At 70.7% G+C, this 42,368-nt stretch carries 41 protein-coding genes; 22 read left to right on the forward strand and 19 right to left on the reverse strand.

Features of this window, described 5'->3' with window-relative positions; genetic code table 11:
* Positions 1-169: 169 nt before the first annotated feature.
* The 7 genes from AB0D59_RS06760 to AB0D59_RS06790 form a co-directional block, all read right to left on the reverse strand.
* Entirely contained in the window at positions 170-457 is a 288-nt protein-coding gene (locus AB0D59_RS06760; RefSeq protein ID WP_351708937.1) for a DUF1416 domain-containing protein, read from the reverse strand.
* A gap of 62 nt (positions 458-519) precedes the next feature.
* A complete protein-coding gene (locus tag AB0D59_RS06765; RefSeq protein ID WP_362561606.1) occupies positions 520-1,359 on the reverse strand; it encodes a sulfurtransferase in 840 nt (279 codons plus the stop codon).
* Positions 1,360-1,480: 121 nt separating this feature from the next.
* On the reverse strand, positions 1,481-1,561 hold the full coding sequence (locus tag AB0D59_RS06770) for an Ms5788A family Cys-rich leader peptide (RefSeq protein ID WP_350751515.1): 81 nt from the start codon (positions 1,559-1,561) through the stop codon (positions 1,481-1,483).
* 413 nt (positions 1,562-1,974) lie between these two features.
* The gene (locus tag AB0D59_RS06775; RefSeq protein WP_362561609.1) at positions 1,975-2,712 is read right to left on the reverse strand and encodes a DUF2993 domain-containing protein; all 738 of its coding nucleotides are present in this window, start codon (positions 2,710-2,712) and stop codon (positions 1,975-1,977) included.
* Positions 2,713-2,932: 220 nt separating this feature from the next.
* A complete protein-coding gene (locus tag AB0D59_RS06780) occupies positions 2,933-4,174 on the reverse strand; it encodes a hypothetical protein (protein ID WP_362561612.1) in 1,242 nt (413 codons plus the stop codon).
* A gap of 9 nt (positions 4,175-4,183) precedes the next feature.
* On the reverse strand, positions 4,184-4,438 hold the full coding sequence (locus AB0D59_RS06785) for a MoaD/ThiS family protein (protein ID WP_351747028.1): 255 nt from the start codon (positions 4,436-4,438) through the stop codon (positions 4,184-4,186).
* 112 nt (positions 4,439-4,550) lie between these two features.
* The gene (locus tag AB0D59_RS06790; RefSeq protein WP_362561615.1) at positions 4,551-5,411 is read right to left on the reverse strand and encodes an alpha/beta fold hydrolase; all 861 of its coding nucleotides are present in this window, start codon (positions 5,409-5,411) and stop codon (positions 4,551-4,553) included.
* A 179-nt stretch (positions 5,412-5,590) separates the two neighbouring features.
* On the opposite strand from AB0D59_RS06790, the gene AB0D59_RS06795 reads away from it, so the two are divergent.
* The 6 genes from AB0D59_RS06795 to AB0D59_RS06820 all read left to right on the forward strand — a co-directional run bounded on the left by AB0D59_RS06795 (position 5,591) and on the right by AB0D59_RS06820 (position 11,536).
* Positions 5,591-6,379 (forward strand): response regulator transcription factor, encoded by a 789-nt coding sequence (locus tag AB0D59_RS06795; RefSeq protein WP_362561617.1) that lies wholly within the window; start codon positions 5,591-5,593, stop codon positions 6,377-6,379.
* A 107-nt stretch (positions 6,380-6,486) separates the two neighbouring features.
* Entirely contained in the window at positions 6,487-7,509 is a 1,023-nt protein-coding gene (locus tag AB0D59_RS06800) for a LacI family DNA-binding transcriptional regulator (RefSeq protein ID WP_362561620.1), read from the forward strand.
* 318 nt (positions 7,510-7,827) lie between these two features.
* Positions 7,828-8,976, forward strand: a complete 1,149-nt coding sequence (locus tag AB0D59_RS06805; RefSeq protein WP_362561623.1) for a trypsin-like peptidase domain-containing protein — start codon at positions 7,828-7,830, stop codon at positions 8,974-8,976.
* A 30-nt stretch (positions 8,977-9,006) separates the two neighbouring features.
* Positions 9,007-9,267: a hypothetical protein gene (locus AB0D59_RS06810; RefSeq protein ID WP_362561625.1), complete on the forward strand. Its 261-nt coding sequence runs from the start codon at positions 9,007-9,009 to the stop codon at positions 9,265-9,267.
* 116 nt (positions 9,268-9,383) lie between these two features.
* A complete protein-coding gene (locus AB0D59_RS06815; protein WP_362561628.1) occupies positions 9,384-10,118 on the forward strand; it encodes a response regulator transcription factor in 735 nt (244 codons plus the stop codon).
* The gene (locus AB0D59_RS06820) at positions 10,115-11,536 is read left to right on the forward strand and encodes a HAMP domain-containing sensor histidine kinase (protein ID WP_362561631.1); all 1,422 of its coding nucleotides are present in this window, start codon (positions 10,115-10,117) and stop codon (positions 11,534-11,536) included. Before AB0D59_RS06815 ends, AB0D59_RS06820 begins: the two co-directional genes overlap by 4 nt.
* Positions 11,537-12,067: 531 nt before the next feature.
* Here the strand turns inward: AB0D59_RS06820 and AB0D59_RS06825 are convergent.
* A complete protein-coding gene (locus tag AB0D59_RS06825; RefSeq protein ID WP_362561633.1) occupies positions 12,068-12,715 on the reverse strand; it encodes a Uma2 family endonuclease in 648 nt (215 codons plus the stop codon).
* Positions 12,716-13,085: 370 nt separating this feature from the next.
* Between AB0D59_RS06825 and AB0D59_RS06830 the strand changes: the two genes are divergently transcribed.
* Positions 13,086-13,820, forward strand: coding sequence for a PH domain-containing protein (locus AB0D59_RS06830; RefSeq protein WP_362561636.1), 735 nt, complete (start codon positions 13,086-13,088; stop codon positions 13,818-13,820).
* Positions 13,821-13,888: 68 nt separating this feature from the next.
* Positions 13,889-14,602 carry a response regulator transcription factor gene (locus AB0D59_RS06835; protein WP_362561639.1) on the forward strand — a complete coding sequence of 238 codons (714 nt, stop codon included), beginning with the start codon at positions 13,889-13,891 and terminating at the stop codon, positions 14,600-14,602.
* Here AB0D59_RS06835 and AB0D59_RS06840 read toward each other — a convergent pair.
* A complete protein-coding gene (locus AB0D59_RS06840; RefSeq protein WP_362561641.1) occupies positions 14,592-16,379 on the reverse strand; it encodes an ABC transporter ATP-binding protein in 1,788 nt (595 codons plus the stop codon). The two genes, AB0D59_RS06835 and AB0D59_RS06840, sit on opposite strands and share 11 nt — an antisense overlap.
* Positions 16,380-17,269: 890 nt before the next feature.
* On the reverse strand, positions 17,270-19,063 hold the full coding sequence (locus AB0D59_RS06845; protein ID WP_362561644.1) for a bifunctional metallophosphatase/5'-nucleotidase: 1,794 nt from the start codon (positions 19,061-19,063) through the stop codon (positions 17,270-17,272).
* 168 nt (positions 19,064-19,231) lie between these two features.
* Between AB0D59_RS06845 and mshD the strand changes: the two genes are divergently transcribed.
* Positions 19,232-20,161: a mycothiol synthase gene (gene mshD / locus AB0D59_RS06850; protein ID WP_362561646.1), complete on the forward strand. Its 930-nt coding sequence runs from the start codon at positions 19,232-19,234 to the stop codon at positions 20,159-20,161.
* A 52-nt stretch (positions 20,162-20,213) separates the two neighbouring features.
* On the opposite strand, the gene AB0D59_RS06855 is transcribed toward mshD, so the two are convergent.
* From AB0D59_RS06855 to AB0D59_RS06870, 4 genes are all read right to left on the reverse strand, one after another.
* Positions 20,214-21,749, reverse strand: coding sequence for an ABC transporter permease (locus tag AB0D59_RS06855; RefSeq protein WP_362561647.1), 1,536 nt, complete (start codon positions 21,747-21,749; stop codon positions 20,214-20,216).
* The gene (locus AB0D59_RS06860; protein ID WP_362561649.1) at positions 21,746-22,609 is read right to left on the reverse strand and encodes an ABC transporter ATP-binding protein; all 864 of its coding nucleotides are present in this window, start codon (positions 22,607-22,609) and stop codon (positions 21,746-21,748) included. Before AB0D59_RS06860 ends, AB0D59_RS06855 begins: the two co-directional genes overlap by 4 nt.
* 86 nt (positions 22,610-22,695) lie before the next feature.
* Positions 22,696-23,505: a zf-HC2 domain-containing protein gene (locus AB0D59_RS06865; RefSeq protein ID WP_362561650.1), complete on the reverse strand. Its 810-nt coding sequence runs from the start codon at positions 23,503-23,505 to the stop codon at positions 22,696-22,698.
* Complete coding sequence (locus tag AB0D59_RS06870; protein ID WP_351708875.1) at positions 23,502-24,044, reverse strand: RNA polymerase sigma factor; 543 nt, start codon at positions 24,042-24,044, stop codon at positions 23,502-23,504. Before AB0D59_RS06870 ends, AB0D59_RS06865 begins: the two co-directional genes overlap by 4 nt.
* A 135-nt stretch (positions 24,045-24,179) precedes the next feature.
* Here AB0D59_RS06870 and AB0D59_RS06875 point away from each other — a divergent pair, with 135 nt between their 5' ends.
* From AB0D59_RS06875 to AB0D59_RS06915, 9 genes are all read left to right on the forward strand, one after another.
* On the forward strand, positions 24,180-24,587 hold the full coding sequence (locus tag AB0D59_RS06875) for a GntR family transcriptional regulator (RefSeq protein WP_362561652.1): 408 nt from the start codon (positions 24,180-24,182) through the stop codon (positions 24,585-24,587).
* Positions 24,584-25,462 carry an ABC transporter ATP-binding protein gene (locus AB0D59_RS06880; RefSeq protein ID WP_362561655.1) on the forward strand — a complete coding sequence of 293 codons (879 nt, stop codon included), beginning with the start codon at positions 24,584-24,586 and terminating at the stop codon, positions 25,460-25,462. Before AB0D59_RS06875 ends, AB0D59_RS06880 begins: the two co-directional genes overlap by 4 nt.
* Positions 25,459-26,367 carry an ABC transporter permease gene (locus AB0D59_RS06885; RefSeq protein ID WP_362561657.1) on the forward strand — a complete coding sequence of 303 codons (909 nt, stop codon included), beginning with the start codon at positions 25,459-25,461 and terminating at the stop codon, positions 26,365-26,367. Before AB0D59_RS06880 ends, AB0D59_RS06885 begins: the two co-directional genes overlap by 4 nt.
* Positions 26,367-27,152, forward strand: a complete 786-nt coding sequence (locus AB0D59_RS06890; RefSeq protein WP_362561659.1) for a hypothetical protein — start codon at positions 26,367-26,369, stop codon at positions 27,150-27,152. Before AB0D59_RS06885 ends, AB0D59_RS06890 begins: the two co-directional genes overlap by 1 nt.
* Before the next feature lie 196 nt (positions 27,153-27,348).
* Positions 27,349-29,706: an RNA degradosome polyphosphate kinase gene (locus AB0D59_RS06895; RefSeq protein WP_362561662.1), complete on the forward strand. Its 2,358-nt coding sequence runs from the start codon at positions 27,349-27,351 to the stop codon at positions 29,704-29,706.
* Positions 29,687-30,709: a CHAD domain-containing protein gene (locus AB0D59_RS06900; RefSeq protein WP_362561665.1), complete on the forward strand. Its 1,023-nt coding sequence runs from the start codon at positions 29,687-29,689 to the stop codon at positions 30,707-30,709. Before AB0D59_RS06895 ends, AB0D59_RS06900 begins: the two co-directional genes overlap by 20 nt.
* Positions 30,706-31,122 carry an NUDIX hydrolase gene (locus tag AB0D59_RS06905; protein ID WP_362561668.1) on the forward strand — a complete coding sequence of 139 codons (417 nt, stop codon included), beginning with the start codon at positions 30,706-30,708 and terminating at the stop codon, positions 31,120-31,122. Before AB0D59_RS06900 ends, AB0D59_RS06905 begins: the two co-directional genes overlap by 4 nt.
* A gap of 392 nt (positions 31,123-31,514) precedes the next feature.
* Positions 31,515-32,369, forward strand: coding sequence for a hypothetical protein (locus AB0D59_RS06910; protein WP_362561670.1), 855 nt, complete (start codon positions 31,515-31,517; stop codon positions 32,367-32,369).
* Between the two features lie 104 nt (positions 32,370-32,473).
* Entirely contained in the window at positions 32,474-32,641 is a 168-nt protein-coding gene (locus AB0D59_RS06915; protein ID WP_362561673.1) for a hypothetical protein, read from the forward strand.
* A gap of 100 nt (positions 32,642-32,741) precedes the next feature.
* Here AB0D59_RS06915 and AB0D59_RS06920 read toward each other — a convergent pair whose 3' ends face one another.
* Complete coding sequence (locus AB0D59_RS06920; protein ID WP_362561676.1) at positions 32,742-33,080, reverse strand: metal-sensitive transcriptional regulator; 339 nt, start codon at positions 33,078-33,080, stop codon at positions 32,742-32,744.
* A gap of 197 nt (positions 33,081-33,277) precedes the next feature.
* On the opposite strand from AB0D59_RS06920, the gene AB0D59_RS06925 reads away from it, so the two are divergent.
* From AB0D59_RS06925 to AB0D59_RS06935, 3 genes are all read left to right on the forward strand, one after another.
* Positions 33,278-33,898 carry a DUF47 family protein gene (locus tag AB0D59_RS06925; protein WP_351747099.1) on the forward strand — a complete coding sequence of 207 codons (621 nt, stop codon included), beginning with the start codon at positions 33,278-33,280 and terminating at the stop codon, positions 33,896-33,898.
* 7 nt (positions 33,899-33,905) lie between these two features.
* Positions 33,906-34,904 (forward strand): inorganic phosphate transporter, encoded by a 999-nt coding sequence (locus AB0D59_RS06930; RefSeq protein ID WP_351708840.1) that lies wholly within the window; start codon positions 33,906-33,908, stop codon positions 34,902-34,904.
* Positions 34,905-35,048: 144 nt separating this feature from the next.
* Complete coding sequence (locus tag AB0D59_RS06935; RefSeq protein WP_362561679.1) at positions 35,049-35,948, forward strand: hypothetical protein; 900 nt, start codon at positions 35,049-35,051, stop codon at positions 35,946-35,948.
* Between the two features lie 140 nt (positions 35,949-36,088).
* On the opposite strand, the gene pstB is transcribed toward AB0D59_RS06935, so the two are convergent.
* The 4 genes from pstB to pstS form a co-directional block, all read right to left on the reverse strand.
* Entirely contained in the window at positions 36,089-36,865 is a 777-nt protein-coding gene (gene pstB / locus AB0D59_RS06940; protein WP_362561681.1) for a phosphate ABC transporter ATP-binding protein PstB, read from the reverse strand.
* Between the two features lie 67 nt (positions 36,866-36,932).
* Entirely contained in the window at positions 36,933-37,988 is a 1,056-nt protein-coding gene (gene pstA, locus AB0D59_RS06945; RefSeq protein ID WP_351747106.1) for a phosphate ABC transporter permease PstA, read from the reverse strand.
* Complete coding sequence (pstC, locus tag AB0D59_RS06950) at positions 37,985-38,992, reverse strand: phosphate ABC transporter permease subunit PstC (protein ID WP_362561683.1); 1,008 nt, start codon at positions 38,990-38,992, stop codon at positions 37,985-37,987. Before pstC ends, pstA begins: the two co-directional genes overlap by 4 nt.
* A 143-nt stretch (positions 38,993-39,135) precedes the next feature.
* Positions 39,136-40,266: a phosphate ABC transporter substrate-binding protein PstS gene (gene pstS, locus AB0D59_RS06955; RefSeq protein ID WP_362561685.1), complete on the reverse strand. Its 1,131-nt coding sequence runs from the start codon at positions 40,264-40,266 to the stop codon at positions 39,136-39,138.
* A gap of 365 nt (positions 40,267-40,631) precedes the next feature.
* Between pstS and AB0D59_RS06960 the strand changes: the two genes are divergently transcribed.
* Complete coding sequence (locus AB0D59_RS06960) at positions 40,632-42,194, forward strand: FAD-dependent oxidoreductase (RefSeq protein ID WP_362561687.1); 1,563 nt, start codon at positions 40,632-40,634, stop codon at positions 42,192-42,194.
* The last annotated feature ends 174 nt before the right edge of the window (positions 42,195-42,368 follow it).

Genomic DNA, 42,368 nt, shown 5'->3' on the forward strand with positions numbered 1-42,368 from the left:
CCAGCATGCATCCAGGGTAGGTCGGCGAACAAACTTGAGCACGGCCCCACCGCGGGACCGCCGGACGGAGGCCGGCACAGCGGAGTCGAGGGTAGATCCGGGGTTCGGGCACGGCGAAGGGCCGCGCCTCGGGTTTTCGACCCGAGGTGCGGCCCTTGCGTTCAGCTGGTCAGACCGCGATCGCGACCTCGGCCAGGCCGCCCTGCTGGGCGACGACCGTGCGGTCGGCGGTGGCGCCGGGGACGAGGGCTCGGACGGTCCAGGTGCCCTCCGCCGCGTAGAAGCGGAACTGCCCGGTGGCGGAGGTGGGGACCTCCGCGGTGAACTCGCCGGTCGAGTCCAGGAGGCGGACGTAGCCCGTCACCGGCTCGCCGTCGCGGGTCACCTGACCCTGGATCGTGGTCTCACCGGGCTTGATCGTCGAGCTGTCCGGGCCGCCGGCCTTCGCTCCACACATGTCGTACTCCTGTTGAGGTCTTGAACGGTCGGTCTGGGGACTTGCCGGGGTCTTGCGGGGTCCTACTTGTTGGCGCCGAGCTCGATCGGGACGCCGACGAGGCTGCCGTACTCGGTCCAGGAGCCGTCGTAGTTCTTGACGTTCTCGACACCGAGCAGCTCGTGCAGGACGAACCAGGTCAGGGCCGAGCGCTCGCCGATACGGCAGTAGGCGATGGTGTCCTTGGCCAGGTCCACCTGCTCCTCGGCGTAGAGCTCCTTGAGCTCGTCGTCCGACTTGAAGGTGCCGTCGTCGTTGGCGTTCTTCGACCACGGGATGTTGCGGGCGGACGGGACGTGGCCCGGGCGCTGCGACTGCTCCTGCGGCAGGTGGGCCGGGGCGAGCAGCTTGCCGGAGAACTCGTCGGGGGAACGGACGTCGACGAGGTTCTGCGAGCCGATGGCCGCCACGACGTCGTCGCGGAAGGCGCGGATCGCGGTGTTCTGCGGCTTGGCCGAGTAGGTGGTCTCGGTACGCTCCGGGACCTCCTCGACCAGCTCGCGGGCGTCCAGCTCCCACTTCTTGCGGCCGCCGTCGAGAAGCTTGACGTTGTCGTGGCCGTAGAGCTTGAAGTACCAGTAGGCGTAGGACGCGAACCAGTTGTTGTTGCCGCCGTACAGAATCACCAGCGTGTCGTTGGCGATGCCCTTCGCCGACAGGAGCTTCTCGAAGCCCTCCTGGTCGATGAAGTCGCGGCGGACCGGGTCCTGCAGGTCCTTGGTCCAGTCGATCCGGATCGCACCTCGGATGTGGTTCTTCTCGTAGGCGGACGTGTCCTCGTCCACCTCCACGATCGCGATGTCGGCGTTGTCCAGGTTGTCCTGGACCCAGTCGGCGTCGACCAGGACGTCGCTGCGGCTCATGCTCTTTCTCCTCCGGGGCAGTTGCGGCGGGGCGTGCGAGTGCGGGTGGGTGCGCGCAGGCGCGCACGGATGCCCTCGGCGTGGGAGGGCAGGGGGGATGCGGAGGCAGGGGCCTCCACCGTCAGAAGGGGCGACAGAGCATGGCGGCGACACGGCACAGGTCGACTGCCCGCCGCTTCGTGAGATCCGCCTGACGCTTCATGGGCTCGATCGTAGGGACGGATGACCGGGCATGTCACCGGCATGTCGCATGATGAGACGCGATCGTCCGGATTATGGGACGAGTTTCGAACCCGGGGCGTGATCAGGCCGCGGCCGCCCTGCCGTAACCGCCGTCACATCTACGGTACGGACGCCGCCGTCTCGACAGATGGACGGGTTTCGTAGGCCGTCCGGGCGAAGGAACTGCTCCAGTCCCCCGTCCGGGCGAACGAACTCCGCCAGTCCCCCGTCCGGGCGAACGAACTCCGCCAGTCCCCCGTCCGGGCACACGGAAAGGGCTCCTCCGCCGTCCGGGCGAACGAACGGGTCCCGTCCGCCGTCCGGGCGAACGGAAGGGGCCCTCCGCCGTCCCGGCCGATGCGCCGGGCCCGTCGGCCGCCGCCGTGGCGCCTTCTACCCGGCCAGCCGGACGTTCGAACCCTTCACCCCGATCTCCACACCGTCCGCCGCCGCCTCCACCTTGTCCAGCTGGATACCGCCGGGGAGCCGGCTGATCGCCTGCTGGAAGTCGGAGGCCTGCCGGAACCGGTCCTCCACGAGGCTGACCCCGGCGAGCTTGGGCAGGTTGTCGGCGTGCACCTGCACGGTGTTGTTCTTGACGGCGACCGTGCTGAGGACGTTCACCTTCTGGTGGGCGTCCACACCGGGGACGGTGACGTCGAGGGTGACCTTGATCTTGCCGTTGCCGCCGTCGGCGAGACCGATGACCTTGCCGGTGAAGCCGAGGCCGAGGTCGGTGGGCTGCGCGTCCACGTTCTTCAGCAGCTCGCTGTAGGAGACGAGCGCGGTACCGGTGGCGGTCCGCGCGGTGGCGGAGCTGTAGTCGCCGGTGAAGGTGACGCCCTTCATGTCGGCCTTCAGGTCCTCGACACGGATCGTCCTGCCGGCCGTGCCGGTGGTGGCGTCGTAGTCCTTGATGCCGACCTCCACGTCGTCCAGCGTGCCGCCGGCGACCTGGGTGAGGAACGGGAAGCCCTTGATGGAGACGTCCGGGGTGCTCGCGAGGCCCTCCGTCGTCTTCAGCTTGCCGGCGGCCTCACCCTCGGCGAAGTGCACGGCGACGCGGTCGACGACCACGAAGAGCACGCCCAGAATGATGACGACGATCAGGAAGATACGCAGGGCTCGCATGGTGGTGGGGTCCCCCGGGTCGGCGTTCGATAACGGCGAGTTCACGCTATCCCCGCCGAGGTCGACAACCGGGAGATTGTCGAACACCTGTGACAGGTTTGAACATCGAGTGCAGCCCGGCGGGGGCTGGTCGCGCCCGCGCGGCGGCAGCCGCATAGCGAATACAGCCCCGCGCCCCTGAAGGGGCGCCACAGCAACGCTCCCTTTACGGGCGCGAGAACTACCGCCCCAGAATCCACACCGCCGGTGCCGCCGCGGCCAGCGGCAGCGCCACGCCCGCCGTGAAGTGGACGAACTTCGACGGGTAGTCGTAGCTCGCCGCCCGGTGCCCGGCCAGCGCGCACACCGCGGCCCCCGCCCCGATCAGCGCGCCCTTGGTGCCCACCCCGGTCATGCCGCCCACCGCGATGCCCGCCCCGGTCGCGGCCAGCACCGACACGATCACCGACGCCACCGTCGGCAGCGGCAGCGCCCGCGCCACCACCGCCACCGCGACCGCCGCCGCGCCCACCGACGCCGCGTCCGGGTCCGCGCCCAGGAAGCCCGTCGCGATGATCGCCAGCGCGGAGGAGGCGACCGTGGCCATCAGTCCGTACATACGGGTGTCGGCGTCCGCGTGCGAGCGGAGCTGGAGGACCAGGGACAGCAGGACCCAGATGCCCAGCGGACCGAGGATCGCCGCCGGGGCCTGGTCGCGGCCCGCCACCAGTACCGCGGCGTCCGCCGCCAGCGCGCCCAGGAAGGCGAGGGCGATGCCCTGCCGGGCCGGCCACATGCCGTTCAGCCGGAACCAGCCCGCCGCCGTCACCGCCTGGAGGATCACCAGGGGGACCACCAGGGCGTACGAGGAGACCGGGGCCGCCACCGCCAGCAGCAGGCCCAGCAGGCCCGTCAGCAGCGCCGGCTGCATCCCCGGCTCGATGATCGGCGAGCGGCCCTCCAGGCGGGCCCGCTGCGCGTCGGTGATGCGCGCGTTGCCGGCGAGGGTCGCGGGACCGTAGCCGGAGCCGGGCGAGCCGGGCTCAGCGGGTCCCGAGCCGGGCGCGGGCGCCGGGGGCGGCGTGTGCGCCGACTGCGGAGCCTGCTGCGGCTGCGGTGCCTGCGGCTGCTGCGTGTAGGCCGGCTGCTGCTGCGCGTGGCCCTGCTGCGGCTGCGGCTGCGCGTGGCCCTGCTGCGGCTGCGGCTGCGCGTGGCCCTGCTGCGGCTGCAGCTGCACGTGCGGCTGCTGCTGTGCCTGCTGGTGTGCCTGCTGCTGTGCCGGTGCGTACGTCTGCTGGGGCATGTACGCCGTCTCCGCCGCCGGGGCCTGCGGCTGCGCGGCCTGCACCGGCGCGTGCGTCTGCGTTTCCCAGGTCTGCCCCTGCCACTGCTGGGTGGCGTACTGCTGCTCCTCGTACTGCCACTGGGGCTGGGCGGGGGGCTGCTGGTACGGGTCGTAGTCCTCGTACGGCTGGTTGGTCATCGGTCTCGGTCACCCTCCTGCGAACGGCGGGAGCACCTCGACCGTGCCGCCCTCGGCCAGCCGTACCGTCTCATGCTCGCGCGTCCCCGCGGGGTCACCGTCGACGAGGAAGGAGCATCGCCGCAGGACGCGCGCGAGTTCCCCGGGGTGTCGCGCACGCACCGCGTCCAGCGCCTCGGCGAGGGTGTCCGCGTCGTACGGCTCCTCGGCGATCCCGGCCGCGGCCTTCGCGGCGGCCCAGTAGCGCACCGTGACCTTGGGCATCAGGTTCCTCAAGAGACTCAGCAAGAACAATCAGTCGGCTGTGTAACTGTGTGGCTGTTGGCTGTCGTACCTGTGTGGCTGTGTACCTGTGTGGCTGTTGTACAGGCTCAGGCTAGCCCGCCCGGGAGGCCGCCCAGTCGCCGATCCTGGCCAGCAGCCGGTCGTCCGCGGCGTGTTCGGCGTGGCCCATGCCGGGCTCCAGCCAGAGTTCGGCCGCGCCACCGGCGGCGTCCGCGAGCATCCGGGGGTGGTCGACCGGGAAGTAGCCGTCGCTGTCGCCGTGCACGATCAGCAGCGGGGTGGGGACGATCTTCGGTACCGCCTCCACCGGGGACAGCGGCACCGGGTCCCAGTCGCGGTGGTGGATACGGGTGCGGAAGCCGTAGCGGCCGACCAGCCGGCCCTCCGGTCTGGTGACCAGCCAGTGCACGCGGCGCATGGGGGCGGTACCCCGGTAGTACCAGCGGGCGGGGGACGACACCGAGACCACGGCGTCCACCCCGGCATCCACCCCGGCGTCCACCCCGGCGGTCAGCGCCGCGTGCCGCAGCACCACCGAGCCGCCCATCGAGAAGCCGACGGTCACCACGCGGGTGTGACCGAAGCGGCGCGCCCAGCGCACCGCCGCCGCCAGGTCGAGGACCTCGCGGTCGCCGACGGTGGTGCGCCCGCCGGAGCGGCCGTGCCCCCGGAAGGAGAAGCTGACCACCGGGGCGTAAGCCGTCAGGGCGGCCACCACCCGTCGTACGTGCGGCCGGTCCACGTCGCCGGTGAACCCGTGGGCCAGGACGAACACCAGGTCACGGGAAGGTGACCGGGAGCCGTCGTATACAACGGAGGCGGGATCGTATACGGAATCGATGGAAACCCCGTCGTCCGTGCACAGAAACGTCCGCATAGAGGCGTTTCTGCTCGTCTCATATGTCGGACGAACGATGGAACGTGCCACACGACCTGCCGGACCGATGCTCATGTGGGCTATTCTGCTGGGCAGAGGACTCGGGCAGCGCCGCCACCGGGTCCTTTTGTGCTTTCGGAAGCTCTGTATACGAAGCGGGAAACTCCAGGTGACCGCGGATGCACGGAGGCTCGGGAGCGCAGCGCAGTGTCATTGCACACAGTCCTCGCAGGGACCGAGGAGGAACCAGACATATGAGTTCTCTGCTGCTCCTGACCAACGCCCTCCAGCCGTCGACGGAGGTGCTACCGGCCCTCGGGCTGCTCCTGCACAACGTGCGGGTCGCTCCGGCCGAGGGCCCCGCCCTCGTCGACACCCCGGGCGCCGACGTCATCCTCATCGACGGCCGCCGCGACCTCCCGCAGGTGCGCAGCCTCTGCCAGCTGCTGCGGTCGACCGGCCCCGGCTGTCCGCTGATCCTGGTCGTCACCGAGGGCGGCCTCGCCGCCGTCACCGCCGACTGGGGCATCGACGACGTACTCCTCGACACCGCCGGCCCGGCCGAGGTCGAGGCGCGGCTGCGCCTCGCCATGGGCCGCCAGCAGATCGTCAACGACGACTCGCCCATGGAGATCCGCAACGGCGACCTCTCGGTGGACGAGGCGACGTACAGCGCCAAGCTCAAGGGACGGGTCCTCGACCTCACCTTCAAGGAGTTCGAGCTCCTCAAGTACCTGGCCCAGCACCCCGGCCGGGTGTTCACTCGTGCACAGCTGCTCCAGGAGGTCTGGGGCTACGACTACTTCGGCGGCACCCGGACCGTGGACGTACACGTACGGCGGCTGCGCGCCAAGCTCGGCGTGGAACACGAGTCCTTGATCGGGACCGTCCGGAACGTCGGTTATCGATTCGTTACCCCCGAGAAGGGCGAGCGGGGCGAGCGGGTCAGCGACGAGGCCAGGGCGCGAGCGGAGGGTCCAAAGCCGGAGGATGCGGACGCTTCGGCGGCCCCGGAAGCGGTCGAGGTACCGGCGGAGGCGTAGTGGTGGTCCGGGCGAGGCATGGCCGTCGCCCGGACAGGGCATTGCTTCCGCAAGCGAAGCTTCGAAACGCCCTGCCCAGAGCGGGTCCATCCGCGTAGACTCCGCGCGTGGCCAAGGTGACTCGGGATGATGTGGCGCGGCTGGCGGGGACTTCGACCGCCGTGGTCAGTTATGTCATCAACAACGGACCCCGGCCGGTCGCACCGGCAACGCGCGAGCGTGTCCTCGCCGCGATCAAGGAACTGGGGTACCGGCCCGACCGGGTCGCCCAGGCGATGGCATCCCGGCGCACGGACCTCATAGGCCTGATCATCCCGGACGCCCGTCAGCCCTTCTTCGGCGAGATGGCGCACGCGGTGGAGCAGGCCGCGTCCGAGCGCGGAAAAATGGTGCTGGTCGGCAACACCGACTACGTCGGCGAGCGCGAGGTCCACTATCTGCGCGCGTTCCTCGGGATGCGGGTCTCGGGCCTCATCCTCGTCTCCCACGCGCTGAACGATCTGGCCGCCGCCGAGATCGACGCCTGGGACGCCCGGGTGGTGCTGCTGCACGAGCGGCCGGAGGCGATCGACGACGTGGCGGTGGTGACGGACGACCTGGGCGGCGCCCAGCTGGCCGTCCGGCACCTGCTGGAGCACGGCTACGAGTACGTGGCCTGTATGGGCGGTACGGCGGACACCCCGGCCGTCGGCGACCCGGTCTCCGACCACGTCGAGGGCTGGAAGAGGGCCATGGACGAGGCGGGCCTGACCACGGAGGGCCGGCTGTACGAGGCGCCGTACAACCGGTACGACGCGTACCGGGTGGCGTTGGAGGTGCTGGCAGGGCCCGATCGCCCGCCGGCGTTCTTCTGCTCCACCGACGACCAGGCGATCGGCCTGCTGCGGGCGGCCCGCGAGCTGCGTATCGACGTGCCGGGGGAGCTGGCGGTGGCCGGCTTCGACGACATCAAGGAGGCGGCGCTGGCGGACCCGCCGCTGACAACGATCGCATCGGACCGCCCGGCGATGGCACGGGCGGCGGTGGACCTGGTCCTCGACGACGGGCTGCGGGTGGCGGGCTCGCGGAGGGAGCGCCTGAAGACGTTTCCTTCGCGGCTGGTGGTGCGCGGATCCTGCGGGTGCGGGTAGTTCGTTGCCTGCGGGTGCGGGTAGTGCGTTGCCTGCGGGTGCCGGTGATCCGTCGGCCGCGGGCTCGTCGTGGTTGCTCGCGCAGTTCCCCGCGCCCCTGAAGGGGCGCTCACCGTGGCGCCCCGCTTTCAAGGGGCGCGGGGCCGCGGCCGTAGGTCCCACAGGGCCCACAGGGCCCACAGGAAACGCTTCATGAACGGTTTCTGAGAACCTCGCCCGACCTGCGAGAAGGTTCCTTATATCGGGCAAACGCGCTTCTCGCGGCGTTCTCAGCGGGCCCTCAGGTAGCTCTCATGGTCACGGGACAAGCTACTTGTCATGACCGAGAGCCTCCGCCGCAGCGGCGAGTACGAGAACCCCCAGGGCCCCCAGGGTGACGCCCACCCGGGCGCGTACCCCCAGCAGCAGCACGCCTCCGCCCCCGTGAACCCGGAGTGGCCGCCCCCGCCGGCCCACCAGCCGATGCAGCAGGCCGCCCCGCAGTTCACCGCGGAGCCGGAGACCACGCAGCTCCCGGAGTACTCGGCGGAGCCGTCGCTGGCCACGGCGGAGCACCCGGAGCACTCGGCCCACGCGAAGCAGAAGCGCACCCGGGGCCCGATAGCCCTGCTCGCCGCGGTCGCGATCGTCGCGGCGGCCGTCGGCGGCGGCACCGCGTACGCCTTCCAGAAGCTGACCGGCAAGAACGACGTCGTCTCCAGCAGCACCACCACCAGCGTGGTGCCCTCCAGCAAGAAGGGGGACGTCGCCACGATCGCCGCCGCCGTCAGCCCGAGCGTCGTCGAGATCACCGCCACCCTCAGCAACGGCACCTCCACCGGCTCCGGCGTCGTCATCAGCAGCAACGGCGAGATCGTCACCAACAACCACGTGATCTCCGGCGCCCAGTCGATCAAGGCGACGACCAGCACCGGCAAGTCCTACACCGCCGAGGTCGTCGGCACCGACAGCGCCAAGGACCTCGCCCTCGTCAAGCTCCAGGACGCGTCCGGCCTCAAGCCCGCCACCCTCGGCAACTCCGACGGTGTCCAGGTCGGCGACACGGTCGTCGCGATCGGCTCCCCCGAGGGCCTCAGCGGCACCGTCACCAGCGGCATCGTCTCCTCGCTCAACCGGGACGTGACCGTCTCCACCGACGAGGGCCAGAACCAGCAGAGCCAGGGCGGCGGCGGCAACGGCCAGTGGCCGTTCTCCTTCGGCGGCCAGCAGTTCAACGGCGACACGGGCTCGTCGACGACGACCTACAAGGCGATCCAGACCGACGCCTCGCTGAACCCCGGCAACTCCGGCGGCGCGCTGATCGACGCCGGCGGCAACATCATCGGCATCAACTCGGCGATGTACTCGGCCAGTTCGGACTCCTCGTCGTCCTCCTCGGACGCGGGCAGCGTCGGCCTCGGCTTCGCCATCCCGATCAACACCGTCAAGTCCGACCTGGCCAAGCTGCGGGCGGGCTCCACCAGCTGAAGCACGGCACGAAGAGCAAGGGAGTACGTCATGAACAAGGTCATGAACAAGGTCATGGACATGCAGGTCCCGCAGGTCTCGCACGCGATGGCCGCCGACGGTCCGGCCGGCATCACCCTGGCCCTTGCCGTGGCGTACGAGCTGCACGCGCCGACCGAGGCGGCGGTGGCCCCGGCCCCGCGCGCCCCGGAGGTCGCGCCGGCCCCGGAGCTGATGGGGCTGCGCATGTCCGCGGCCCGCCCGCACCAGCGCAAGGTGCCGCTGAGCCGGATGACCCTGGTACGCGGTTAGGGGCGTTCCACCCCACCGGCGCGCATACCCGACAGCCCGGAAACATGCGAGGCTGAGAGGCGTCCCACCGCGAACCACCGCACCCCGATCCATCACACCCCGAGGAACCGCGAGCGATGAGCCCCGCCGAAGGCGACCGTGACCCCCAGCGCATTCTGATCGTCGACGACGAGCCGGCCGTACGCGAAGCCCTCCAGCGCAGCCTGGCCTTCGAGGGGTACGAGACCGAGGTCGCGGTCGACGGGGCGGACGCGCTGGAGAAGGCCACGGCCTACCAGCCGGACCTGATCGTCCTCGACATCCAGATGCCGCGGATGGACGGCATGACCGCGGCCCGCCGGATCCGCGGGGCGGGCGACACGACCCCGATCCTGATGCTGACGGCCCGCGACACGGTCGGCGACCGCGTCACCGGCCTCGACGCCGGGGCGGACGACTACCTGGTCAAGCCCTTCGAACTCGACGAACTCTTCGCCCGTATCCGTGCCCTTCTGCGCCGCAGCTCCTACGCGGGCTCGGTGGCCGACGGGGGCCCGGAGGACGAGGCACTCACCTTCGCCGACCTGCGCATGGACCTGGCGACCCGCGAGGTCACCCGGGCGGGCCGGCAGGTGGAACTGACCCGCACCGAGTTCACGCTCCTGGAGATGTTCATGGCCCACCCGCGCCAGGTCCTCACCCGCGAGCAGATCCTCAAGGCCGTCTGGGGCTTCGACTTCGAGCCCTCCTCCAACTCCCTCGACGTGTACGTCATGTACCTCCGCCGCAAGACCGAGGCGGGCGGCGAACCCCGCCTCGTCCACACCGTGCGCGGCGTCGGGTACGTCCTGCGCCAGGGCGGCGCCGAGTGAACAGGTTCACCCGCCGCTTCCGCGGCCTCCCGATCCGCGCCCGCCTGTCGATGCTGGTCGCGGCGGCGGTGGCGTTCGCGGTGGCTGCGGTGTCGGTGACCTGCTGGTTCATCGTGCAGGGCAGGCTGTACGACCAGTTGGAGGCGGACCTGCAGAAGGTGCACGGCCCGGCGCAGATGGCCGCCCAGAGGATCCTCTTCGACTGCTCCCAGACGGTTGCGAACTCCAACGGCCTGCGGATCAGTTACGCCCAAGTGGTCAAGACGGACGGCTCGATCTGCCTCGACCCCGACTCCACGGGCGTGGTCAAGGTCGCTCAGAGCGACAAGGAGGTCATCCAGGCCGGGACCCTCGGGACCCTCTACTTCCGCAACGGCACCGACAAGGACGGCAACCCGCTGCGCGTGATGACCCAGGTGTTCGCCACCGAGAGCGGTTCCCACGTCGGACTGCTCACCGCCGTTCCCCTGAAGAGCACCCAGGACACCCTCAAGGATCTCGCCCTGATCCTCCTGCTCGTCTCCGGCATCGGAGTCCTCGGCGCCGGAGCCGCCGGCCTCGCGGTCGCCCGGGCCGGTCTGCGTCCCGTCGACGAACTCACCGAGGCCGTGGAGCACGTCGCCCGCACCGAGGACCTGAGCATCCGCATCCCGGTGGAGGACGAGTCGGACGACGAGATCGCCCGCCTGTCCCGCTCCTTCAACAGCATGACCAGCTCCCTGGCGAACTCCCGAGAACTCCAGCAACAGCTCATCGCCGACGCCGGCCACGAACTCCGTACCCCCCTCACCTCCCTCCGTACGAACATCGAACTCATCACCCGCAGCGAGGAGACCGGCCGCCCGATCCCGCCGGCGGACCGCAAGGCGCTGCTCGCCTCGGTGAAGGCGCAGATGACGGAGCTGGCGGCGCTGATCGGCGACCTCCAGGAGCTGTCCCGGTCGGAGGGCCAGCGCGGCGAACGCGTCCAGGTGGTGGCGTTGCAGGACACGGTCGAGGCCGCCCTGCGCCGCGCCCGCCTGCGCGGACCGGAGCTGACGATCACGGCGGACGTGCAGCCCTGGTTCGTACGCGCCGAGCCCTCCGCCCTGGAGCGGGCGATCGTCAACATCCTGGACAACGCGGTGAAGTTCAGCCCCGAGGGCGGCAAGGTCGACGTCGCCCTGGACCGCGGCGTCCTCACGGTCCGCGACCACGGCCCCGGCATCCCCGAGGACGAACTCCCCCACGTCTTCGACCGCTTCTGGCGCAGCCCGAGCGCACGGGCCCTCCCCGGCTCCGGCCTCGGCCTGTCCATCGTGGCCCGCACGGTCCAGCAGGCGGGCGGCGAGGTCACCCTGGCCCGCGCGAACGGCGGCGGCACGGTGGCGACGGTACGGCTGCCGGGAGCGCCTACGGCTCCGCCCGAGATGGGGTAAAGGGGTCTGGGTTCCCAGCCCAGAAGACCAGTTCCACCATGATCTGTGGGTCTGCCGCGCGCGGTACGAAGGTGTAGGTCAACCAGCCGCTTCCGTCATCGAGGTAGAAGACGCGAGGGCCTTTGGGATGCCTGGACCGTGCCGGTTCGACCCACATGCCGTCGGGCAGGTCGGCATCGGTTTCGATGCCTCGGAAGTACGGGTCCTTCGCTGTGACCAGTTCGGCACGTGCGGCCAGGACCGTCTCACGGATGTGATCGGCAGCGCGTCGAAGGCAGCGAGAGCATCGAGCCGCCAGTCCATCTGCCATGGCGGCCCCGTGAACTCATCGGTATCTCCCGAGGCTCCACCCGCAGAGCCCGGTGCCGGATCTTCGCCGCGTCTTCGAGCAGGGCCCTGACTTCGGTGATGTCACTGGATTCCGCCGCGCGAAGTTCCAGGTCGTGCGTTGCCCGGAGCCGCCGTCAACGTCGGCCCCCTTCCGCAGCGTACGGGCCAGCAGTACCGACCCGAACTCCTGCCAGCGAGCACTTACCCGCGCTTCGGGCCTGTGATCGCCTCCCCCATCACGAAACCCTTGGCGGGACCTTCGGGAACGGTGACCTCGGTGCCGTAGGGGACACGGTGGATGTCCTCCCAGTCGGCCTTGTCGGGGCGAGGCCCGGTGAAGAGGGTGACGGCGCCCTGGCCGTCGTAGTCGTCGATGATCACGTAGACGGGGATTCCGGCACGGGCGTATTCGCGGCGCTTGCGGATGCGGTCGCGGTCCTGGTTGCGTTTGCCCGGGGTGACGACTTCGACAACGAGATGGACAGCGGAGGCCGCCACCCCCAGCCCTTCCTCGACGGCATGCGGCTCCAGGTCTTCTGGAGCGACGAATGCGCCCGGGATCCAACCCTTGCGCTTGTGGATGACGTTGGTGTCCTGGTGGCACGCGTGCTCGCCACCGTCCAGGAACTTGTCCAGTGCCCGCCGCAGGCGGTTCGTGATCTGGGCGTGGGTAAGACGACCGGTGGGCGACACCTCGATGGCTCCCTCGATGATCTCAGCGCGGTAGCCCTCGGGGAGTTCCATGGCCTTCCATGCCTGCCACAGGACCTCGTCCAGGTCGGGTCCGTCGAAGAGTTCAGCCTGAGCCTCGGACATGGTCTCGGGCCTCTCATGTGCGAGAGCGGTCAAGGTGGCACCTCCTTCCTCAAGTGTGGGCTGGGCGTGCGTGTGGCACAAGCAACGCGATCACGGTAAGTAAGGTGATACGGGTGACCTGGGAAAATGACTCCAGATCGCCCGTTCGAGCGAAGACGGAACGAACCGCCACCGCCCGACTCCGACCTCGTCCCTTCGCCGGTCCCGACCGGTCACTGACACCCCCAGCCAGCCGACGGCCGGCTCCGACCGGCCGCAGCTCACCGATGCGCAGGCGGCCGGGCAGCACGTCACCGACCGGCTCGGGGACTGGACGCCCACCGCGTCCTGACGCCACAGCGGGCCGCCTTATCCTCTCTCCAGTCGCGCACCCGTTCGGTGCGCCCGGGGAGGGGCACGGCACATGGACGTGGGCGGGGTCACGCGGGAGTACCGGAGACGGCGAAGGCCGCCCGGGGCGCACCTCCTGCTGCTGGGGGCGCTGCTGATGAACGGCCTCCTCCAGACCGGCCGTCTCCACGACGACGGCGACGGCGGATTCTGGTGGGGGCCGCCGGTCTTCGCGCTGCTGATGGTCTCGGCGCTGGCGCGGATCCTGCTGGAGCAGTACCGGGCGTACACCCGGGTCACGACCGCCGGGATCACCGCGCGGGGGCCGCTGCGCTCCCGTACCTGGGCCTGGCACGAGGTGTACGACATCCGGGTGGAGCGCGCCCCGCGCGGTTCCGGGCGGATGGCTCCCCAGTGGCTCACCTATCTCTACGACTTCCAGGGCCGCCGCTTCCTGCTCCCGCACCTCAACGACTGGCAGCTGGACGACCCGTACACCGAGGTGTCGGATCTCTCGCTGGCCACCGCCCCGTACCGCAGCCTCGCCTGGGAGCCGCGTCCGGACGTCGAGGAGCGGATACTGGTGCGGGCCGCGCAGCGCAAGGCGTGGACATGGGGGGCGCACGGCGCGCTGGCGATGATGGCGGTGATGTTCGTGGTGTCCGTCGGGCTGATCGTCACGGGGCGGCCGGATCATCCCCTTCTGCTGATCGGGGGCGTGCCGGTGGCCTCGGGTGTCGTCCTGGGCGCCGTACTCCAGTGGTACTGGGCCTCCCGCCCGCCGCACTCGCCCGCCCGGCAGCCGTAAGCCCATCCACATCCCCCACCCAGCCCCGTCACAGCCCCTCGTCACACTTTTGTCAGATGGCGAGTCAGATGGCGAGGAAGATTTTGCTGGCCGACGACGACGCGGCCGTGCGGGACGGGATCGGCCGGCTGCTCAGGTTCGAGGGGTACGAGACGCTCCTCGCCGGGGACGGCAGAGTGGCCCTCGATCTCCTCGGGGCCCCGGAGAGCGAGCCGGACCTGGTGCTGATGGACGTCGAGATGCCGGAGCTGGACGGGCTGGCGGCCACCCGGCGGATCCGGGCCTCCGGGTCCACCGTGCCGATTCTGATGATCACCGGGCGGAACGCGGTGGGGGACCGCATCGTCGCCCTCGACAACGGCGCCGACGGCTATCTGGCCAAGCCCTTCGCGCCCGAGGAACTCCTCGCCCGGGTAAGGGCGTTGCTGCGCCGCAGTCCGCGGCGGCAAGCGGTGACAGCCCCGGCCGGGGACCGGTTCCTCGACCATGACGACGTCTCGATGGATCTGCGGAGCCGGACCGTGCGCCGCGGGGGCCGGGCGCTGGATCTGACCAGGACCGAGTACGCGCTGCTGGAGTTCCTGCTGCGGCACCCGGGGCGGGTGCTCAGCCGGGAGCGGATCCTGCGGGACGTGTGGGGGTTCCAGTTCGAGCCGGCCTCCAACACGCTGGACGTCTACATCATGTACCTGCGGCGGAAACTGGAGAGCCGCGGCGAACCGCGGCTCATCCACACCGTGCGCGGAACGGGGTACACGCTCAGGAGCGGTGCTACCACCTGAGGATCATCGTCTCGTCCGGTGCCGGGACCGGCTGCGCCGCGACGGCCTCCGGGAGCGGGTGGGCCAGGTGGGCGTAGGCGCCGTTGCGGGCGAGGAGTTCGGCGTGCGTGCCCGCTTCCACCAGGCGGCCACGGTCGACGACCAGGATGCGGTCGGCGTCGGGGGCCAGCGAGAGGTCGTGCGTGATCATGATGGTGGTACGGCCCGCCATCAGCCGGCGCAGCGGGGCCACCACCTGGCGGGCGGCGATCGCGTCGAGGCCCGCCGTCGGCTCGTCGAGGACGAGGACCGGGGCGGCGCGCAGCATCGCGCGGGCGATGGCGATCCGCTGGAGCTGACCGCCGGAGAGGGCGGCCGTGCCGGGGGCGATGTGGGTGTCGTACCCCTCGGGGAGGGCCGTGACGAAGTCGTGGGCGGCGGCGTCCCTGGCCGCCTGCTCGATCTCCGCGTCGGTCGCGCCCGGCCGCCCGCACCCGATGTTCTCGCGGACCGTGCCGTTGAGGATCAGCGTCTGCTGCGGGAGCAGGGCGACGTTCTCGCGGAGGAACTCCAGGGGTACGTCGGTGAGCGGGACGCCGTCCAGGCAGATCACGCCGGCGGAGGGGTCGTAGAAGCGGGTGAGGAGCTTGGAGAGGGTGGACTTGCCGGCGCCGCTCCTGCCGGTGACCAGGACCAGTTCGCCGGGGCCGGCCGCGAAGTCGACGTCGCGCAGGGAGGCGCGGCGGGACTCCGGGTAGCGGAAGGAGACGTTGTGGAAGCTGACCCAGCCGCGTACCGGCCAGGGGCCGACCGGCCGGGCGGGGTCGGTGACGGCGGGCTCGGCGTCCAGGATCTCGCCGATGCGCTCCGCGCCCGCGGTGGCCGCGGTGAGGGTGAGGCCGAGCTGGCCGAGGTTGCGGATCGGCGGGTAGAGGTAGCCGAGGAACGCGGCGAAGGCGAGGAGCTGGCCGAGGGTCATCCGGTCGGCGGAGATCTCCCAGACGCCCAGGCCGATCACGGACAGCACGCAGAGGGTCTCGACGACCTCGACGAACTGCGCGTACATCTCGCTGAGCCGGGCGCCACGCACGCTCGCCCGCATCCAGGCGCGGGCCTCGACGTCGAGGCGCTTCTCCTCGTCCCGGCGGCGGTTGTACGCCTGGGTGAGGACGACGTTGCCGAGGGACTCCTCGACCACGGAGGTGATCGCGCCGTCGGCGACCCGCTCGTCCTGGGAGGCCGTCCTGATCCGGCCGGAGAAGCGGCGGGCGGCCAGCAGGAACAGGGGCGCCAGGACGAAGGTGGCCAGGGCCAGGTCCCAGCGCAGCCAGAAGGCGGCGGCCGCGTAGAAGACGGCGGAGAAGGCGGCGGCGACGGTGCCGACGACACCCGAGACGACCATCTGCTCGATGGCCTCGACGTCACCGGTGAGCCGCTCCACCAGGTCGCCCTGGCGGTGCCGCTGGAAGAAGTGCGGGGGCAGGTCCTGGACGTGCCGGAAGACCTTGGCGCGCAGGCGCAGCACGAATCGCTCGGCGGTCCAGGTGGCCAGCGAGTTGCCGAGGTAGCCGACGAACGCGCCCAGTGCGGCGACCAGCAGCCAGGCGCCGGCCGGGCCCCAGAAGGCGGAGAGCGAACCGGCCTTGAGGGCGTTGTCGGTGAGGTCGGCGAAGAGCAGGATCGCGGCGGTCTCGGCGAGCGCGGACACCACCACGCAGGCGATGATCGCGCCGAGCCACCTGCGGTCGCCGCGGGTCAGCGGCCAGAAGCGGCGGAAGGCCACCCGGGCTTCTCTCATGGTCGACAACTCCCTTCAGAGGTATCGGTGGGGGGGTGTACAGGGCCAGGTCCGGGCGGACATGGCCGAGGCGGGGCCACCGGTTGCGACCACGCCTGACCGGTGACCCCGCCTCGCCGCGTGCCTCAGTTCTGGTCGCCGACCGGGCGGCGCTTGGGGGCGGGCTTCTTCGGCGCGGGCTTCTTCGGGGCCGGGGCCGGCTTGTGGTGCTTCTTGACGGGGACGATCTTGTGGAAGCTCATGGTGCTGTTCCTCTCTGTCGTGGCCCCTGCCGGGGCCTCTGTCGTGGTTCTGCAACAGTTCCTCTACCGCTCTGCTGCAACGACCTGTGAATTGATTTGAATTACGTCTGTAAATTCTTTGTCAGTTCTGGTCGCCGACCGGGCGGCGCTTGGGGGCGGGCTTCTTCGGCGCGGGCTTCTTCGGGGCCGGAGCGGGCTTGTGGTGCTTCTTGACGGGGACGATCTTGTGGAAGCTCATGATGGTTCCTTCTCTGATTCTTAAGGTCGGCTCAGGCTGTTTTTACGCGCGGCTTACCGGTGTCTACCGCTGACCCACAGGGCGCTTGGGCTGCGACTTCTTGCAGTCCTTCTTCTTCGGCGCCGGCTTCGGGGCGGGCTTGGCGGTCTTCTTCACCGGGACGATCTTGTGGAAGCTCATGTTCTTCTCCTTCGCTCTGCCGTTTGCGCCGTTCGCTTTCGACATGGAAAACATTACGGGATCCGCGAGCCGAAGAAAGCCATTTTCAGTTAGACCTCGATGAATTGCGGCTGAGATGAATTTTCAGGAGCAACGCGGAACCAAACACCACCTCACACAGGTTTTATAAAACAGAACGGGCCCGGTGCGCGCGGACGCGCGCACCGGGCCCGAGGGCTGGTGTGGGGTGGCTACTGCACGATCGTGATCCGGTCCGCGGCCGGCGGCGCGAGCGGGGCCGTGGCCGAGGAGTTGGCCGTCAGGTACTCCGCAAGGGCGGACAGGTCGTCGGTGCCGACGACGTCGCCGGTGCCCTGGCCGAGGGTGGTGAAGCCGTCGCCGCCGCCCGCGAGGAAGGAGTTGGTGGCGACGCGGTAGGTGGCCGCCGGGTCGATGGCGGTGCCGTTCAGCTTCACGGAGTCGGTGACGACGCGGTCCGCGCCCGTCTTCGTCATGTCCAGGGTGTAGGTGAGCCCCTCGGACGGCAGCAGGATCTTCGGCGCGGCCGCGTTGCCGCCGCTCACCTGCTCCCTCAGCACCTGGATGACCTGGGCCCCGGTGAAGTCCTGGAGGTTGACGGTGTTGGCGAACGGCTGGACCGTGAAGCCCTCGGCGTAGGTCACCACGCCGTCGCCCTCGCTCCCCTTGGCCGCGTACGTCAGGCCGGCCCGCACCCCGCCCGGGTTCATCAGGGCCAGGTCGGTCTCCGGGTCCAGCTCCTTGCCGTACGCGAACTGGGCGTCGGCGATCAGGTCGCCCATCGGGGACTCGGTGCCGGTGCTGTTGACGTCGGCGGAGATGTAGCCGATGGCACGGTTGCCGATCGGGGCGGCGAGGGTGTTCCACTTGCCGATCAGCGCGGTCATGTCGGGCGCCTTGGCGACGTCCCGGGTGACCACGTGGTTCGCCGACTTTACGGCCGTACGCACGATGTCGCCGGTGCGGCGGTCGTACGTGAGGGTGGTGTCCGTGTACAGGCGCCCGAAGGAGGCGGCCGAGGTGACCATGCGGGGCCTGCCGGACGGGTCGTCGATCGTGCAGACGTACGCGGTGTGGGTGTGCCCGGTGACGAGCGCGTCCACGGCCGGCGTCACGTTCTTCGCGATGTCGACGATCGGTCCGGAGATGCCGCTGCCGGCGCCCGAGGAGTCGCAGTCGTAGTTGTAGTTGGCGGAGGCCGGGAACCCGCCCTCGTGGACCAGCGCCACGATCGACTGGACGCCCTGGCGCTGGAGCACCTTGGCGTACTTGTTGATCGTCTCGACCTCGTCCTTGAAGGCCAGCCCCTTGACGCCGTCGGCGGAGACGATGCCGGGCGTGCCCTCCAGGGTGACGCCGATGAAGCCGATCTTGACGTCCTTCTTCTTCCAGACCCAGTACGGCTTGAGGATCGGCTGGTCCGTCTTCTCGTCGAGGACGTTGGCGGCCAGGTAGGGGAAGTCGGCGCCCTTGAACTTCTTGTCCGTGTAGCAGCCGTCCGTGGGGTGGCAGCCGCCGTTCTGCAGGCGCGCGAGTTCCCTGGCGCCCTCGTCGAACTCGTGGTTGCCGACCGTCGTCACGTCCAGGTCGAGCTTGTTGAGCGCCTCGATGGTGGGCTCGTCGTGGAAGAGCCCGGAGATCAGCGGGGAGGCGCCGACCATGTCACCGCCGGCGGCCGTGACGGAGTACGGGTTGCCCTTGCGGGCCTGGCGCAGGTGGGTCGCGAGGTACTCGACACCGCCCGCGTCGATCGTCTTGGTCGTCCCGTCGGCCTGGGTTTCGGTGACCCGGCCGGAGGAGCCGGCCGGCGGCTCCAGGTTGCCGTGCAGGTCGTTGAAGGAGAGGAGCTGGACGTCCTGGTAGCGGCCGGGGTGGTGCCCGTGCCCCTTGCCGGTGTGCGCGTCGGCGGGCAGCGCACTCGCCAGCGCGGCGGCGGTGGCGAGCGCGGCGGCGGACGCGAGCAGAGCGTACATACGGCGTCTGGACGGTCTGGGCTTCGCTTGCATGGAACCCCCCTGTGGGTCTGCTGAGAAGTGGCCCGGTCCGGCGCAGCCTAGGATCAACGCGCGTAGCGCAACAGGGGGTTCATGGTTACATCCTGGTTGCCTTTTGCCCCGCCCTTTACCTTCGCCCTTGCCCCCACTTTGCCCGTCCGGACCCGTACCCTCGTACGCATGACCAGCGACGACACCGCACGGCCGCCCATGTACTCCCGCTCCATCGACACCTACTCCGCGCTCACCCCGGACCGGGCCGAGGCCGTGCTGGGGCTGCTGGCGGAGGCGGCCCGGGCCGACGGCCAGCAGCCGGTGTCCGAGCAGGGCCGTATCCAGATCCGCGGCGGCGCCCGCGAGGGCGTCTCCCATCTGCTGCTCACCGTCGGCGACGAACTCGTGGGCTACGCCCAGCTGGAGGACACCGACCCGGTGGAGGCACCGGCCGCGGAGCTCGTCGTCCACCCCTCCCACCGGGGCCACGGCCACGGCCGCGCCCTCGGCTCCGCCCTTCTCGCGGCCTCCGGCAAGCGGCTGCGCGTCTGGGCCCACGGCGGCCACTCGGCGGCCCGCCACCTCGCCCAGGTCCTCGGCCTCACCCTGTTCCGCGAACTGCGCCAGATGCGCCGCCCGTTGACGGACCTGGACCTGCCCGACCCGAAGCTCCCCGAGGGCGTGACGGTCCGCGCGTTCGTCCCCGGCCAGGACGACACGGCCTGGCTCGCCCTGAACGCGGCCGCCTTCGCCCACCACCCCGAACAGGGCTCGCTCACCCAGCGCGACCTGGACGACCGCAAGTCCCAGCCCTGGTTCGACCCGGCCGGCTTCTTCCTCGCCGAACGCGCGGGCGAACTCGTCGGCTTCCACTGGACGAAGGTCCACGACCAGGAGGGCCTGGGCGAGGTCTACGTCCTCGGCGTCTCCCCCGCCGCCCAGGGCGGCGGCCTCGGCAAGTCCCTCACCACCATCGGCCTGCGCCATCTGTCCGACCGGGGCCTGCCGACGGCGATGCTCTACGTCGACGCCGACAACACGGCGGCGGTGGCGGTCTACGAACGCCTGGGCTTCACGACCCACGAGACGGACCTGATGTACCGCACGGAGACGTGAGGAACGGGCAGGGCCGAAGGCAGGGCAGGCAGCCGGGGGAGGAGGACCCGAGTCAGCCCTTCCCGCAGTCGTCCGCCCCCGTCGGGGCCGTCACGCCGAGCAGGTGGGCCGCCTTCGTCGCCGTCGTGGCCGGTGAGGTCAGTTCCGTCCAGTGGTCCTTCACCCGGGCCGCGATCGTGTCGTGCGGTTCGCGGAGCAGTTCGCGTACGACCTGGGTCTCCTGGGCCGAGACGCTCATGCTACCGCCGTCCGAGGTGAGGACCGCCGCCGGGCCGGAGAGGCTGTCGTCGATGCGGAGGTGGCGGAAGGTGTCCGTCGGGGTGGGGTCGGTGGCGAGGGCCAGCCACATCGTCGTGACCGCCCGGGCGTCGCACATCTCGAAGGACGCCTGCTCGCTGCCCGCCACCAGGACCCTGGCGACCCCGACCGCGAACTCGGGGACCCGGTTGCCGCCCCACTGGGTGCCGACCGTCACCGTGCCCCGGGTCGAACTGGACGGCAGGGTGGCGTCCGTGGTCAGGTCGGTGATCGCCTCGATGCGCTGGCGGATGGTGAGACGGGTCGTCGCCGCATCGCCGCCCGCCTCCGACCGCACCCGGTGCACCACTCCCGCCCAGTCGGCCGTCCAGCCCTTCCAGTCGGGGTAGGCGCAGTACCGGGAGCCGTCGCGTTCGACGCACACCTGGAACTTTTGCGGGCTGTCCGCCTCCGCCTTGCGCGTGGCCCGCAACGCGGCGGACTCGCCCGGGGTCTGCCCGGCCGCGCCGGCCACCGTGGCGGCCAGGGCCAGGACCGTCACCGCCTTGAGCGCACGCGTCCGGCCGCCCGCCACCAGCACCGCGACGCCCGCCGCCAGCACCGTCAGACCGGTCAGGTACAGCGCGTGCCAGCCCGCCGGGCGGCCCAGCAGTTCGCCCGGGACGGGGGTGCCGCCGTTCTCCAGCACCGTCGGCCAGAGCCACTGCACGCCGTGCACGCCCCCCGTGATCCCGCCGACGAGGCTGACCACGACCGCCAGGGCGACCACGAACAGCAGCGGGACCGCCGGGTACGGCAGGACACGGGCCAGCAGGATCCCGACCGCCCCGGAGAGCAGCACCGTCAAGGGTGCGACGGCCAGTTCGGCGAGCGAGCCGTGACCGACCGCGCCCGGCCGCAGCGCCGCCCAGCTGAACTGGACGCCCACCACCAGGGCCACCCCCGCGGCGAACGGCACCACCGACAGGGCGTGCGCCAGCGTGCGCCGCGGCACCGACATGACCAGCACCGAGAACTGCTCCTCCAGCCCGCGCCGCCGGTTCAGCAGCACCGCCCGGTTCACGCACACCAGCAGGGCGATGCAGAGCAGCACCGGGCCGCCCTGGGTGGCCCGGTCGGCGTCGTGCAGGACCGGGTAGGCGTCCATGCCCTCGTCCCGGCCGAACAACTCGTAGCCGGTGTAGCCGAGATAGAGCAGGGAGAAGACCAGCATCGGTATCTGCAAGGCCAGTTGGCGGGCCTCGAAGAGCGCCAGGGCCAGCACCGACGCACTGCGGCGGCTGTTCTCGGGCACCACCGGCACCTGCGGCCTCACGAGTGTCGTCGTCATGCCGCCGCCACCTCCGTGGTCTCGTCGTCGAGGACGAGCAGGTAGCCGTCCTCCAGGGTCGGTTCGAGCAGGTCGGCGCCGACCGGCGGGTCGCCGACGTTGCGGAAGGTGCCGGTGCCGGTGCGCCAGCCCGCCCGGGCGCCCGGGGCGCGTTCGGTACTGCTCCACACCCGGCCCGCCGCCCGTGCCGTCAGCTCGGCGGGGGCGCCGTCGAAGCGGACCCGGCCGCCCGCCAGGACGATCACGTGATGGCAGAGCATCGCCACGTCCTCGGTCTGGTGGGTGGAGAGCAGCACCGTGCGGCCCTCCCCCGCCTCCGCGATCAACTCCCGGAACCGCATGCGCTGTTCGGGGTCCAGGTGGACGGTCGGCTCGTCAAGGACCAGGAAGCCGGGGTCCCCGACGAGGGCCGCCGCCAGGGCGACCCGCTGGCGCATCCCGCCGGACAGCCGCTTGATGCGCCGGCCGCGTACGTCCGCGAGCCCGACCTGGTCCAGGACGCGCCGCACCTCGCGGTGGCGTTCGGGCCGGCCGGTCAGCTCCTTGAGCACGGCGACGTAGTCGACGAACTCGAAGGCCGTGAAGTCCGGGTGGAATCCGGGGGTCTGGGGCAGGTAGCCGAGCGAGCGGCGGACGGCCAGGCGGCCCGCCTGCGCCGACGGGTCCTCACCGCGGACGGTGAAGCCGCCGCTGTCGGGCGGTACGGCCGTGGCCAGGACCTTCAGCAGGGTGGTCTTCCCGGCGCCGTTCGGGCCCAGCAGGCCCGTCACGCCGTCCGTCAGACGCAGGGAGACACCGTCCAGGGCCCGGATACCGCCGTAGCGCACGGTGAGGCCTGCGGCGGAGACAGTGGTGTTCACGTAGGGGCTCCAGCGATCAGGTTCAGCAGGTCGGAAAGGCAGAAGGACAGAAGGACAGAAGGGCAGAGGGACGGAGGGGCAGAGGGTCAGTAGGGCTTGGCGTCGAAGCGGTCGCGCGCCTGGTGCAGCAGGAAGGTCGCCAGCGCGGCCAGTGCCGCGGCCACCGACTGTCCCGCCGCCGTGAACGCGACCGGCGTGTCCGCGGGGTGCAGCGCGGCCACCGCCATCAGCAGCGTCCAGGCGCCGCCGACCAGACCGGGGCCGAGCAGCGGGCCCAGCCGGGCGGAGAGCGCGAGACCGGCCGCGGTGAGCGCGAGGGCGGGCAGCAGCCAGCCGAAGGCGAGCAGCCCGTAGCCCGGGAGGGCCAGCGCGGCAAGGCAGTTGAGACCGAGGGAGGCGGTCAGCGCGGCGACCGTGCGGATCATCAGCAGCCGGAAGCCGTGCGTCGGGGCGACCGCGGCGATCTCGTGGGCGGGGTCGAGGGCCGGTCCGTACGACAGCGCCACCGCGCCCAGCGGGAGCAGCGGGGCCAGCGCCAGGAACAGGGCCGGGGCGTCCACCTCGTGCACCACCAGTACCGTCGCCGCCAGCACGAACGCGACCGACGCCAGCCAGGAGCGGCTCAGCACCGGGGTCGCGGTGAGCAGCCGTGCGGTGTGCTCGGCGACACCGAGGCGGGTCAGCAGCCGTTCGCCCAACCCCGGCCGGGGCGCGTCCAGTTCGGCGTCCAGGCGGTCCCAGCCGGCGTCCAGCGCGACCGGGTCGGACACCGCCGCGAGCGCCTCCCGGCAGAGTGCGCAGGAGCCGACGTGGGCGTCGGCCGACCACAGCAGCGGCGCCGCCAACTCGCCGCGCGCGTAGGCCCGTAGATCCTCTTCGGCAACATGCCAGGTCATGCCAACTCCTCCCGCAACTGCTTGCGGGCCCGCATCGCCCGTGTCTTGACCGTCCCCGGCGGGATGCCGAGCAGGACCGCGGCCTCCCGGGTGGTCAGTCCGTCGATCACCGTCGCCTGGAGCACCGCCCGCAGCTCCGGCGAGAGCCGGACCAGGGCCCCGGCGAGGTCCCCGTGCTCCACCCCCGCGAGCACGCGTTCCTCCGCCGAGGCCTCGTCCCGGTGCCGCAGCCGTGCCAGCGCCTGCCGCAGCCGGCCCCGGGCGCCGTCGCCGCGCAGCGCGTCGACCAGCCGCCGCGACCCGATCCGCCACAGCCAGCCGGCGGCGTCACCCTCCTCGTGGTAGCGGGCGGTCCCCCGCCACACCGCGAGGAACGTCTCCTGCACGACGTCGTCGACCACCGCGGGATCCGCGCACCGGCCGCGCAGCCGCGCGGTCAGCCACGGCGCGTACCGCCGGTACAGCTCCTCGAAGGCGCGCCGGTCGGAGTCCGCCGCGATCGCCCGCAGCAGTTCCCCGTCGCTTCTCGTTCCGCTCACGTCTCCTCATCGCACGAGCCCGGCCGATCGGTTCACGGATTCCGGGGCTCGTTCCGGAAAGCTTCCGGGATTGACTTTCGGCCCACCCTTGCACCACCCTTTCACTACTCAATTAGTGAAAGGGTGGTTGTACGGGTGGTCGAGTACCGCATCGACCGGCGCTCCGGCGTCGCCACCTACGTCCAGATCGTCCACCAGACCAAGCAGGCCCTGCGGCTGGGCCATCTGCGGCCGGGGGACAAGCTGCCCACCGCCCGCGAGGTGGTCGAGGCCACCGCCATCAACCCCAACACCGTGCTCAAGGCCTACCGGGAGCTGGAGCGGGAGGGCCTGGTGGAGGCCCGGCGCGGCCTCGGCACGTTCGTGAAACGCGCCCTGGGCACCGCCTCGGCCGAGTCCCCCCTGCACGGGGAGCTGGACGACTGGGCCCTCCGGGCCCGTGAGTCCGGCCTGGACCGGGACGACGTGGCCGCACTCTTCACCGCCGTCATCGAGAAGCACTTCGCCGTACGCGAAAAGCACCTGCAAGGAGAGAGTTCATGACCGACACCGCGATAGCGGCGTCCGCGCTCGGCAAGCGCTTCGGCCGGCGCGGGGGCTGGGCGCTGCGCGAGTGCAGCTTCCGGCTGCCCGCCGGCCGGGTGTGTGCCGTGGTGGGCCCCAACGGGGCGGGCAAGTCCACGCTCCTCGCCCTCGCCGCCGGCCTGCTGGGCCCGACCGAGGGCGAGCTGACCGTCCTCGGTACCACCCCGGCCGAGGCGCGCGGCCGGGTCGGTTACGTCGCCCAGGACAAGCCGCTGTACCCGCAGCTCACGGTCGCCGAGACGCTCCGGATGGGCGCCGACCTCAACCCGGAACGCTGGGACACGGCCGCCGCCGAGCACGTCGTGGCCGCCGGCGCTCTGGACCCGAAGTCCCGTATCCGTTCGCTCTCCGGCGGCCAGCGCACCCGTGTCGCACTCGCCCTGGCGCTCGGCAAGCGGCCCGAACTGCTGCTCCTGGACGAGCCGATGGCCGACCTCGACCCGCTGGCCCGGCACGAGCTGATGGCCCTGCTGATGGTGGAGGCCGCCCAGCACGGCACCACCATCGCGATGTCCTCGCACGTGGTCGCCGAACTGGAGGACTCCTGCGACCACCTGCTGCTGATCGGCGGCGGCCGGGTCCGGCTGGCCGGCGAGATCGACGACCTGCTCGCCGCCCACACCCGGGTCGGCGCCACCGCCGACGCCGACCTCACCCCGCACACCGTCGTGGACTCCCGGACCACCGGCCGGCAGCTCAGCGCCCTGATCCGCCCGGCGGGCCCGCTGCCCGCCGACTGGCGCACCGGCGCCCCCTCCCTGGAGGAGCTGGTCCTCGCCCATCTTCGCAACCCCGAAGCCCCGGTCCTGACCGCCGCGGAGGCCGCCGTATGACCACCATCGCCATGACCGCACCGACCGCACCGGGCCGACCGCGCCTCACCCGCTGGCTGCTGCGCCTGCACCGCCCCGCGCTGTACGTCTGGGCGGCCCTCGTCCTCGTGACCGCCGCCCTGCTCCTGCTCCTGTACGGCCCGCTGACCGACGCGGCGGCCGACGCCTGGCGCCAGTACAACGGCTGCTCGGACTGGCCGAAGTGTTCGTACGACCAGAACGCGATCCTGCGCTACAAGGACTGGTACACCTACGCCACCCTGGCCGTGGCCGCGCTGCCCCTCCTCGCGGCCGGCTGGGCGGGCGGCGCGTTCGGCAAGGAGCTGGAGTCCGGCACCGCCCGGCTGGCCTGGACCCAGTCCAGCACCCCGGTGCGCTGGCTGACCGTCCGGCTCGCGATACCGGCCGCCGCCGTCGCCGCCGGAACCGCGCTGCTGGTCTGGCTGCACCACCTGGCCTGGGCCGCGGGCAACGGCCGTGTCGACACCGCCAAGCAGTGGTACGACGTCTGGACCTTCCACACCAACGGCCCCACCCTCGTCGCCCTGGCCCTGTGCGGCCTCGCGGCGGGCGCGCTGGCGGGCCTGCTGTCCCGCCGCACCCTGCCCGCCCTCGGCCTCGGCCTGCTCCTCACCGGCGCGATCTGGGTCGCCGCCCAGCTGCTCATGCCCCGCCTGTGGCCGACGAAGACCAGCACCGGAAAGGCCTTCTTCGCCCTCCCCAACAGCTCCTGGACGGTGCGGGAGGGCAAGAACGCCGGAGTCCCCTACGGCGACTACCACCCCGCCTCGCACTACTGGCCGCTCCAGCTGACCACCACCGCCCTGCTCCTCGCCGTGACGGCCCTGCTGACCCTGGGCTGCTTCCTGGCGCTGCGCCGCCTGACCGGAAAGACCACCGCCTGATGACCGCCCTGCCCGCCGCCCCCGCCCCCGCGCCCGCGGCCGTCCACCGCTCCCTGCGCCGGCTGCACCGCCCGGCCCTGTTCGTCTGGACCGCGTTCGGGCTGCTCGTGACGGGCTGGCTGCTCTGGCTGCACCTTTCCGAGGTGCCCGCCGAGCGGGCCTGCCTGGGCTTTCACTACTCCGCCGACGGCAACCTCCCCACCTGCACCTACTCGGTGTTCACGGACGCCAACAACCTCTTCAACTTCCTCGGCGAGGTCCTCAGCTACTCCGGTGTCGTCGTCGCCGCCTGGGCGGGCGCCGCGCTGATCGGCCGGGAGCTGGAGTCCGGGACCGCCAAGCTGGCCTGGACCCAGTCGGTCTCCCCGACCCGCTGGCTGACCGGGAAGCTGATCGCCGCCGCCGTACCGCTGCTCGCCGGGGGCGGACTGCTGGCGCTGGCCTATGGCTGGGTGTGGACCTCGGACCGGGGCGCCCTGGTCACCAACTGGACCTGGGACCGTGTCTTCATCCCGCGCGGCCCGCTGCTGCCGGCCCTGCTGCTGCTCGGCCTCGCCGTCGGCGCGCTCGCCGGGATTGCCCTGCGCCGCACCCTGCCCGCGCTGGCCGTGGCCGCCGCCGTGACCCTGGTGGTCAGGCTGTATCTGCGCGCGGCGTGGAAGCCGCTGCGCGGCCCCCTGCACGGCTTCTGGGCCCTCCACCTCACGGCCACCGCCATGGTGCTCGCCCTTGCCGCGGCCGCCGCCGTCGGCGCGTTCTCCCTCTTGCGCCACCGGACCCGTTGAGGAACCGTCGGATCCGTGCGTCCCTCCGTCGGCGGAAGGGCGTACGGGATCCGTGGGAAGGTCGTACAGGAACGTCGCTTTCGTGATCCCGAAAGGCACCACGGCCTGATCTTCGACGTCCGCGAGCCTCCCGCAGCTATCCCATACGCCATGTCTTCGTAACCATTGGTTCAGGCTGGCTTGCGACGCTCAGCGAATGAAGCCCGCCGTGCCAGAGCCTTCGCCGCCCCGTCAGGGGTTCGCGGGAAACGGGGTCGCTCAGCTCCCACCCGCCCGTTCCGACGCGCCCGTGACGCCCCGGGCGCGGAAGAATGGGGTCATGAGTCAGCAGAACGCCCAGGCGGCCGAGGTCCAGCACGCACAGCCCTCCGTGGGCTCCATCGCCGCGCACCGCCCGCACACCGTGGCCGCCGCGGTCTCCGACCTCGAACCCGACATCGATGCCGACCTCGACGCCTACGAGGAGTCACCGTACGACGGGCCGCAACTGCCCCAGGGACGCTTCCTCGACCGGGAGCGCAGCTGGCTCGCGTTCAACGAGCGGGTGCTCGAACTCGCCGAGGACCCGAACACGCCACTGCTGGAGCGGGCCAACTTCCTGGCGATCTTCGCGAGCAACCTGGACGAGTTCTTCATGGTCCGGGTGGCAGGGCTGAAGCGCCGTATCGCCACCGGCGTGGCCACCCGGTCCGCCTCCGGCCTCCAGCCCCGCGAGGTACTGGAGATGATCTGGGCCCGCTCCCGTGAGCTGATGGCCCGGCACGCCGCCTGCTACCACGAGGACATCGCCCCCGCGCTCGCGGAGGAGGGCATCCACCTGGTCCGCTGGGCCGAGCTGACCGAGAAGGAGCAGGCGCGGCTCTTCACGCTCTTCCGGCACCAGATCTTCCCGGTCCTGACCCCGCTGGCGGTCGACCCGGCGCACCCCTTCCCGTACATCTCCGGCCTCTCCCTGAACCTGGCCGTGGTCGTACGCAACCCGGTGAGCGGACACAAGCACTTCGCCCGGGTCAAGGTGCCGCCGTCGCTGTCCCGCTTCCTGGAGAGCAGCCCGGGCCGGTACGTCCCCATCGAGGACGTCATCGGCGCCCACCTGGAGGAGCTGTTCCCGGGCATGGAGGTCGTGGAGCACCACGCCTTCCGCCTCACCCGGAACGAGGACCTGGAGGTCGAGGAGGACGACGCCGAGAACCTGCTCCAGGCCCTGGAGAAGGAGCTCATGCGGCGCCGGTTCGGCCCGCCGGTGCGCCTGGAGGTCGAGGAGTCCATCGACCGCGAGGTCCTGGACCTGCTGGTCCGCGAGCTGAAGGTCTCCGAGGCCGAGGTCTATCCGCTGCCCGGCCCGCTCGACCTGACCGGCCTGTTCCGTATCTCCGGCCTGGACCGGCCGGAGCTGAAGTACCGCAAGTTCATCGCGGGCACCCACCGTGACCTCGCCGAGGTCGAGTCGGCGTCCGCGCCCGACATCTTCGCGGCCCTGCGCGAGCGGGACGTCCTGCTGCACCACCCGTACGACAGCTTCTCCACCTCCGTGCAGGCCTTCATCGAGCAGGCCGCCGAGGACCCGGACGTCCTCGCCATCAAGCAGACCCTGTACCGGACCTCCGGCGACTCCCCGATCGTCAACGCGCTCATCGACGCCGCCGAGGCCGGCAAACAGGTCCTCGTCCTGGTCGAGATCAAGGCCCGCTTCGACGAACACGCCAACATCAAGTGGGCCAAGCGCCTGGAAGAGGCCGGCTGCCACGTCGTCTACGGCCTGGTCGGCCTGAAGACGCACTGCAAGCTGTCCCTGGTGGTCCGCCAGGAGGGCGAGACGCTCCGCCGCTACTGCCACGTGGGCACCGGCAACTACCACCCGAAGACGGCACGGCTCTACGAGGACCTCGGCCTGCTCACCGCCGACACCCAGGTCGGCGCGGACCTGTCCGACCTGTTCAACCGGCTCTCCGGCTACTCACGCCGGGAGACCTACCGCCGCCTGCTGGTGGCACCCAAGTCGCTGCGCGACGGACTGATCGCGCGGATCAACAAGGAAGTACAGCACCACCGGGCCGGCCGTCCCGCGTTCATCCGCATCAAGGTCAACTCGATGGTCGACGAGGCGATCATCGACGCCCTGTACCGCGCGTCCATGGCGGGCGTACCGGTCGACATCTGGGTCCGCGGCATCTGCGCGATCCGGCCGGGCGTCACGGGCCTGTCGGAGAACGTCCGGGTCCGCTCGATCCTCGGCCGCTTCCTGGAACACTCCCGGGTCTTCGCCTTCGGCAACGGCGGCGAACCCGAGGTGTGGATAGGCAGCGCCGACATGATGCACCGCAACCTCGACCGCCGGATAGAGGCCCTGGTCCGGGTCACCGACCCGGCCCACCGGGCCGCGCTCACCCGGCTGTTCGAAACCGGTATGTCCGACTCCACCTCCTCCTGGCACCTGGGTGCGGACGGCGAGTGGACCCGGCACGCGACCGACGCGGACGGACAGCCCCTGCGCAACATCCAGGAGATGCTCATAGACGCCCGGAGGCGCCGGCGTGGCACAGCAACACCTTGAACCGACGGACCCGACGGCCCGGGTGGTGACCGGGGACGCCCTCGCGGGCTACCTGCGCACCCAGGCCACGGAGTTCCTCCGCGCGCTGCGCCTGCACCGGGAGACCGGGACGGCGAGCGCGGCGGAGGAGTCCGTCGACGCGGCCCGCGCGCTGCGCCGCTCAGCCCGGCGCATCAGCGGCAGCCTGCACACCTTCCGCCCCCTCCTTGAGGCAGACTGGTCGGAAGAGATCCGCCCCGAACTGGCCTGGCTGTCGGGCACGTTGGGACTTGAGCACGCCTACGAGGCAAGACTGGAGCGCCTGTTGCTGGCCCTCCACCGGCTCTCCGGCTCGACGACCCTGCCGAGCCAGGCCACTTCGGAGACCCCGGTCGAACGCGGCAACCTCACCGTCGGCGCGGCCAAGGCCGGCGCCCTGCTGGACCGCCAGCTCACCCTCGCCCGCACCAGGGCCCACTCCACGGCCCTCCAGGCGCTCGGCTCCTCCCGCTTCCACGCGGTCGCCGACAAGGTCGCGGTACTGGCCAGCGAGGTCCCGCTCACCCCCGCGGCGCCCTCGGCCGACCTGCGCCCCCTGGCCGCGGCGGCCGAGGAACGCCTCACCGACGCCATCGCGGCCCTCCCCCTGGTCACCGCCGGCCACCCCTACAACGCGGAGGCCCTGGTCCACGGCCTGTCCCCGGACCCGGCCCCACACCCCCAGGACGGCCCCTGGCACCAGGTCCGCCTCCTCCTGCGCCTGCACCGCTACGCCCGTGAGGTGCTGTGCGGCCAGGGCGCGCCCGTGGACGTACGGCTGTTCTCGGCGGGCCAGGCCCTGAACCGGCACCGCGACGCCTCCGAAGCGGCGGCGGCCGCGGCGGCCGCCGCCCGCACCCCGCGTATCGCCCCGGCGACCGCCTACGCCCTCGGCGTCCTCCACGCCGACCAGCGGCACGAGGTGGAGGCGGCCCGGTTCGCGTTCCAGCAGGCGTGGCAGAAACAGCGGCTGGAGGCGGTGTGAACGACACCCCGGTCCTGGCGGCCGGCTGCGTCCTGTGGCGCCGCTCACCGGTGGACGGGGACCTGGAGGTCTGCCTCGTCCACCGCCCCAAGTACGACGACTGGTCCCACCCGAAGGGCAAGCTCAAGCACGGCGAGGACGCGATCACGGGCGCCCTGCGCGAGGTCGCGGAGGAGACCGGCTACACAGCGCACGTCGGCAGCGAACTCTCCACGGCCTTCTACTACGCCAACGACCGCCCCAAGCAAGTCCGTTACTGGGCGGGAGAAGCAGGAGAGGGCCACTTCACCCCGAACCACGAGGTGGACAGAATCCTCTGGCTCCGCCCACCACAGGCCCGACAGCGCCTGACCCAGCCAAGAGACGCCGAACTGGTGGACGAACTACTGGCCTCGCTGCACAACTCCCCCTAGGGCAAGAAACCTAGGGGCGCGGGGCCGTATTCGATATGCGGCTGTTGCCGCGCGGGCGCGACCAGCCCCCCGTCGGCCCGCGGCCGACGCGCCACCTCAGCCACCTACAGCCACATGCCCGGCCCCATCCGTACGCGCGAGGCTTCGAGCCCTGCGCGCCGGGCCCCGCCACCCGCACGTGCACCGGGAGTAGCAGAACGGCCCGTGCTCGATCAGGGTCGTATCGTGCTCCTGGGCCCCGACGCCCCGCCCGCAAGCGTTCTTTTCCGCCACCCCGACAACGTTACCCACACTCGGTAAACGGCCGGTATGCGTGACGGCCCCACCCACCCCTCGTTAAGCGGAACGACAGGGGGCCCGTGACGGACGTACCGGCTGGGGGTAGGCAGGCGATGGATCGGCGGCAGCACAGGCGCGCTGGAAAGACGGCCGTCACCGTAGGGCTCATGGTCGGCCTCGGCGCATGCGCCACCGCCTGCGGCGGTGCCACCGCCGAAGGCGCGGGTGGCGACCCCGGCGACACCACGGTCGCCGTCCTGAAGCGTGCGGCGGACACCCTGCGCGCCGCCGCCACCTCCAGGGCGACGACGTCGATGGAGATGGCGACCGGCGGCACCCGGGTCACCATCCGCGGCAAGGGCCGCTACGACTTCCGCGACCAGCTCGGCGAACTCACGGTCGTACTCCCGCAGGACCCCGCCGGCACCCCCGAGCACCGCCCGATCACCGAACTCCTCGCGCCGGGCGCGCTGTTCATGAAGAACAGGGGCGCCGGGGTACCCGCCGACAAATGGGTCCGCGTGGAGACCGCGAGCCTCTCCGACGGCAACCTGGTCACCGGCGGCGCGACCGACCCGTTCGCCGCGGCCGAGCTGCTCCTCGGCACCCGCACCGCGGCCTACCTGGGCAAGACCGAGGTCGCCGGGGTCGAGGTCCGGCACTACCGGGGCACCGCCGACCTCGCGGCCGCCGCCCGCGCCGCGTCCGCCGGCAACCGGCCGGCCCTCGCCGCCGCAGCGAAGGGGTTCGCCACGGCCGAGGTTCCGTTCGACGCGTACCTCGACGACCAGGGCCGGATCCGCAAGCTGCGGCAGCGGTTCAGTTTCGTCAACGACAGCAGCCAGGGCACGGTCGCGGTCGCCTCGACGACCCTGCTGTACGACTTCGGCACTCCGGTGGACGTAAAGTTGCCGCGTTCCCGGGACATCTACGCGGGCCGGATCGCCGAAAACCAGCCAGCGCACTAGTCCGGGACCGGCTCCGTACAACCTGTGAACTAGCCCGTCCGTGCCATGCGCGTTGTGTAGACCGCTCCCTACTCTAGGAAGTCGGTGACGGCAGAGAAGAGGTGATGCACGTGGCTCCGGTCGGCGGTACGGCAGTTCAGGACCACGTGGCCCTCGCCGAGATCGAGCTGTGCGGAGAGCTGATCATCGCGGCGTCGGCCGCCGAGGAACGGCTCAGCCTGGAGAGCATCGACGAGGTGCTGCGCGTGGCCGAGGAGCGCGAGGACGACTGACTTCGGCCAAGTGCAGGTCAGGCCCGCAGGTCCGGTCCGCGGGTTCAGGTCCGCCGGTTCAGGTACGCCGGTTCGGGTCCGCGGGTTCAGGTACGCCGGTTCAGGTACGCAGCAGCCGGGCGATGGCCTGGGTGGCCTCTTCCACCTTCGCGTCGATCTCCGCACCACCCTTGACGGCGGCGTCGGCGACGCAGTGCCGCAGGTGTTCCTCCAGCAGTTGCAGGGCGAAGGACTGCAGGGCCTTGGTGGAGGCGGAGACCTGGGTGAGTATGTCGATGCAGTAGGTGTCCTCGTCGACCATCCGCTGCAGCCCGCGGATCTGGCCCTCGATCCGGCGCAGCCGTTTGAGGTGTTCGCCCTTCTGCTTGTGGTAGCCGTGCGTGGTCGCCGGAGCCCCGCTCCCGGAGGGTGCCGTGGCGCCGGCCTCGGTGGTCGTCATCGCGTCCTCCGCATCGTCGAGACATATACCCCTAGTGGGTATATGGTAACGAACTTTGCTGGGTATAGGGCCCTCGGGACGCCCCCGTACTGATCACCACGCCCGATGGGCGACACTGGTGGGCGGCCCGATAGCCGTGGCCGGATGATGCGCCTAGCATCAGCCTGACCGAAACCCATGCATACCGAGGACCCCAAGTGCGCTTTCGTCTGACCCCCAGGGAGACGAGCTTCTACGACATGTTCGCCGCGTCCGCGGACAACATCGTCACGGGCTCGAAACTCCTGATGGAACTGCTCGGGGCGGACCCGTCCGCCCGGGCCGAGATCGCAGAGCGTATGCGGGCAGCGGAACACGCGGGTGACGACGCCACGCACGCGATCTTCCACCAGCTGAACTCCTCCTTCATCACGCCCTTCGACCGCGAGGACATCTACAACCTCGCCTCGTCCCTCGACGACATCATGGACTTCATGGAGGAGGCCGTCGACCTGGTCGTCCTCTACAACGTGGAGGAGCTGCCGAAGGGCGTCGAGCAGCAGATCGAGGTGCTGGCGCGCGCCGCCGACCTGACGGCCGAGGCGATGCCCAACCTGCGCACGATGGAGAACCTCACCGAGTACTGGATCGAGGTCAACCGGCTGGAGAACCAGGCCGACCAGATCCACCGCAAACTCCTCGCGCACCTCTTCAACGGCAAGTACGAGGCGATCGAGGTGCTGAAGCTCAAGCAGATCGTGGACGTCCTGGAAGAGGCGGCGGACGCGTTCGAGCACGTGGCGAACACGGTGGAGACCATCGCCGTCAAGGAGTCCTGAGGCGTCGATGGACACCTTCGCGCTCGTCGTGACCATTCTGGTCGCGCTCTTCTTCACGTACACGAACGGCTTCCACGACTCGGCGAACGCGATCGCGACGTCCGTGTCGACGCGGGCGCTCACCCCGCGGGCGGCTCTCGCCATGGCCGCGGTGATGAACATGGCCGGCGCGTTCTTCGGCACCGGGGTCGCCAAGACCGTCAGCGAGGGCCTGATCGAGACGCCCGAGGGCTCCAGGGGCATGGGCATCCTGTTCGCGGCGCTGGTCGGCGCGATCGTCTGGAACCTCGTCACCTGGTACTTCGGTCTGCCCTCGTCCTCCTCCCACGCCCTGTTCGGCGGCCTGGTGGGCGCGGCCCTGGCGGGCGGCACGGAGGTCCTCTGGAACGGCGTCGTCGACAAGGTCATCATCCCGATGTTCCTGTCGCCGGTGGTCGGCCTGGTCCTCGGCTACCTGGTCATGACGGCCATCATGTGGATCTTCCGCCGCGCCAACCCGCACAAGGCCAAGCGCGGCTTCCGTATCGCCCAGACCGTCTCCGCGGCCGGCATGGCCCTCGGCCACGGCCTCCAGGACGCCCAGAAGACGATGGGCGTCGTCGTCATGGCACTGGTGATTTCCGGCCATGAGACGTACGGCGACCCGATCCCGGCCTGGGTCAAGATCGCCTGCGCCGTGATGCTCTCCCTCGGCACCTACGCCGGCGGCTGGCGCATCATGCGCACACTGGGCCGCAAGATCATCGAGCTGGACCCCCCGCAGGGCTTCGCGGCCGAGGCGACGGGGGCCTCGATCATGTTCACCACGGCGTACCTCTTCAAGGCGCCGGTCTCCACGACCCACGTCATCACCTCGGCCATCATGGGCGTCGGCGCGACGAAGCGCGTGAACGCGGTCCGCTGGGGCGTGGCCAAGAACATCGTCCTGGGCTGGTTCATCACGATGCCGGCGGCGGCACTGGTGGCGGCGGCGGCGTTCGGCCTGGTGGACCTGGCTTTCCTCTAGCAGCCGCGCCCGCCACCCCCGCCTTCACCCTCCATCCTCGCCTTTCGGTGTGATCATGACTGGCGGGAGGTCGTACGCCCGGTGCGGCTCCGGAACGGGACCAGTGAGGCTTCGGTGGGTCTGAGGGCAGGGACGATTCATGTCATGGCCGGCAACGGCCTCGGGGACTTCGTGGCCTCGGCGATGGCGCGGCGGCCGGGCGCGGCGGAGCGGGTGTCGACCGTCGTGCTCGTCGGCGACGAGGGCCGGGCCGTGCGCGAGCCGGCCGGCGGCGAGGAGGGTGTCGTACGCCTCACCCCCGCTCTGCTCGGCGCGCTCCCGCAGGACCTGGCCTGGGTCCGGGCGGCGTACGCGGCGCCCGTCGAGCTGGTGCTGGTGGATCACGAGCTGCCGACCGCGGCCGTCCTCGACGTGCTGGCCGCGCTCCGGCGGGAGCTCGGCGACCCGGTTGTCGAGGTGGTGTCCGTCGGCGGGCCGTTCCGGTGTTCCTGCGGGTCGGCGGTGCGGTTGCTGCCGCCCGGCCCCGCCGGGGACGCCGTGCAGGCGCTGCTCGCGCCGCTGGAGGACTTCACCGTCTGTCTGGTGGGGTCCGGGTCGGCCGGGGACTACTGGGCGTTCGTGTCCGGGCTGACCTCGGCCGAGGGGACGCGGGTCGAGGAGGACGTCGCGCGGGAGTTCGGCACGTGTGTCGTGCACGACTGCTCGGACGCTCTGGCGCTGGTCTGCGCGGGGGCGCTGGGCTTCGAGGGGAACGTGGCGACCTTTCCGGACGGGGAGATCGCGCCGGTGGACCGGAGTGCGGCCTCGGTGGTCCGGTTCGTCGCGGCGGACGAGCCGCTCGCCCTGGTGCCGCACGCCTGCGTCGACAGGCCTGCGCCTGGGCGGCCGCACCCGGGCGGAACCGGCGGCCGCCCGGACGCGGTGACCTGGCGGCGGCTGGCGCAGACCATGGGGCTGACCGGCCCGCGGGCGGTCCAACAGGCTGTGGACGAGCTGCTGGGGCCGGGAGCGGAACCGGTCGTCTTCCCCGTCCACAGGGTGTGAACACCGCCCCGCCGCCGGACATGCGGACGGGCCCGCCCCCGGGAGCCAGGGGCGGGCCCTTTTGCATCCTCGCGGTGGCACCGCCATGCAACACCGCGAGGGGTCGGTTCCGGCCTGGCCGAAGGGCCTGGCCGAAGGGTCTAGCCGAAGCGGCCGGAGATGTAGTCCTCGGTCGCCTGGACCGACGGGTTGGAGAAGATGCGCTCCGTGTCGTCGATCTCGATCAGCCGGCCGGGCTGGCCGACGGCGGCCAGGTTGAAGAAGGCGGTGCGGTCGGAGACACGCGCGGCCTGCTGCATGTTGTGCGTCACGATGACGATCGTGAAGCGCTCCTTGAGCTCACCGATCAGGTCCTCGATGGCGAGGGTGGAGATCGGGTCGAGGGCGGAGCAGGGCTCGTCCATGAGCAGCACCTTCGGCTCGACCGCGATCGCGCGGGCGATGCACAGACGCTGCTGCTGACCACCGGAGAGGCCGGAGCCCGGCCTGTTCAGGCGGTCCTTGACCTCGTTCCAGAGGTTCGCACCCTTGAGCGACTTCTCGACGATGTCGTTGAGCTGGCTCTTCTTGTAGTTGCCGTTCAGCTTCAGACCCGCGGCCACGTTGTCGAAGATCGACATCGTGGGGAAGGGGTTCGGACGCTGGAACACCATGCCGATCTCGCGGCGCACCGACACCGGGTCGATGCCGGCGCCGTAGAGGTTCTCGTCGTCGAGGAGGACCTTGCCCTCGACGCGGCCGCCGGGGGTGACCTCGTGCATGCGGTTGAGCGTGCGCAGGAACGTCGACTTGCCGCAGCCGGAGGGGCCGATGAACGCCGTGACGGTGCGCGGCTCTATGTTCATCGAGATGTCTTCGATGGCCTTGTGGGAGCCGTAGTAGGCGGTGAGCCCGCTTACGTCGATTCGCTTGGACATTACTTCTTCACTTCCAGAGTCCGGGGGTCGCGGTAGGCCCCACGCGGCGGTAGCCGCACATCAATGCTTAGCGACCGGTCTTCGGGGCCTTCCAGCGGGCGATGCCGCGGGCCACCAGGTTCAGGATCATCACAAAGGCGATCAGCGTGAGCGACGCCGCCCAGGCACGGTCGTACGCGGCGTTGGCACCCGCGCTGTTCGCGTACTGCTGGTAGATGAACAGCGGCAGCGACGACTGTGCACCCTCGAAGGGGTTGTTGTTGATGAACGGGTTGCCGAACACCAGCAGCAGGACCGGGGCGGTCTCACCCGCGATACGGGCGATGGCCAGCATGACACCGGTGGTGATACCGCCGATGGAGGTCGGCAGGACCACCTTCAGGATCGTGCGCCACTTCGGCACGCCCAGGGCCAGTGAGGCCTCGCGCAGCTCGTTGGGGACGAGCTTGAGCATCTCCTCGGTGGAGCGGACCACGACCGGCATCATCAGGATGGCCAGGGCCAGGGATCCGGCGAAACCGAAGGGCTCCATGTCGAAGATCAGCATGAGGCTGAGGATGAACAGACCCGCGACGATCGACGGGATGCCCGTCATCACGTCCACGAAGAAGGTGACCGCCTTGGCGAGCCGGCCGCGGCCGTACTCGACGAGGTAGATCGCGGTGAGGATGCCGATCGGGGCACCGATCAGGGTGGCGAGGCCGACCTGCTCCAACGAGCCGATGATCGCGGCGTAGGCACCGCCGCCGGCCTCGGAGTCGGCGACCACACCCATGGAGTGGCTGAGGAAGTAGAAGTCCAGGACCTTCACACCGCGCGAGATGGTCACCCAGATCAGGGAGACCAGCGGGATCACGGCGACGATGAAGGCGACCCACACCAGCGAGGTCGCGACCCGGTCCTTCGCCTGGCGGCGGCCCTCGACCCGGGCGGCGATGCCGTAGGTGCCGAAGACGTAGAGGAGGGCGGCGATCAGGCCCCACTGGATCTTGCTGTCCAGGCCGCCGACGAGGCCGATGACCACGCCGAGGACGATGGACCCGCCGACGATGGCGTAGGGGGACCACTTGGGGAGGGTGGCGCCTTGCAGGGTGCTGGGGCGCTTGACTGCTGCGGTGCTCATGCGTTGGCCCCCGAGTACTCCGCGCGGCGCTGGATGATGATGCGGGCCGCGCCGTTGACCAGCAGGGTGATGACGAACAGGACCAGACCGGACGCGATCAGCGCGTCACGGCCGTCCGCGGTCGCCTCGCTGAACTTGCTGGCGATGTTCTGGGCGAAGGTGCCGCCGCCCGGGTTGAGCAGGCTGGCGTGGATGTCGAAGTCCGGGGAGAGCACGGTGGCGACGGCCATCGTCTCGCCGAGCGCACGGCCGAGGCCGAGCATCGAGGCGGAGATCACGCCGGAGCGGCCGAAGGGCAGCACCGACATGCGGATGACCTCCCAGCGCGTGGCGCCGAGAGCGAGTGCCGCTTCCTCGTGCATCTGCGGGACCTGGCGGAAGACCTCGCGGCTCACGTTGGTGATGATCGGCAGGATCATGATCGCGAGCAGGACGCCGACGGTCAGCATCGAGCGGGGGGCACCGCCGTCCCAGGAGAAGATCCCGGTCCAGCCGAAGTACTTGTCGAGCCAGCCGAACAGGCCGGTCATGTGCGGTACCAGGACCAGCGCGCCCCACAGGCCGTACACGATGGACGGCACCGCGGCGAGCAGGTCGATCACGAAGCCGATGGTGCCGCCGAGCCTGCGCGGCGAGTAGTGCGTGATGAACAGCGCGATCGCGACGGCGATCGGGACGGCGATGGCCATGGCGATGATCGAGGAGACGACCGTGCCGAAGGCCAGGACCGCGATGCCGAAGGTCGGCGGGACGAGGTTGGTGTTCCACTCGAAAGTGGTGAGGAAGTTGCCGTGGTCGCGGCTGATCGCGAGGGCGGCACGGTAGGTGAGGAAGACCGCGATCGCGGCCATGATCACCAGCAGCAGGATGCCGGATCCGCGGGAGAGACCGAGGAAGACCCGGTCACCTGCCCGGGTGGCACCGCGGGCGTTGCGCTTCTGCTCGGCCGTGCCGGGCTGTGGGGTGGGGGGAGATGCGTCTGTCGTCTGCGTGGATATGTCCATCGGGTTCTCCGGTCTGCGGAGCCGTCCTGAGGGGCGGCTCGGAGGAGCCGCACACCCCGGCTTGTGGGCGTACGGCTCCGGGCGGCGGTGCACCGGACGGTGCGGCCGGGCTCCTCACGGAACTCGGCCGCACTCGCGGATCTTTAGCTCAGGCCCTCGATGGTGGTGCGGACCTTGGCGATGATCTCGTCGGGAACGGGGGCGTAGTCGATCGTGGAGAGGACCTTCTGGCCGTCCTCGGAGGCGATGTAGCGCAGGAACGCCTTGGTCGCCGGGAGGGTGTCGGCCTTGTTGCCCTTGTCGCAGACGATCTCGTACGTGACCAGGGTCATCGGGTACGCACCCTCGGCCTTGGTCTTGTAGTCCAGCTGCAGCGCCAGGTCCTTGCCGGTGCCGACGACCTTGGCGGCCGCGATGTCGGCGGTGGCGGACTCGGTGGACGGGGCGACCGGCTTGCTGGCACCCGTGTCGATGGAGACGGCCTTGACGCCGTCCGCGACGTAGGAGAGCTCGAAGTAGCCGATGGCGCCGGAGGTCTGCTTGACCTGCTGGGCGACACCCGCGGACTGCGGAGCGGACTGGCCGCCCTTGGCCTGCCAGGCCTTACCGCCGGAGTACTTCCAGTTGTCCGGGGTGGCGGCGATCAGGTACTTGGTGAAGTTGTCCGTCGTACCCGACTCGTCCGAGCGGTGGAACGCCTGGATCTTGAGGTCGGGGAGCTTCGCGTCGGGGTTCAGCTTCTTGATCGCGGCGTCGTTCCACTTGGTGATCTTGCTGTCGAAGATCTTGGCGATCGTCGGCGCGTCCAGGACCAGGTTGTCGACACCCGGGACGTTGTAACCGAGGGCGATCGGGCCGCCGACCATCGGGAGGTCGATGCCCTGGCCGCCGGAGCAGACCTTCTTGGAGGCGGTGACCTCTTCCGGCTTCAGCGCGGAGTCGGAACCGGCGAAGGCGACCTGGCCCTGCGTGAAGGCGGTCACACCGGCGCCGGAGCCGGAGCCCTTGTAGTTGATCTGCACACCGCAGGCCTGGGAGAAGGCCTTCACCCAGGCGTCGATCGCGTTCTTCTGCGCGGAGGAGCCGTCGGCGAGCAGCTGGCCCTTGGCGTCGTCGCACTTGATGGAGCTGGCGTTCGCGGAGGCCGAGGAGGTGCTCGAACCGCTGCCGCCACCGTTGTCGTCCGAGCCGCACGCCGTCAGGGCCAGGGCGCCGGAGACAGCGACAGCACCGAGAGACAGGGCGCGCAGCCGGTTCTTGCGCTGAAGCTTCACTTTCGGGGGTTCCTTCCAGAGGCGCCACCTTCGGCGGCGTGCGAAGTAGTAGCGATGAGGTGAGGGCCTCCTGACTGGGCATTTAGGACCGCTCACCGCATCGGGTACGGCCGAAATTAGGCAGAACAGGTGAAGCCACCGATGGCCATAGGTAAACGGAGGGTGAACCCCTGCCGTCGACCCGGTTAGGTCACGGAACGCTCACAGTGAGGGCACACCCCGGTTCCGACCGCCGGGTTACGCGAACATTTATTCGCCGTTCGCCATCACAGCCGTTACGGCGTCACAGCGTTCGTTACACCGCACGGGAACCCGTGTGCGACGGACGCCGTCTCGTCCCACGAAAGCCGACGAAAGGCACGGGCATGGAACGGCGTACCTTCATATCGGGCGGGGCGGCCGCCCTCACGGCGACCGCACTGACGGGGTGCAGCTCCGGCGGCGCCTCCGCGTCCCACACCACCGGCGCGCCACTCGCGTCCACATCCTCTCGTACGGCGCTGAAGACCACCAGCGCAGCGGCCGCGGCCAACTGGACCGCCCTGGCCCACGCCCTGGACGGCACCCTGGTCCGCCCCGGCGACGGCGGCTGGACCACGGCCCACCAGCTCTACAACACCCGCTTCGACGGACTGAAGCCGTCCGCGGTGGCGTACGTGGCCCACGCGGACGACATCCGCACCACACTGTCGTACGCCCAGGCCCACGGGCTGAAGATCGCGATCCGCAACGGCGGCCACTCCTACGCGGGCTACTCCTCGGGCGACGGCCGCCTGATCCTCGACGTCTCCAAGCTCAACCGCATCCGGGTCAGCGGCGGCACGGCGGTCGTCGGCGCCGGCTCCAAGCTGATCGACGTCTACCGCGGCCTCGCGGCCAAGGGCGTGACCATCCCGGCGGGCTCCTGCCCCACCGTGGGTGTTTCCGGCCTGGTGCTCGGCGGCGGCCACGGGGTCGCGTCCCGCGCGTACGGCCTGACCTGCGACAGCCTCACCCAGGCGACGCTGATCACGGCGGACGGCACGCAGGTGGTCGCCAACGCGACCACCAACAAGGACCTCTTCTGGGCGCTGCGCGGGGCCGGCAACGGCAACTTCGGCGTCGTGACCGAGCTCCAGTTCAGGACCCACCCCACCCCGCAGGCCGTGACCGCGTACCTGACCTGGCCCTGGGCGAAGGCGGCGCAGGTCTTCAGGGCCTGGCAGGAGTGGGGCCCCTCCCAGCCGGACGAGATCTGGTCCTCCCTCCACCTGGAGGGCTCCGGCGGCACGCCCCGCATCGCGGTGGCCTGCTTCTCGATGGGCACCTACGGCGAACTCCAGAACGCGGTGGACGCCCTCGCCCACCAGGCAGGCGCCAACGCCTCCTCCGTCTCGCTGCGCCGCCACGGCTACGAGGAGGCGATGGAGATCTACGCCGGCTGCTCCTCCTTCTCCACCCAGGCCCAGTGCCACCTGCCCGGCTCCACGCCGGGCCGCTCCACGGCGGGCAAGCTGGGCCGCGAGACCTACGCGGCCCGCTCCGACTTCTTCGACCGCTCGCTCTCGGCGGCCGGCATCCAGACGGCCCTGAAGCAGATCGGCGCGGTGCGCGGCGGCGCCGGCAGCATCACCTTCACGGCGCTCGGCGGTGCGGTGAACCGGGTCTCCCCGACGGCGACGGCGTTCGTGCACCGGCGCTCGCGGATGCTGGCGCAGTACATAGTGTCGTGGGGAGCGGGCGGCTCCGGCGGTACGGGCCAGACGTGGCTGAACGGGGCGCACACGGCGATGAAGCCGTACGCCTCCGGCGCGGCCTACCAGAACTACACGGACCCGACGCTGGCCGGCTGGAAGAAGGCGTACTACGGGGATGCGGCGACGCGTCTGGGCAAGGTGAAGTCGCAGTACGACCCGAAGCGGTTCTTCTCCTACGCGCAGGGGTTGTGAGAGCACTTCGGCTGCGGGCGCGCGGGGGCTGATCGCGCCCACGCGGCGGAGCCGCAAATCAAATAGAGCCCCGCGCCCCTTACGGGGCGCTGCCCAGCCGCGTCCTACTCAGCTGCGGGCAATCGTGCCTCCCCCAGTGCCTCAAGGGCCTGGGAGGTGCCCCCAGGCACTGGG

Source organism: Streptomyces sp. NPDC048417 (assembly GCF_040651615.1).
Taxonomy (GTDB): Bacteria; Actinomycetota; Actinomycetes; order Streptomycetales; family Streptomycetaceae; genus Streptomyces.

Bases quoted from the DNA above. Each gene is read 5' to 3' on its own strand.
- AB0D59_RS06760 (WP_351708937.1), bottom strand. From the start codon at position 457: ATGTGTGGAGCGAAGGCCGGCGGCCCGGACAGCTCGACGATCAAGCCC.
- AB0D59_RS06765 (WP_362561606.1), bottom strand. From the start codon at position 1,359: ATGAGCCGCAGCGACGTCCTGGTCGACGCCGACTGGGTCCAGGACAAC.
- AB0D59_RS06770 (WP_350751515.1), bottom strand. From the start codon at position 1,561: ATGAAGCGTCAGGCGGATCTCACGAAGCGGCGGGCAGTCGACCTGTGC.
- AB0D59_RS06775 (WP_362561609.1), bottom strand. From the start codon at position 2,712: ATGCGAGCCCTGCGTATCTTCCTGATCGTCGTCATCATTCTGGGCGTG.
- AB0D59_RS06780 (WP_362561612.1), bottom strand. From the start codon at position 4,174: ATGACCAACCAGCCGTACGAGGACTACGACCCGTACCAGCAGCCCCCC.
- AB0D59_RS06785 (WP_351747028.1), bottom strand. From the start codon at position 4,438: ATGCCCAAGGTCACGGTGCGCTACTGGGCCGCCGCGAAGGCCGCGGCC.
- AB0D59_RS06790 (WP_362561615.1), bottom strand. From the start codon at position 5,411: ATGAGCATCGGTCCGGCAGGTCGTGTGGCACGTTCCATCGTTCGTCCG.
- AB0D59_RS06795 (WP_362561617.1), top strand. From the start codon at position 5,591: ATGAGTTCTCTGCTGCTCCTGACCAACGCCCTCCAGCCGTCGACGGAG.
- AB0D59_RS06805 (WP_362561623.1), top strand. From the start codon at position 7,828: ATGACCGAGAGCCTCCGCCGCAGCGGCGAGTACGAGAACCCCCAGGGC.
- AB0D59_RS06810 (WP_362561625.1), top strand. From the start codon at position 9,007: ATGAACAAGGTCATGAACAAGGTCATGGACATGCAGGTCCCGCAGGTC.
- AB0D59_RS06815 (WP_362561628.1), top strand. From the start codon at position 9,384: ATGAGCCCCGCCGAAGGCGACCGTGACCCCCAGCGCATTCTGATCGTC.
- AB0D59_RS06830 (WP_362561636.1), top strand. From the start codon at position 13,086: ATGGACGTGGGCGGGGTCACGCGGGAGTACCGGAGACGGCGAAGGCCG.
- AB0D59_RS06835 (WP_362561639.1), top strand. From the start codon at position 13,889: ATGGCGAGGAAGATTTTGCTGGCCGACGACGACGCGGCCGTGCGGGAC.
- AB0D59_RS06840 (WP_362561641.1), bottom strand. From the start codon at position 16,379: ATGAGAGAAGCCCGGGTGGCCTTCCGCCGCTTCTGGCCGCTGACCCGC.
- AB0D59_RS06845 (WP_362561644.1), bottom strand. From the start codon at position 19,063: ATGCAAGCGAAGCCCAGACCGTCCAGACGCCGTATGTACGCTCTGCTC.
- mshD (WP_362561646.1), top strand. From the start codon at position 19,232: ATGACCAGCGACGACACCGCACGGCCGCCCATGTACTCCCGCTCCATC.
- AB0D59_RS06855 (WP_362561647.1), bottom strand. From the start codon at position 21,749: ATGACGACGACACTCGTGAGGCCGCAGGTGCCGGTGGTGCCCGAGAAC.
- AB0D59_RS06865 (WP_362561650.1), bottom strand. From the start codon at position 23,505: ATGACCTGGCATGTTGCCGAAGAGGATCTACGGGCCTACGCGCGCGGC.
- AB0D59_RS06880 (WP_362561655.1), top strand. From the start codon at position 24,584: ATGACCGACACCGCGATAGCGGCGTCCGCGCTCGGCAAGCGCTTCGGC.
- AB0D59_RS06885 (WP_362561657.1), top strand. From the start codon at position 25,459: ATGACCACCATCGCCATGACCGCACCGACCGCACCGGGCCGACCGCGC.
- AB0D59_RS06890 (WP_362561659.1), top strand. From the start codon at position 26,367: ATGACCGCCCTGCCCGCCGCCCCCGCCCCCGCGCCCGCGGCCGTCCAC.
- AB0D59_RS06895 (WP_362561662.1), top strand. From the start codon at position 27,349: ATGAAGCCCGCCGTGCCAGAGCCTTCGCCGCCCCGTCAGGGGTTCGCG.
- AB0D59_RS06910 (WP_362561670.1), top strand. From the start codon at position 31,515: ATGGATCGGCGGCAGCACAGGCGCGCTGGAAAGACGGCCGTCACCGTA.
- AB0D59_RS06915 (WP_362561673.1), top strand. From the start codon at position 32,474: ATGCACGTGGCTCCGGTCGGCGGTACGGCAGTTCAGGACCACGTGGCC.
- AB0D59_RS06920 (WP_362561676.1), bottom strand. From the start codon at position 33,080: ATGACGACCACCGAGGCCGGCGCCACGGCACCCTCCGGGAGCGGGGCT.
- AB0D59_RS06930 (WP_351708840.1), top strand. From the start codon at position 33,906: ATGGACACCTTCGCGCTCGTCGTGACCATTCTGGTCGCGCTCTTCTTC.
- AB0D59_RS06935 (WP_362561679.1), top strand. From the start codon at position 35,049: ATGGCCGGCAACGGCCTCGGGGACTTCGTGGCCTCGGCGATGGCGCGG.
- pstB (WP_362561681.1), bottom strand. From the start codon at position 36,865: ATGTCCAAGCGAATCGACGTAAGCGGGCTCACCGCCTACTACGGCTCC.
- pstA (WP_351747106.1), bottom strand. From the start codon at position 37,988: ATGAGCACCGCAGCAGTCAAGCGCCCCAGCACCCTGCAAGGCGCCACC.
- pstC (WP_362561683.1), bottom strand. From the start codon at position 38,992: ATGGACATATCCACGCAGACGACAGACGCATCTCCCCCCACCCCACAG.
- AB0D59_RS06960 (WP_362561687.1), top strand. From the start codon at position 40,632: ATGGAACGGCGTACCTTCATATCGGGCGGGGCGGCCGCCCTCACGGCG.